Origin of the sequence: Pseudomonas viridiflava (assembly GCF_900184295.1) — a bacterium.
Classification (GTDB): Bacteria; Pseudomonadota; Gammaproteobacteria; order Pseudomonadales; family Pseudomonadaceae; genus Aquipseudomonas; species Aquipseudomonas viridiflava.
In genome coordinates this window covers 3,500,919-3,557,945 of the sequence record NZ_LT855380.1, presented here as the reverse complement: position 1 = coordinate 3,557,945, position 57,027 = coordinate 3,500,919, and the positions used below count along the sequence as shown (strand labels likewise).

Below are 57,027 nucleotides of genomic sequence, written 5' to 3'. Positions count from 1 at the left end.
TGGACAACTGTTCACGTCGGTGCCGGGCTTCGCGCACGTTAATCAGGTTGGCCCGCAGGTCGCTGTCGATGGACATCTGTTTGCCCGGCATGGCGTCCAGCGTGAAGCGCGCAGCCACCTCGGCCACCCGTTCCGAGCCCTTGGTGATGACCAGAAAGTTGACGATGGTCAGAATCAGAAAGATCACCAGACCGACCGCCAGGTTGCCGCCCACCACGAAGCTGCCGAAGGCTTCGACGATGTGTCCGGCGTCCTGTTGCAGCAGGATCAGACGGGTCGTGGCGATCGACAGCGAAAGACGAAACATCGTGGTCAGCAGCAGCACTGCCGGAAAGGTCGAGAAGGCCAGCGGACGCGGCAGGTACATGGCCAGCACGATCAGCAACGACGAAATGCAGATGTTCAGTGCGATCAGCACGTCCACCAGCCAGGTCGGCAGGGGCAGAATCATCATGAAGACGATGGCCATGACCATCACTGCGCCGACGATTTCAGTGCGGCCCATCACCGCCAGTGCCAAGCGGTTGAGCAGGTGAATAATGCCGTTCATCCTGACACTCTCCCGACATCGTCCATGCCCAGCGCCTTGCGTTCGTGGCGCGCCATTTCATCCATCAGGCCCTGCAGCAGACGCAGCCCGTTCTGCCGGGTCTTGAGGTCTTTCCACAGTGTCAGCGGCAGGTTTTGCAGCAATGGGTACAAGCCGTTGAAGAACAGCGGCTGCAGCGTAGGCGTGCGGCCGATGGTTTCCTCGGCCAGCAGCGTCAGGTCGCGGGCGAAGAAACCGTTGCCGCAGAAACGCAGCACCCGCTTGCTCATGGCCAGCGGGGTCATGTTGCTGTCGGGCGCCTTGTGCGCCAGACGCTGCAACAGCGCCAGACATGTCTTGATCAGGTTGTTCAACTGACCGCTGGCGCCCAGCCCGCGCAGCATGGCCCGCAATGCGGCGCCGGGTATCGACGGGGCGAGGGCGGCGATGTCATCGGCCAGCGCCCTTTGCAGGGTGCGCAGGCCGCGTGCGAACTGATCCTCGTTGAAGCGCTCCAGCAGCGACTCCAGCAGGCTGGCCAGCGGTTGCTGACCGACGATGGCCTTGTAATACAACAGGCGCATGGCGCTGCGTTGCTGGGGATCGCTGCTGAACAGGGCGATGGCGCTGGCGGTGTTAAGGCCCGCACGGATCTTGTCGCCGTGGCTCAGGCGCAGTTCGTCGATCAGCGCCATGGCCTGATCGTGAGTGTCCTCCTTGCCTTCGGTGGCGGACATGCGCACCACCTGTTGCAACAGCAAGTCGGCCCGCGTCGGGTCGCCGCCAGCCTGGGCAAGCACATCCTTGAGCGAACCCTGCTGCTGCAACTGACCCTGCAGACGCCTGGCCTGTTGTTCCAGGCTGGGCTGGTCGGCGTTGTCGAGCAGGCGGTAGAGCTCGGCGAGTTTTTCGACCCGCTCGACCCGCTGCGAACTCGTGCTTTCACGCACATGCCGCTCATCGAGCCCCTTGCTGTGGCGTTCCACGCTTTCGCTGAATTTCATCGCCACTTCTTCCATTGAGTCCTGCAAAGGATTTTTCGGAACCAGCGATTTGGTTTCAGGCACCGGCGGGCGCGGGATCAGGTCAGGCTCGGGGCGGATGTCGATATAGGAATTGATCTTCATGGGCAGCGCAATCGCCTCGGAACAGGTGTGTCCTGAGTGGCGATTGCGGGCAACTGGTTCCTGCGCAGCGGAACCGTAAAAAGTTGTGCAACAACTGGCACAGCATTTATGTCGGGAATGCCATATCTGGCACAAAACGGGGTTTTCGCCGAGATAAAAACGTTATTTATCAATAATTTAAAAATACTAAAAGGTTGGTACGTTCGCTGCTCTCCCTTAGTGGCCATTGGTGGCATCACAACTGCGTATCAGGAGATAAACGTGGAAGGGAAAGACATTCAGCGAGACGGAACTGTTATTGGAGTAATTGCGCTGGATCTGGGTGGGCTCGCGAGGACAAGCGAGAAGAAACTCAGGGGATTCATCGGCAAACGCGTGTTCAATCAGGCCGACGTGGATGACCTGATGCAGATGACGTATCTGGAAGCCTGGCGCAACCAGCACAAGTTCATGGGCACCTCACGACCTGAAACCTGGCTGTTCGGCATTGCAGCGAACCTGGTCAGGAACCACTTCAAGACGTTCTACAACCAGCCTCAGCGCATGGAATTGACCGATACCGAAATGGAGAGTTTCGAGCACGGTCATGACCCGAGCATGCTGAGCGACCATCAACGCACATTGGGACGAACCCTGGCGGCCATCGAGGAGCTGTCGGTGGACATGCGCGCGGTACTGGACCTGGTCGTCGATGCCGACGTCAGTTATCAGGACGCAGCAAGGCACCTGGCCGTCCCGATCGGCACCATTCGCTCGCGCCTGGCGCGTGCCCGGGGACAGCTCAAGTCCAGCGTGTATTCCAAGGAGGTTCACTGATGAACAGTTTTGTCGACCGGCACTCACTGCAACGCCTGCCACGCGGCATTCGTGAATCGACCGACGATGATCTGCCGGCAATGATGAGTATCTTCAACGAGACCGCGGCCAGCGGTGCCAATTCTCCCGTAACCCGGCCCATGACGTACGAAGAGGTGAAGTTCTACGTCAATCTCTACAAGCGCGATGGCCTGCCGGTGTATGTCTATGAACGGCGGGGTGAAGTGCTGGGCTGGCTGTCGATCAACCGGTTCAGTTGGGGGACGCAGGCGTGTTTTCAGACCGGCGAGACCGCGATCTACGTGCGCGGCGATCACTATGGCAGTGGCATCGGTGTGGTGCTGGGCAAAGCGACCGTGCTGCTGGGGCGACAGGTGGGGCTTGAGAATCTGGTGGCGTGGATCATGGCAGCCAACCTGCCGAGTCAGAAGATCGTGACGGCCATTGGTGCGCACCTGTGGGCGCGCCTGCCGAACATCGCCCGTTTCGGCGAGCAGCGTGCGGACGTGCTGCTGTTCGGGCTGCCCCTGACCGGATCGCACAATGTGCCGGTACAGGTTCACGTTTCGGAGGCTGTCTGATCCGCTGAGCGACGCAAGGATCTGCACCGCTGATGGTCGGCGTGCAGACCCCGCATGAAAAAGAACGGCGCCACCCTTTCGGGTCGCGCCGCTTTTTGTTTCAGTGAGCTGTCAGCGATCAGGCGATCGGCTGATCACTCCATTCGCCGTTGACCAGGCGACGCAGACCCAGTGGGTTGGCGTTCTGCAGCGCAGGCGGCAACAGGTTGTCAGCCAGGTTCTGGTAGCAGACCGGACGCAGGAAACGGTCGATGGCCAGCGTGCCCACCGACGTACCGCGTGCATCCGAAGTGGCCGGGTATGGGCCGCCGTGAACCATGGCTTCGCACACCTCAACGCCAGTCGGGTAGCCGTTGTACAGAATACGGCCGACTTTCTCCTCCAGCAGCGGTTGCAGCCAGCTGTATTGGCTCAGGTCGGCAGGTTCGCCGATCAGGGTGGCCGTCAGTTGACCGCGCAGGGCCTGCAACGCGTCTTTCAGCTGCGCATCGTCAGCGACTTCGATGACCAGTGTGGTCGGACCGAAGACTTCTTCCTGCAACAGTTGATCGCCATTGAGCAGCAGACTGACGTCAGCCTTGAACAGCTGTGCCTGAGCCTGTTTGCCTTCCTGCGGCTTGCCAGCCAAATGGGTGACGCCCGGGTGCGACAGCAGGTGCTCGACGCCCTTGCTGTAGCTGCGCAGACCGCCCGCGTTGAGCATGGTCTGTGGTGCCTGGCTGCCCATCTGCTCGGTCAGTTGCTCGAGGAACGACGAGAAGGCCGGGGAGCGCAGACCAATGACCACGCCAGGGTTGGTGCAGAATTGGCCGGCACCCATCACCACGGAAGCTGCAAGTTCCTTGGCCACGGTTTCGCCACGCGCAGTCAGAGCGCCCGGCAGCAGGATGACCGGATTGATGCTCGACATCTCGGCGAAGACCGGGATCGGTTGTGGACGCTCGGCAGCCATTTTGCACAGGGCGTTGCCGCCGTTCAGCGAGCCGGTAAAGCCGACAGCCTGGATGGCCGGGTGCTTGACCAGGCCTTCGCCCACGCCGTTGCCGAAGATCATGTTGAACACGCCTTTCGGCATGCCGGTGGCTTCAGCAGCACGAATGATTGCGCTGGCAACCAGATCAGCTGTGGCCATGTGACCGCTGTGGGCCTTGAACACCACCGGGCAACCGGCGGCCAGTGCGGCAGCGGTGTCGCCGCCAGCGGTGGAGAAGGCCAGCGGGAAGTTGCTGGCACCGAACACGGCAACCGGACCGACGCCGATGCGGTACTGGCGCAGGTCAACGCGCGGCAGCGGCTTGCGGTCCGGCAGGGCCTGGTCGATGCGCGCACCGACGAAGTCACCACGGCGCAGGACTTTGGCGAACAGGCGCATCTGGCCGCTGGTACGGCCGCGCTCACCCTGGATGCGCATTTGCGGCAGGGCGGTTTCCTGGCAGACGATGGCGACGAAATCGTCACCCAGCTTGTCCAGCTCGTCGGCAATCGCGTCGAGGAACTCGGCGCGGCGGGCCGGGCTCAGCTGACGGTATTCGGGGAAGGCGTTTTTGGCAGCCAGGGCCGCAGCGTCGATTTCGCTGTCGGTGGCTTGATGAAAGCTGTAGGGCAGTTCTTCGCCCGTGGTGGCATCCAGACTTTTTTGCAGGCTTTGGCCCAGAGCGCTGCGGCCGCCAGCGATGAAGTTCTGGCCGAGAATGTTAGGCATCGGTATCTCCTGTTGTTTTGAAGGTGGAGGCGGGCGCCGGTTACGGGGCCTTGCACTCCTTATGGGTTGCCGAGTTGCTTTACGGTGTTCGGGGTTGGCGGGCATTCGTCGAGCAGGCCAGCCATCCAGTCTCTGGAAAGTCGGCAGTCATCGTACAACTTGAGTCGCTGCCGACGCAACTGCCGGGCAGCGTTTGTGACGTTACGACAACTGCCCGCAGGGCTGCGGCTATATATAAGGCAGGAGCACCCTGTTCCCGTCATCATGAGCCGTGTTTATGACCCTTTCAGGGCATGCAATGCTTCAAGCACCTGACGAAGTGCCTTGCTGACCGGCTTGTCCTGACGCAGCACGATGCCCAGAGTACGGCTCAATCCCGGCGTCAGCGCGTGCACCTGCAGACCGCGCCGATGATGCACCGCGGCCACCGACATGCGTGGCACGATGCTGTAGCCCAGTCCGGCCGCGACCATTTCCTTGATCGCTTCGATGCTGCCCAGCTCCATCATCGGCTTGACGCGAATTCCGGCCTGCAAGTACCACTCATTGATCAGCAGGCGCGTGCTGCTTCCGGCTTCGAACACCACCAGCGGCAGTTCACTCAGATGCTCGGGCGTCATTGCTCCCGGTAGCGGCTGATAGCTGCTGGCGAAGATGGCCACGAATTCGTCATCGAGCAGCGGGGTGACATCAAGGCTGCGGCCCGAAGCGGGCAGCGTGACGAGCGCCAGGTCCAGGCGGTTTTCTTCCACAGCCTTGAGAATGCCGTCGGTATTGCCGGTGCTGACCCGCACATCCAGTTGTGCGAAGCGCCGACGCAAGGTCTGCAACAACGGCGGCAGCAAATGAATGCAGGCCGTGGCGCCAGTGCCGATGGCGACTTGTCCGGCGATGCCGTCGGCGTGGCTGGACAGGTCAAGCAGCGCGTCCTCGACCACCGCATCAATGCGCGAAATGTGCTGCAACAGGGTCTCGCCCGCCGAGGTGGGTTTCAAGCGTTTGCCCACCCGCTCGATCAGGCGCAGGTTCAACTGATCTTCCAACTGCCGCACTTGCAGGCTCACTGCAGGCTGCGTCAGGTGAAGCCGCTCGGCGGCGGCGGAAAAGCTGCCATGAGCGATGACCAGTGAGAAGGTGTGCAGATGATTGAGGTTGAGGCGGCGCATGACAAAGTATTTCTTATGCTGTGGATGATTAATCATAGCTTTTTTAATGATTAAGACGAACGCATCATTACGGCCACTTTCAGACATCCGCCAAGAGCATGCCATGAGCCTGATATTTACATTGCGCGACGCCCGCGAAGACGACATGCCCGTCATTCAGGCGATTTATGCCGACCACGTATTGCATGGCATCTCCAGCTTCGAACTCGAACCGCCCAGCGTTGAGGAGCTGATGCGTCGCCGCGCGCTGGTCCTTGAGAACGGCCTGCCGTACCGGGTGGCCGAGCATGCCGGGGAAGTGGTCGGTTATGGCTATGCCACGCCTTACCGGCCTCGTCCGGCGTATCGCTTTACCGCGGAAGACTCTGTTTATGTCCGCGATGGAATGGGCGGCATGGGCATCGGCCGGGCGCTGCTGGGTGATCTGATCTGGCACTGCGAACAGGGTGGCTGGCGGCAGATGGTGGCGGTGATCGGCAACAGCGAAAACGCCGCATCCATCGGCCTGCACGAAAGCTTCGGATTCCGCCGCGTCGGCGTGTTCGAGTCGGTGGGGTTCAAGCATGGGCGCTGGGTGGACACCGTGCTGATGCAGTGTGCGCTGGGCGATGGCGCTTCGACGCTCCCCGTTGATCGCACGGTCTGACTGACATGCACAGTCCCGACCTGTCCCGGTTCGCCGTTTTCAGGCTGGGACTGGCGCAGTTGATCATCTGGGGCACCACGTTTTATCTGCCGGGTGCGTTCGGTAATGCCATTGCTGCAGATCTGGGCTGGAGCGGGCAGCGGGTGTTTTCCGGTCTGTCGGTGGCGTTGCTGGTCATGGGTTTTGTATCGCCCGCAGTCTCGTGGCTGATCCTGCGTCTCGGGGCTCGTCAGGTGCTGCAACTGGGCAGCGTGCTGGCGGCTGCAGGGTGCTGCGTGCTGGCCTTGTGCGAAACCGTGCCGGTCTGGTTTCTCGGCTGGGCCGTGCTGGGCGTCGGCATGCGTCTGTCGCTTTACGACGCGCTGTTTGCGGCGCTGGCCGTGTTGATCGGTGCGCGCTCACGTCCGTTGATGGTGCAGATCACCTTGCTGGGCGGTCTGTCGTCAGCCGTGTTCTGGCCGCTGGGGCATGTGTTGCTGGAGACGCTCGGCTGGCGCAGCGCGGTAGCGGTCTACGGAGGTTTCGCGCTGCTGGGGGGTGTGCTGATGAGCGGACTGCCCGATGCAGCGGCTCCGGTTGCCACACCGGCCGATGATATGTCCGATGAGGAAGCGACGGCGAGCTGGCTGCGCCAGTCGGGTTACGCGCTGTGCATGATGTTGATCGGTTTCCTGTCAGCGGGGCTTTCCGCTCATTTGCCGGCCTTGCTGGCAGGTCTCGGTGTGCCGGTGGCCTGGGTGGCGTTGTGGGGCATCGGCCAGACCTGCGCGCGGTTGATGAGCCGCGTCTTGGGCCAGAACCTGTCTGCCTTGCGCCTGAACGTCTGGGTCGCGGCCGGGATGGCGCTATGTTTCGTCATGGCCTTGCACAGCCAGGGGCTGGCGGTGCTGGCCTGTCTGTTTGTCTTCGGCTATGGCGCCATGAACGGGCTGGGCACGTTGTTACGGGCCAGTCTGCCGTTCGAGCTCTTTGCACATCATCACTATGCACGCTTGCAGGGACGCCTGCTGGCCCCCGGTTTTCTTCTCTCTGCGGCAGCGCCCTGGGTCTATGCCCGGGTTCAGGAGGCGACCGGTGATCGCGGCCTGTTATGGCTGTCGCTCGGTATCAGTGGGGTCGCGCTGCTGACGGCGCTGATACTGCAGCGGCACTGCCGGTCAGGGCTGTCCGTGCCAGTGTGAAATACCCTTCATGGTCAATACCGTTGCCAGCTTTTGCCTGAATGGTTAGGGTACGCGACTGTTCAAGAAGGAACCTGATATGACCCAGCATGACCCCAGGGAAACGGTTGCCACGGCACCTCGGCAACGACGTGCGCCGAAGGGAGAAAAAAGACGCGAAGAATTGCTCGATGCCGCCTTGCAGGTGTTCTCGCTGGAGGGCTACACCGGTGCGTCGGTGGCCAAGGTGGCGGCCATCGTCGGCATTTCGGTTGCCGGATTGCTGCATCACTTTCCGAGCAAGATTTCCCTGCTGATGGGCGTGCTGGAACGACGCGACGAAGTCAACGGGCGCATCGCCGCGCAAGTGCGTACGGACGACAGCCTGACCGGTCTGCTGGGCGGTCTGCGTGCGATCAATCAATCCAACTCGACTGCACCCGGCGTGGTGCGGGCGTTCTCGATTCTCAATGCCGAAAGTCTGCTGGACAACCAGCCTGCCTATGAGTGGTTCCAGACCCGTTACGCGCGCATACACGCGCACCTGCTGGCGCAGTTCACGGCGTTGGTAGAACGTGGAGAGGTGAGGGCGGATGTGGATCTGGACATGCTGATCCAGCAGATCCTGTCGATGATGGACGGGTTGCAGATTCAGTGGCTGCGTTTTCCAGAACGGGTGGATCTGGTCAAGACGTTCGATGCCTACATTGCGCAGGTCGATGCAGCAGTAAGGGCTCGTCCTTGAGCCTTGTTCTGTCCCAGATTCACTCAGTCACTGCGTAAACGCTTACTCGACAGTCTGATCGAACACGCCGCCGGTCTTCACCGGTGGCTTCTCGACGTTCACCGAGTTCAGCGCCGAACGTGGCAGCGGGTTGCTGGTGGTGGTCGAGAGTTCCTGGCGGAACGAGTTGGTCAGCTTGGCATTCAGGCGAATGTCCTGCGACGAAGCACCCAGCGACAGGTTGAAGGTGTCGGCATCGACCACCCACTGGTTGGTCTTGGTGTCGAAGTAGGCCAGCGAGCGATCGTTGAGCTCGATGGTCACGCGCTTGCTTTCACCCGGCTTGAGGAACACCTTCTTGTAGCCTTTGAGTTCCTTGATCGGACGCTCGACTTTCGGGTTCTGCTGACCGACATACAGCTGCGCCACTTCCGAACCGCCCACCTTGCCGGTGTTGGTCAGGTCGAACGACACCTTGATCGGCGTGTTGCCCACCGCAACGCCAGGCGTCACGCTGATGTTGCTGTAGCCGAAGGTGGTGTACGACAGGCCATAGCCGAACGGATACAGCGGCTTGATGCCTTTCTTCTCGTAGCCGCGATAACCCAGCATCAGGTCATCCTTGTAGCTCATTTCGGCCAGCGAGTTCTGGTTGTCGAATTTCGGGAAGGTCTCGAAAATCGGGTTGTCTTCGATGTTGCGTTCGATACTGATCGGCAGCTTGCCCGACGGGTTGACCTTGCCGAACAGAATTTCAGCCAGTGCCTGACCGCCGTTCTGACCCGGGTAGAACGCGTGCAGCGCTACCGGAACCTGTTCGATCCAGTCGCTCATCTTCAGACCGGTACCGCCGAACATGGTCACCACGGTGTTCGGGTTGACCTTGGCGATGCTCTGGATCAGCTGGCTCTGGTACTCAGGCAGATCGAAGCTGTGGTCGAAACCTTCACCTTCGTATTCGCTGCTGTTACCCACTGCCACCACGACTGCGTCGTAGGCCGACAGATCCTGAGGCGCGTTCAGCGACGCCCAGCTCATCTGTACGCCCACCAGGCCGCCCATGGTCGACAGGTAGCCGGCACGGCGCGAGTATTCAAGCTTCACGTCGTAGGACTGACCCGCCTGCAGGCTGATCTTGGCGAATTCCGGGATGGTTGGCGGAATGCTGTTGCCCGGCAGTGGCTTGCCGTCACCGTTGTCGATGATCAGCTTGCCATTGACCCACAGGCGCACGGCGCCGTCAGCACGGACCTTGAAGACCTGCTCGCCGCTTTCGGTCGGGGTGATCTTGCCGGTGTAGCGGATCGAGGTCGAAGAGGTATCGCCGTTGAGCGAGCCTGCGGTCGAGCCTTTGCTGGTGTACGGGTCGGAACCGGACAGGTTGCTTTCGAACGGCAGGTCCTTGTCGTTGGCCCAATCCAGATCGACATGCTGCTCGGTACGGGTCACGGCAGCATCGCCGGACCAGTTGGCATTGCTGAAGTACTCGGCCTTCATGCCCTGGATGTCTTTGCCCGCCTGGTCAGTGCTGCTCCAGGTGGTGGTGGTCGGGTCCAGCGACAGGCCGTCGATGAATTCAACCTTGGCGTTTGGCGCCATCTGCTGCAGACCGCTCAGCTCGCTGATGTAATGGCTGGCCATGACATTGGCGCTGCCGAAACCGGTAGGCGGCGCGTACTTGGCCAGGTTGCCGACCACGGCGATGCGCTTGGCTTTCTGCTTGTCCAGCGGCAGCAGGTTGTTCTGGTTCTTGAGCAGCACGATGCCTTCACGGGCAGCGTTCAGGGCGACCTTGTTGCTGGTTGCGCTGTTCATGTTGTGCAGGGTCGACGGGGTCTTGCTGTCGAACTTGTACAGGTAGATCTGCTTGAGGATGCGACGGACCTTGTCGTCGATGGTTGCCGCGCTCAGTTCACCGCTGTCCAGGTAAGGCTTGAGAACATTGCTGTTCATCTGGAAGCCCATCATGTCCAGGTCGGTGCCCGCCTGAGCGGCGTCCAGACCATGAACCACAGCGTTGTAGTCGCTCTGTACGAAGCCCTTGTAGCCCCATTCCTTCTTCAGGATCTGGCTGATCAAGTGATCGTTTTCGCAGGCGAATTCGCCATTCACTTTCTGGAACGCGCACATCATCATCGCGACGTTGCCGTTCTTCGACGCCGATTCGAACGCAGGCAGCGACATTTCGCGCAGTACACGCTCGCTCATGATCTGGTCGAGGTTGAAGCGGTTGCTTTCCTGATCGTTGGCCGCGTAGTGCTTGGCGTTGGCCCACACACCACGGGACTGGATACCGTTGATCACGCCCGGTGCCAGGCTGGCGCCGAGGAACGGATCTTCACCGGACAGGTATTCGAACGCACGGCCGCCGTAGGGCATGCGGTACAGGTTGACGCCAGGGCCGGTGACGAACTGATAGCCGCCGACTGCCGTGTCATAGCCCAGCGCACGGCCCAGGTCGATGGCGCGACGTGGGTTCCAGGTGGCTGCAAGGTTGGGGCCGGACGGATAAACCACGCCCTGCGCGTTGCCTTCGCTGGTGTAACGCACACCGACACCGCCGTCGGCGCCGTGAATCTGCGGCACGCCGTAGTTGGAGAGGGGTTTCACATCCCAGCCGCCCGTACCACCGATATAGGCCAGCTTTTCTTCCTGGGTCATCTTGTCCAGCGTCTTCTGTGCCGCTTTTTCAGCACGGGCTTCCCGTGCCTGCAGCGTCGAAGCGTCAGCAGCATGCACCTGCGACACAGCCAGCGCCAGCAAGGCCAGTGCGGAATGCGCACCCATCATCTTTCGCTTATTCATACAGCTCTCCAACGACATTTCAATTAAAAGTTTCCCACAGGCAGCCGCACTATTCAGCGTCTGGCTGTGTTCTTTTCTTTAGGCAACAGTGACCCGTAATCGCGACTTACGCTGTTATTGCAGCGTGCGATTCGTGGACTTTTTCAATCAAGTTTCACGTTTTAGTTATTATGTTTTATATTGCGGCGAGTGACATCATTGAGCTATCATTGATGGCACTTTGAATTCGCAAAGCGTTACAATTAAGTCGAAATTCAGGCGTTAATGTCAAACAAAAGCGTATTTTTCTTGCTTTTGTGGTTTTTTTCTTACACTTCAGGAACTCTTCTTAAACCTACTGGTCGATGGGTTTAAGATTTTTCAGGTGCGCTCGGGTCTCTGTTATGTTTCCAGTAGTGGCACTGTGGTGTTCTTTCTGACCTTTATCGTTAATGGCCCTTCCTGTTGGAGGGCTTATTGTTTTATCCAGTGGAGTAATTGTTATGAAGTTGTCCAACATGGCAGCAGGTGTGATTGCGGGTCTGGCATTGAGTGGTGCTGTTTTCGCAGCCGAAGCGACTGATACCGATGCAGCGTCGGGTGCCACTGATTCGACCGTAATGACCCAGACCACCGATGCAAAAGCGGCGCAAAAGGCGCAGCAGCAGAAGACTCAAACCACAAAAGGTGGTCGTCCACAGAACGCAACGCCTCAGAAACAGTCAAACTGACCGTTTGATGCTTCTGACCACGACTCTCTCGGTGCCTTTTCAAGGCGGGTGAGGGTCGTGAACCTGTCCCTCCGAGTAGTAGATGTTCTTGCCCATGCAGCCAATTCCCGTCGATGCCACTCGAATACTGATCCCCGATGCAGGGCAGGTGTGTGCCTGGCTGACGGAAAATGCCGGCCTCAAGCCTCAGGATCTGGAACGTGCACAGCGTTTGCAGCAGGAGTCCGAAGGCACTGAGCTGCTGGGATTGCTGACACGCCTTGGACTGGTGTCCGAGTTCGAGCTTGCACGGGCCTGGGCCGCACTGTTGAACGCGCCTTTATTAATGGCCGAAGCGCTGCCGCCGATGCTGGATCCGCTGCCACCGCTGACTGAACGATTCATGCGCCAGTATCAGGTGGTGCCGGTCGGCTGGAGCGAGGACGGTGTGCAAGTGCTGAGCGCCAACCCCAGCGTGTTGTATCCGTTTGAAGCAATTGCCTATGCCTGTGAAGTGCCGGTACAGGTGGCAGTCGGTCCACGCAACGAAGTGGAAACCCTGATCGAACGTTATTACGGCCAGGGCCGCTCGGCGATGGGCACGCTGATCGAGAACCTCGACGACGAAGGCGGCTCGCTGGAGGACATCGAGCACCTAAAGGACCTGGCGTCCGAAGCGCCGGTCATTCGCCTGGTCAACCTGATTCTGCAACGCGCTGTCGAGCAGCGTGCGTCTGACATTCATATCGAACCGTTCGAAAGTCAGCTCAAGGTACGTTACCGCATCGATGGCGTGCTTCACGAAGCCGAAGCGCCGCCGTCCAGTTCGTCTGCGGCAGTGATTTCCCGCGTGAAGATCATGGCCCGGCTCGACATCGCCGAGCGCCGTCTGCCGCAGGACGGGCGGATCATGCTGCGTATTCAAGGCAAGGAACTGGACCTGCGGGTCTCGACCGTGCCGACCAGTTTTGGCGAATCCGTGGTCATGCGTCTGCTTGATCGCCAGACCATCGATTTCGATTTCCCCAGCCTGGGCTTCGACGGCGAGCGCCTCGACCACTTTCTCGATGTGCTCGAACGGCCCCACGGCATTCTGCTGGTTACCGGCCCCACCGGCTCCGGCAAGACCACCACGCTCTACACCGCGCTGTCACGGCTCAATACCTCCGAGCGCAAGATCATCACCGTTGAAGATCCGGTGGAATACCAGCTTGAAGGCATCAATCAGATTCAGGTCAAACCGTCTATCGGTCTGGACTTTGCCGGAGCGCTGCGCTCCATCGTGCGTCAGGACCCGGACGTGATCATGATTGGTGAGATGCGCGACCTGGAAACCTGCCGCATCGCCATTCAGTCGTCGCTGACCGGTCACCTGGTGCTTTCCACCCTGCACACCAACAGTGCGGCGGCGAGTATCACCCGCTTGCTGGACATGGGCGTCGAAAGCTACCTGATTGCTTCGACCGTCAACGGCATTCTGGCGCAGCGGCTGGTCCGTCGCCTTGACCCGGAAACCCGCGAAGCCTTCGAAGCGCCGCCTGAGCTGGTTGCCGAGCATGGCCTCGAACGGTTCACCGACGAACGCCCGATCCGCCTGTACCGGCCGCGATCCGATGCGCCGGGCGGCGGCTATCGCGGCCGCAGTGCGATCACCGAACTGCTGGTCATGAATGAAGAGTTGCGCAGCCTGCTCATGCGCCACGCCGACGCGTCCACGCTGGAAGAGGCGGCCCGTCGCGGTGGTTTGCGCACGCTGCATGAAGAAGGCCTGCGTCAGGCGGTGGCCGGGGTCACCTCGCTGGAAGAAGTGCTGCGCGTCACACGGGGTGAAGGCTCATGAGTCTGTTCAAGTACCGCGCGCTGGATGCGCAGGGCGCGCCGCAGAACGGCACCCTGGAAGCCAGGGATCAGGATGCTGCCGTTGCGGCTCTGCAAAAGCGCGGCCTGATGGTCTTGCAGGTCGACAGTGCAGGTCTTGGCGGACTGCGTCGTGCTCTGGGCAGCGGCATGCTCAACGGTGCAGCGCTGGTCAGCTTCACCCAGCAACTGGCGACCTTGCTCGGCGCAGGGCAACCGCTGGAACGCTCGCTTGGCATTCTGCTCAAACAGCCCGGTCAGCCCCAGACCCGTGCGTTGATCGAGCGGATTCGCGAACAGGTCAAGGCCGGCAAGCCGTTGTCCGTGGCGCTGGAAGAAGAGGGCAGCCAGTTTTCGCCGCTCTATATCAGCATGGTGCGTGCAGGCGAGGCCGGTGGCGCGTTGGAAAGCACCTTGCGTCAATTGAGCGATTATCTGGAGCGCAGTCAGTTGCTGCGCGGCGAAGTGATCAATGCACTGATCTATCCGGCGTTTCTGGTGGTCGGCGTGCTCGGTTCGCTGGCCTTGCTGCTGGCGTACGTGGTGCCGCAGTTCGTGCCTATTTTCAAGGATCTCGGGGTGCCCATCCCGTTGATTACCGAAGTGATCCTGAACCTCGGACAATTTCTCGGCAGTTACGGGCTGGCGGTGTTCGCCGGTCTGATCGTGCTGATCTGGGGGCTGGTGATCAGCATGCGTGATCCGCAGCGCCGCGAACGTCATGATCGCCGGGTGCTGGGCATCCGGGTCATCGGCCCGCTGCTGCAACGTATCGAGGCCGCACGGCTGACCCGCACGCTGGGCACGTTGTTGAGCAATGGCGTCGCCCTGTTGCAGGCGCTGGTGATTGCCCGTCAGGTCTGCACCAACCGCGCATTGCAGGCGCAGGTGGAGCAGGCCGCCGAGTCGGTAAAAGGAGGCGGCACGCTGGCGGCCGCGTTTGGTGCGCAACCGTTGCTGCCCGATCTGGCCCTGCAAATGATCGAAGTCGGCGAACAGGCCGGCGAACTGGACAGCATGCTGCTCAAAGTGGCCGATGTGTTCGACGTCGAAGCCAAGCGCGGCATCGACCGCATGCTCGCCGCACTGGTCCCGGCGCTCACGGTTGTCATGGCAGGCATGGTAGCTGTGATCATGCTGGCAATCATGCTGCCGCTGATGAGCCTGACCAGCAATATTTGAATTCATGAACGAGGAAACCATCCCGATGAACCTTAGCCGTACACGCTTTACCCCTGCACGCCGACAAAGCGGCTTCACCTTGCTGGAAATGCTCGCGGTCATCGTGCTGCTGGGCATCGTGGCGACCATCGTTGTGCGCCAGGTGGGCGGCAACGTCGACAAGGGCAAATACGGCGCAGGCAAGGCGCAGCTGGCGAGCCTGGGCATGAAGATCGAAAGCTATGCGCTGGACGTCGGTTCGCCGCCCAAAACCTTGCAGCAGTTGACCGACAAACCGGGCAATGCCGCAGGCTGGAATGGTCCTTACGCCAAGCCTTCGGACCTGAAAGACCCGTTCGGTCACGCGTTCGGCTATCGCTTCCCCGGTCAGCATGGCAGCTTCGACCTGATCTTCTACGGACAGGACGGCCAACCCGGCGGCGAAGGTTACAGCGCCGACCTGGGCAACTGGGAGTAAATGCCGGTATGAAATCGCCTGTTGCAAGCCGTGGTTTTACCCTGATGGAAATGCTGGTGGTGCTCGTGTTGATGAGCATCGCTGTCGGCCTCGTGGGTTTCGGTCTGCAACAAGGGTTGAGCACTGCCAGTGAGCGTCGTGCGGTCGGTGACATGGTCGAGGCGTTGCGGGCCACGCGGGTTCGGGCCATTGTGACCGGTCAACCGGCACGCACCGAATTCGACCTGCGTCACCTGACCTTCAAGGCACCGGGCAAGCGTGAACAGCACTGGCCCGCGCATTTGCAGGTGACGATGCAGACGGCTTCCGACCTGGGGTCGGCGGTGGAGTTTTACCCGGATGGCGGTTCCAGCGGCGGCAACCTGATGGTCGCCGACGGCGATCGTCGCTGGCGCATCGACATCGGCTGGCTCACCGGCAGCGTCCAGGTGCGTCCCCTTTAATGAAAGCGTCGCAGTCCGGGTTCACTCTGCTGGAGATGCTTGCCGCGCTGACCGTGATGGCGGTGTGCAGTGGCGTGCTGCTGGTGGCTTTCGGGCAGAGCGCACGCTCCCTGCAGCAGGTGTCGCACAGCGATCGTCTTAGCCACGCGGCGCGTACGGTGTTCGATCAGGAAGGCGGCGGTCCGCTTGAAAACGGAACGCGCAAGGGGCGGGTGGCGGGTATCGACTGGAATCTGGAAATCCGTCAGGTCTCGGGCGGTAACGACCAGGCCAGGCTGTTTCGTCTGGACCTGACATTGCTGGAGCATCAGCGGCGCGTGCAGTTCAGTACGTTGCGGCTGCGCGGCGCCGTGACCGGTGCCGGGTCTTGAAGGGCGCTCAGCGAGGTTTCACCCTGCTGGAAGTCCTGTTGGTGATCAGTCTTCTGGGTGTGTTGCTGGTGTTGGTGGCCGGTGCCTTGCTGGGGGCCAATCGCGCGGTGCTCAAGGCTGAGCGCTATACGGTGGGACTGGATGAGATGCGCGCGGCACAGGCGTTTCTGCGCTCGTCCATCAGCCAGGCACTGCCGCTGGACACCTCCGCCGAAGATGACGCCAAGAGCGGTTTTTTCGAGGGCACGGCTCAGGATCTCAGGTTCGTGGCCACGCTGCCGGGCGAGTTGGGCGGAGGCATCCAGTTGCATACCCTCGGGCTGAAAGGGCCTGAGGGCGATCGTGATCTGCAGGTGGCGTTCTCCCGGATCAAAACCTCGGCAAACGGCATCACGCTCGAGGCCTGGGGCGAGCCGCAGGTGTTATTACACAACGTGCAGTCGTTGAATTTCAGTTACCGTGGCCTGACGCCGAAAGGCAAGCCCACGGGATGGCTGAACGAATGGCCATGGCCGACGCGCCTGCCGGGTGCAGTGCGCATCGATGCGCAGGTCAAAGGCTCGATTCCCTGGGTCAGCGAAGTGGTCGCCCTGCGTCTGGACCTTTCGGGTGGGGCGGGCGGCCAGTGAAGGATTTTCACAAGCGCCAGCAGGGCGTGGCGTTACTGGTGGTGCTGTGGGTTCTGGCGGTGTTGAGCCTGCTGCTGGGCGGACTGGCCGGCTGGGTGCAACTGGAAAGCCGTCAGGCGCTCTGGTTGCGCCAGAACACTCACGCGCTGCTGGCAGCGGAGGGCGGCTTGAACATGGCGGTGCAGGGTTTGCTGGACCCTGCACAGCGCAAACGCTGGGTGGCCGATGGACGGCCAGTGGCGTTGCGCATGGACGACACGCAGTTGCTGGTCAGCATTCGCAGCGAGCGTGGCAAGCTGGATCTCAACAGCGCGCCAGCGGCTGACATCGCCCGCTTGCTGCAGGCCTGCGGCGCGAACCGCAATCTGGCCAGCAGTATTGCCCAGACCGTTGAAGCACAACGTGATGACGGTCAGGCGCCACTGCGTGTGGTTGAAGAAATACGACAGTTGCCGGGCATGACGCAGGCGCTGTACACCCGGCTGTTGCCGGAGGTGACGTTATGGAGCGGGCTGGACCGGCCCGATCCCGCTTTTGCCTCGGCGCTGCTGCGCCGGGCGCTGAGCTTGCCGACCCAGAGCGCGGTGGGAGCCGATGCCGGTGAGGTACTGGCCATCGACAGCCGCGCAGAACGACCGGGCGGCGTAGTCGCCCTGTTACAGACCATTGTGTTATTGAGCCCATCGGAGGGAGGCGCACAGCCCTATCGGGTATTGCGTTGGCAAGAATGAATGCATCCGTTTCAGCACGTCTGGCACCGGTGATCGCGCTACGCGACCGGGTCGTCCAGCAATGGCGTGGCAGTCTGGGGCAACAGGCCTGGCAATGGTGGAGCGCAGAACTGCGCGCCTGCCTGCCGCCGCGTGTCCGTCGATGGCTGGTTCGCGAAACCGTCGAACAGATGTATGTCTGGCCGCTGGTCGAACCGGTTGCCGCAACCGGCGCCAATGCACAGAAAATCCTGTTGTTGCCCTCGTCCCTGGTGCTGGTGCAGAGCCTGCAACTGCCGGTCGCAGCGGCGCGCAATCTGTCGACAGTGGTCGGCTACGAGCTGGACCGTTTTACGCCGTTCGATGCCGGGCAGTTGTATTTTGTTGCCCGTCAGGAAAGTCGCAATGCCGGCTTCATTCAGGTCCGGCTGGTGGCCGTGCTGCGCAAGCGCCTGGATGCCATTCTGGAAGAATGCGCCGCGCTCGGCCTGCGCCCCGACACTGTGGATGTCGGCACGCCGGATGAACGCCTGAGTGTTGACCTGTTGCCAGCACCGCTGCGTCCGCAGCAATCGCATTCAGGCCATCGCCTGCAACGCTGGCTGCTGTGGATCTGCGCCGGGCTTCTGCTGGGCACCATGCTGCTGTGGCTCAACGACCGTCAGCAATTGCTGGAAGAGATGCAGGCCGAGGTCAAGGCGCAGAAAGCCCAGGTCAGCGAAGTCCAGCAATTGCGTCAGCAACTGACCAACACCCGAGGTGCTGCCAACTACCTGCTACGACGCAAGGCTGCCCAACCGCCCCTGTCGGCGCTGCTCAGCGAACTGACTGCCTGCCTGCCGTCCGACACTTGGATCGACCATCTGGAAATCAGCGACAGCGCCGAGGTGGCCTTTGCCGGTCAGAGCGCCAAGGCCAGCGCGCTGATCGCCCGCGTCAAGGATTGCCGCAGCCTGGACAACGCCCAGTTTCAGGGTGTGATCCAGCCGGACAGCAAGACCGGCAAGGACCAGTACTCGTTGCGTGCGCATCTGCATCAGAGCCCGCCGCAGGATCAGTCTGATCAATCAGACTCGCAGGAGAACGCCGATGCGTCGTCCACTCAATAGCCGTGAGCGGCGGGGTGCGGCGCTGATCATTCTGGCGCTGGTCCTTTATCTGGCCTACTGGCTGCTGATCGACAGCTGGTTCGCCGGCCCTCTGCGTGACATCAGCGAACAGACCGAACAACTGCGCGAACAGCAGCAACGCTATGCCGGGTTGCTGAAACAGGGTGACAGCTTGCGCGAGCAACTGGAGCAGGCCCGCAGTGACCCGGCCAGCAGCACCAGTCTGCTGCCGGGCGATGATCCAAGCGCAGTCGCCGCTGACCTGATGCAGCGTGTCGCCGACCTGATCAGCGATCAGGCCGATACCGGGGGTGGTTGTGCGTTGACCCAGCGCATGCCGATCACACCGGAGCAGGACAGCTCCGAGCCTTACCGGCAGGTCAAGGTCAGCCTGACACTGGACTGCGCCATCGAGCCGCTGACGGCCATCCTGCATGCACTGGAATACCAGCGTCCGTTCCTGTTCGTCGATGAAATGAGCCTGCGTCGCGACACCGATGCTCCGGCCACTGGCGGTGCTGGCAAACTGGTGGTGCACCTGCTGGTACGCGGCTACCTGCAGCCGGCTTCTGCCGGGGAGGCCGAACAATGATTCGTTCATTGCGTCCTCTGGAATTGACCCTGGTCGGCATCACCGCCTTGCTGGCCGCGCTGGCAGCCCTGATTATCAGTGGCGCCGCGCATTCGCCGGGCTGGCTGCCCGAGCAGGCACCGCGAAACCCGGTTGACCGTGCGGCTCAGACCCACAGCGCGCCCACTGCGACGCTGGACAGTCTGGCCAATACCTGGGAAGCCCCGCTGTTCAGCACCGACCGCAGCCCTGACAAGGCCGTGGGCAAGAGCGATGTGCAGGTCGCCAGCCTTTCCGGCCTGACGCTGACCGGTGTCGTTCTCGACGGTACGTTGCGCGTGGCGCTGCTCAAGCAGGCCAGCGGTCCGGCACTCAAAGTGAAGCAGGGTGACAAGCTGGGCAACGGCTGGACCCTGGAACAGCTCGATCCGATGCAGGCCACCTTCAGTCTCGACGGCCGCACGCAGACCTTGCGCCTGCCTGCGCCGCGTCTGCCGCCGCCGTCGACGACACCCCCGATTTCCCTTACCAACGATTCCACCCTGTGATGGGTACCTTTTCTGGAGTTTCCGCCATCGCTACCTTGCGCACCCCCTTGCTTTGTCTCGCCACCGCTGTCGCCCTTGGCGGCTGCGCGTCCCGGCAGGACACCCTCGACCCCGACAATGGCATGCTGCAGGAAGCGCTCCAGGGAACCGGTTCACAACGTCCGCCAATAGATCCGCGTAGCGAACAGCTGCCGGTGCAGGCACAGCCTCAGTCGCCAACGGCCTCGCCGCAACGCCAGATCATTCAGGGCAACCAGCGATTCATTCGCCAGCCTGCCGCGGCTCCCGCAGCGAAAGCCGGGGAGACGGGCGACATCGTCTTCAACTTCACCAACCAGCCGATTCAGGCGGTGATCAACAGCATCATGGGTGACCTGCTGCACGAGAACTACAGCATTGCTCAGGGCGTGAAGGGTGAGGTGAGCTTCTCGACGTCCAAGCCGGTCAACAAGCAGCAGGCATTGTCGATTCTCGAAACCCTGCTGTCCTGGACCGACAACGCGATGATCAAGCAGGGCAACCGCTACGTGATCCTGCCGTCCAACCAGGCCGTTGCAGGCAAGCTGGTGCCGGAGATGCGCGTCGCTCAGCCGTCGGCCGGCATGTCGGCGCGGCTGTTCCCGTTGCGCTACATCTCTGCCAACGAAATGCAGAAACTGCTCAAGCCGTTTGCCCGGGAAAATGCCTTCCTGCTGGTTGATCCGGCGCGCAATGTGTTGAGCATGGCGGGCACACCGGAAGAGCTGGCCAACTATCAGGACACCATCGACACCTTCGACGTGGACTGGCTCAAGGGCATGTCGGTGGGCGTGTTCGGCCTGCAGCGCGCCTCGGTCGGCGAGCTGATGCCCGAGCTGCAGAAAATGTTCGGCCCGGACAGCGGCATGCCGCTGGCAGGCATGGTGCGTTTTCTGCCCATCGAGCGGACCAACTCGGTGGTTGCGATCTCCTCGCAGCCTGAGTACCTGCGCGAAGTCGGCGAGTGGATTCACACGATAGACGAAGGCGGCGGCAATGAGCCGCAGATGTACGTCTATGACGTGCGCAACATGAAAGCCACTGATCTGGCCAAGTACCTGCGGCAGATCTACGGCACCGGCGCGATCAAGGACGATTCGGCCGCCAAGGTCGCTCCCGGCCTGCGCACGACCAGTCTGTCGTCGCTCAACGGCACCGGCAGCAATGGCATGAGCAGTTCCAATGGCATGGGCAGCGGCGGCATCAGCAGCGGCGGTGGCATGGGCAACGGCATGAACGGCAGTGGGGGTGGTTTCGGCAACAGCCAGGGCATGAACAGCCAGAACGGTACTGTCAGCGAATCCGGTGAAGAGCAGGGCGGCGCAGAATCCGATTCGGCCGGTGAAGAGGGGGGCGGTTCGGCTGGCAATAGCAAATCCCTGGACGCCAGCACGCGCATCACCGCGCAGAAGAGCAGCAACCAGTTGCTGGTTCGCACGCGTCCTGCGCAGTGGAAGGAAATCGAGTCAGCGATCAAGCGCCTCGACAACCCGCCGCTTCAGGTGCAGATCGAGACACGGATTCTTGAGGTCAAACTGACCGGCGACCTGGACATGGGCGTGCAGTGGTATCTCGGTCGCCTGGCGGGCAATGCCGGGACTTCCGGCAACGTCACCAACACCGCAGGCAGTCAGGGCGCTCTGGGCGCTGGCGGTGCGGTGCTGGCAGGCACCGATTCGCTGTTCTATTCGTTCGTCAGCAATAACCTGCAGATCGCCCTGCGTGCGTTGGAAACCAACGGCCGCACCCAGGTGCTGTCAGCGCCGTCGCTGGTGGTGATGAACAATCAGCAAGCGCAAATTCAGGTCGGCGACAATATCCCGATCAGCCAGACCACGGTCAACACCAACGCGTCAGCCACGACGCTGAGCAGCGTGGAATACGTACAGACCGGTGTGATTCTCGACGTAGTACCGCGTATCAATCCGGGTGGCCTGGTGTACATGGACATCCAGCAGCAGGTCAGCGACGCCGACACCGGTTCCACCGACCTTAACGGCAACCCGCGCATTTCGACACGCTCGGTTGCCACTCAGGTGGCCGCCCAAAGTGGACAGACCGTGCTGCTCGGTGGCCTGATCAAACAGGACAATGCCGAGTCGGTCAGCTCCGTGCCTTATCTGGGCCGGATTCCGGGCCTGAAATGGCTGTTCGGCAGAACCAGCAGGGCCAAGGACCGCACCGAGTTGATCGTACTTATTACCCCGCGCGTGATCACCAGCAGCAGCCAGGCACGTCAGGTTACCGATGACTACCGACAGCAGATGCAATTGCTCAAGCCCGAAGCCTCGCGAGGCAGCCTGCAGAATTGAGGCTGTGTTAGTTTCTGTTTCATCGTCCACCGAAGACGCTGCCTGCGGGCAGCGTGCAACCAGAGGTCATTGACTGATGCTGAAATTTTTCGCCGCTTTGCTGTTTGTCTGTTCTGGGCTGGTTCAGGCGCAAGACACGTTACACACCGACCTGCCGCTGGATTACTTGGCCCAGGCCACCACGGATAAGCCTGACAAGCCGCTGGTGATTTTCATCCACGGCTACGGCAGTAATGCGGCCGACCTGTTCAGCCTCAAGGATCGCCTGCCTGCCGATTACAATTACCTGTCGGTTCAAGCCCCGGTCGAGCTGCAATCCGACAGCTACAAATGGTTTACCCGCAAGCCCGGCTCTGCCGAGTACGACGGCGTGACCGAAGAGCTTAAAAGCAGTACCGAGCGACTCACGGCATTCATTCGCCAGGCGACAGCCACGTACAAGACTCAACCGGACAAGGTCTTTCTGATCGGTTTCAGTCAGGGCGCGATGATGAGTTACGAAGTTGCTCTGCGTCAGCCAGCGCTGGTGGGCGGCTTTGCGGCGTTGAGCGGGCGCTTGTTGCCGGTGGTGAAATCGGAAGTCAAACCCAGTGACGCACTCAAGCGTCTGAAGGTCTTCATCGGTCACGGCGAGGAAGATCCTCAAGTGTCCTACGCGAGTGGTCCTGATGCGGATTCTGCCTTGAAAGCGCTCGGCCTGAAGCCGGAGTTCCATGGCTATAAAGGGGTAGGGCACAGCCTGAGTGGCGCCGAAGTTGCCAACCTCGCCGAGTGGCTCGAAAGGTCGGCCCGCTGACAGGCTGTCTCATTGACGTAGTGCTGCCGCGCATCAAACACCGGACTGTGGGAGGCGCCACCACGTCTTCGACGTAGCGCTGTCGCGCGGCAAACTAGGTGGGAGCGGACTTGTCCGCGAAAAGGCCTGTACATCCGACGAATATTCATCGCCTGAAATACAGTATTCGCGGACAAACGGAACGCCGCCCGGTCCGCTCCCACAAAATCGCGTTTCTTCAGTAAGTTACAGGTAGTTTGATAAGAGGCGGCTTGCCGGCGATCTGCCGGGCACCGACAGCAACCTCCCTGACGCGCTGCAAGGGATGCAACCAGTACCCAATGATCAGTTGACCTTCACATCCTTGAACTTGAGCACGTTTTCCTTGCTTTCTCGATCGCGGAACGTGAGCTTGAGCGCGGGAGACAGTTTGAGTCGGCCCTTGGCTGCCTCGAAGGTCAGCGTTACGCGGGTCGGAACGTTACGAATCAGCTGGAATGAATCCCAGCGATCGAATTTTGTATCACCGACACGCATCTGGATCATGTTCAGCGCGCCGCCCGTTTCGTCGAACAGGCTGACCGGGTTCAGGAAGCGAAAGTCACGGTCCGGACTCTTGTTCAGCAACTCCAGTGTACAGGTCGGCGCCTGACCGTTCTGATCACACTCCAGCAGTTCCAGCGTCAGGTTGTCGACGGTCTCGGCACGCTTGCCGAACACATTGGCGTTGTCGTTTTCAACGAACAGTTTCTGACTGCGGGCAAACTCTACCGAGGGCTTGGCGTACTCGCCGCCCAGCTTGAAGAACACCCCGCAAAGGATCAGCGCCAGCAACAGCCATACGCCCAGCTTCAGGAAACCGGGCAGTTTTCTGGCCATGATAGCGATGCCCAGTCCGCCGCACAGCGTCATGCTGGCGACGACGGTGATCAGGGTCTGCCAGTTGATCGAGTCGACGTTCAGGCCCAGAACACTCGGGTCTGGAAAAAGGTAGGTAAAGATGCTCCACAGGACACCGATCATGCTGCCGATACCTAAGGATATCCTGGCAAAAATCGCTGAAATCTTGCGCGCGGCGGGTGAGGGAGCGGGTACGGGTGGTGCTGCGTCCATTGCTGTTTTGCCTTGTTCGAGTGTCGAGAAATGCGTGCCGATGACAGATCAACTGCATGGCAGATAAAAGGCCTGTTCATGAGGCGCTTGTACAGTCCGTGTTCAATCGCGCTGCTGGAAGTGCGAACTTTTTGATGCGGGAAAGAAACAGAAGGGCGATCGAACCATGCCGTCGCGGCGCGATTATCCGGTAATTCTCGTGCAAAGTGCAGCGTTGCGTCGTGCAATCAACGAGATAGATCTGCTTCAGGCAGAAGGGCGTGGCTGGAAGAGACGCGGACAGACTGTTCTGTCCGCGAAAAAAAACTGTGGCTGAACTCAGCCCTGGCTGACCCGCGCCGCTCGTGCGCCGGATGAATCCTTCAGGAATGCCAGCAATGCAATCAGTGGCAGCGCTGTGCCAGCGATCATCACCCAAGTCCATCCGCCATGATCGAACAGCGGGCTGGCAACGGCCGAGCCGATGGCGCCGCCGATGAAGATGCTGGTCATGTACAAGGCGTTGAGTCGGCTGCGACTGGCGGCGTCCAGTGCGTAGACGGTGCGCTGGCCCAGCACCATGCTGGTTTGCACGCAGTAATCCAGCACCACGCCGGTCACTGCCAGTCCGATAACGCTGTATACCGGGTGGATCAGCCCCGGCAGGAAGCTGAGCGCGCCGAGCAACAAAGCGCCCAGCGAAACGATCCGGGTGTGGCCTGCGTCAGCCAGTCGGCCGCTGATGGGCGCGGCAATGGCACCGATGGCCCCGATCAGCGCAAAAATGGCGATCTGGGTTTGTGACAGGCCATGATTGCGCGACAGCTCAAGCGGCACCGCCGTCCAGAACAGGCTGAACGTCGCGAACATGCAGGCCTGATAGAACGCGCGCTGGCGCAGCACCGGCTGGGTGCGCAACAGGGTCCACAGCGAAAACAGCAGCTGGCCGTACGTGGCTCGGTGGTCAGGGACGCGTTTGGGCATGGTGGTCGCGAGAACGACGCTGATGCCGATCATCACCACAGCCGCCGAGCCGAACACCGCCCGCCAGCCGAAGTGGTCGGCGACCAGACTCGAGATGGGCCTTGCCAGCAGAATGCCCAACAGCAAACCACCCATGATCCCGCCGACCACACGGCCCCGCGATTCCTCTGGAGCCAGATGCGCCGCTAGTGGGATCAGCATCTGCACCGACACTGAACTGAAGCCCACCAGCAGCGAGACCAGCAGAAACAGATTCGGCTGCTCGGCAAAGGCCGCGCTCAGCAGACTCAGCGTCGCGACTGCTGTGGTCAGCAGCATCAGCTTGCGGTTTTCCAGCAAGTCACCCAGCGGCACCAGAAAGAACAGACCCAGCGCGTAACCAATCTGCGTCAGCGACACGATCAGACTCGCCGCCGTGCTGGACAGGCCAATGTCCGGCGCGATCAGTTCAATGATCGGCTGGGCGTAGTAGATATTGGCGACGATAGCGCCGCAGCAGAACGCAAACAGCATCACCAGACCACGGGTCATGGTCACGCTGCCGTGGGAGGTTTGGGTCGAGTGGGGCATCACGGATCTCGCTCGTGCAATCGGGCTTCACGCACGCTTTACCGTGCGCGGGCCGTTCAGGATGGAATGCTGAGCAGGCTAATGGTTTTGACCGCAATTAAGTAGGTACGCCGAGGTGATACAAGATATTTCTGTGAGTGATGATTGGAGGCTGCTCTCGCGCCGCCTGCCATCCAAAGCTTTATTTAAGATCATGTCCCGTAGGCCTGATCCCATAACAAACCAGATAAAGCGCAGGCAGAAAGAACAGCGTCAGCAAGGTCGCAACTGCAATGCCGCCGATCATGGCGATGGCCATCGGTCCCCAGAACACTTCGCGGGCAATGGGGATCATGCCCAGGCTGGCGGCGGCTGCGGTGAGCAGGATCGGTCGGCAACGGTGTTCGGTGGCCTTGATGACGGATGCCCAGGGGCTTTCGCCAGCGGCCATGAAATCGTCGATCTGGGTCACCAGAATCACCGAGTTGCGGATGATGATGCCGATCAGCGCGAGCACGCCTAGAATCGCCACAAAGCCCAGCGGATAACCGGAAATCAGCAGCGCAGCGACAACGCCGATCAGCCCCAGCGGCACCACACTGACCACCAGCATCAGCTTTTTCACGCTGTGCAACTGGACCATCAGAAAGCTCACGACCATCAGCAGCATCAGCGGCACGACCTTGAGAATCGGTCCCTGTGAACGGGCGCTGGCCTCGACTGCACCGCCGGTGGCCACCGAATAGCGTACGGGCAGACTTGCGCTGAACACATCGACGTCTGGTTTGAGCTGTTTGACCAATGCCGCCGGTTGCAGCTTGCCGAGCACGCTGGCTTTCAGGGTGATGGTGGGCAGGCGGTCGCGGCGCCATACCAGCGGTTGCTCCTGTTCGTAGCTGAGGGTGGCGAATGACAGCAGCGGTACGGTCGAGCCGTTCGGGGTCGGGATCTGCAGGCTGGCGAGGGTCTGGATCGAGCTGCGCTCATCACTTTCAGCGCGTCCTACCAGATCGATCAGGTAAGTGTTGTCGCGCAGCTGGGTGATGGTCGTGCCGCTGACCAGGCTGTTTAGAATCTGCGCGACGTCCTCGGAGGACAGGCCGAACTGGCGCACCTTATCTTGCGCAATGTCGATTTTCAGGACCTTGCCCGGTTCGTTCCAGTCGTAGATCACCTGGCCGATGTTGGGGTTGGTGTCGAGCAGCGCGGCCAGCGCCATGGCCTGGCTGCGGACCTGTTCGATGTCCGGTCCGCTGACCCGGTATTGAATCGGCCAGCCCACGGGCGGCCCCATGTTCAGCGGCTGTACGTAACCGCCGACGCCCACATAGTCATCACGAAAGCGCTGGCGCAGACGCTCGATCAGCCGGTCGCGGGCTTCGCCACCGTGGCTGACGATGACCATCTGGCCGTAGAACGGGTTGCTCAGTTGCTGGTCCAGCGGCAAATAAAAACGCACGGCGCCCTTGCCGACGTAGGAGCTCCAGCGCAGCACGTCCGGGTCGTCTTTGAGGGTGGACTCGAAGCGGTCCATGGTCTGGCGAGTGCCTTCGATCGAGCCATTCTGCGGCATGTAGAAGTCGACCAGAATTTCCGGGCGGTCCGAGTCCGGGAAGAACTGGTTCTGCAGCAGCTTGCCGGCGAACAGCGAGCCGATGAAGATCAGCGTGGTGATGCCGATCACCCACCAGCGGTGTTCCAGCGCCCTGACCAGCGCCCGGCTGAACCCCCGCATCCAGCGTCCCGGAGCCGCATGCACGGCAGAGACCTTGAGCAGGTGTACGCCGATCAGTGGCGCGAACAGCACCGCCACCAGCCACGACAGCAGCAGCGCCACCGCGATCACGGCGAACATGGTGAACACGTATTCGCCCGCCGAGCTATGGTTTAGACCGATCGGTACAAAACCCGCAACCGTGACCAGCGTACCGGTCAGCATGGGAAAGGCGGTCGAGGTATAGGCGAAGGTGGCGGCCTGTTCCCGGCTGTCGCCGTGCTCCAGGCGGGTCACCATCATCTCCACCGTGATCATCGCGTCATCCACCAGCAGTCCCAGGGCAATGATCAGGGCACCGAGGGAAATGCGCTGCATAGTGATACCGCTGTATTCCATGAAGACGAAGACCAGCGCCAGCACCAGCGGGATCGAGCAGGCGACTACCAGCCCGGCGCGGACGCCCAGGCTGATGAAACTGACCACCAGTACGATCAGGATCGCTTCGAACAGAGCGCGGGTGAAGCCGCCGATGGCTTTTTCGACCACGTCGGCCTGGCTCGACACCAAGTGCACATCAATGCCCAGCGGCAATTCGGTGGTCAGTTCCTCGATGCGCTGCTGCAACTGCGTGCCGAACGCCTGAATGTTTCCGCCCTGTTTCATGGCCACCGCCAGACCGATGGCAGGCTGACCGTTGAAGCGGAACAGGGAAGAGGGCGGGTCGGCGTAGCGCCGCTCGACCGTGGCCAGATCGCTGAGGCGGAAGAAGCGGTCGCCGAAGCGCAGATTGACCGCCAGAAGATCTTCCTCGCTGGTGAACTGGCCGCTGGCCCGGACGGCAATGCGCTCAGGACCCGCTTCCATAACGCCTGCCGGCGTGACCGAGTTCTGGGCCTGCAGGCTTTGCAGCACCTGACGCTGGTCGATCCCCAGAGCAGCCAGCTTGCGAATGGAAAAATTCAGGTAGATGACTTCGCGCTGCGCTCCCAGCAGTTCGATCTTGCCCAGATTGGGCACGCTGCGGATATCTGCCCGTACCTGCTCGACGTAATCGCGCAACTGGCGAAACGACAGGCCATCGGTCGTGAAGGCATAGATGCTGCCGAACACATCACCGAACTCGTCATTGAACGCCGGACCCTGAATACCGGCGGGCAGTTCGCCTCGAACGTCGCTGATCTTCTTGCGCACCTGATACCAGGCCTCGGGAATGTCGGCGCTGCGGGTTTCGCTCTTGAGAAACACAAACAGGGTGGACTCACCGGCCAGCGTGTAGCTTTTCACGTAATCTAGCGCGTCGATTTCCTCGAGCTTCTTCTCCAGGCGATCCGTCACCTGCTGCAGCGTGTCGTTCAGGGTCGCGCCAGGCCAGCGAGCCTGAATCACCATGGTCTTGATTGCGAAAGACGGGTCTTCCTCGCGGCCCAGATTCAGGAACGACCAACTGCCCATCAGCAGCGAAACGAACATCATGTACCAGACCAGCGTGCGATGTTTGAGGCCCCAGGCCGACAGATTGAAGCGCTCCCTCACAAACCGACCTCTCGTTGCACGCGAATTTTCTGTCCGGGCTGCATCGTGTTGACGCCCGCCGTGACGACCTTGTCGCCGACGTGCAACTCGCCGTCGACCTGAACCGTTGAGCCATTGCGCGCCAATACCTGAATCTCCCGCGGACTCAGGGTCGATGTCAGCGGATCGATCACCCACACCTGCGCCTTGCCGCCGCGTTGCACGACAGCACTGCCAGGCAGTTGATGGGACGCTGGCGCCGCGCCGCTGATCTCGACACTGATGGTCGAGCCGAGCCGAAACAGATCCGGCGTGTCGTTCAGGGCCAGCCGCACCCGCTGAGTGCGTGTGGTGGGATCGATTTGCGGGGACATTTGACGAATCCTGGCCCTGACCGAAATCTGCTCGTTCAAGGATGACAACACCCGGATCTGTACAGAGTCGGCCAGTGAGGCGACCAGACCGACCGGCAGATCGACCACCGCTTCGCGGCTTTCCGGACGCGCCAGGCTGACCACCGGCTCTCCGGCGGCCATCACCTGACCCACCTCGGCACGCCATTCGGTCACCAGACCGTCGAATTCAGCCAGCAGGCGTGTGTAGGACAGGTGATCGCGGGCTTGCTGCAAGGCAATCCCGGCCCGTTGCTGCAGCGCCTCCTGATTGCGCAGGTCGCTGCTCAATTGATCAAGCCGCGCCCGTGAGCCGACGCCGCGCTCGAACAGCTGCTGGTAGCGCAACTGTTCGTCACGAACTTGCTGCCATGAAGACTGGGCCTTGCTGAGCTCTGCCTGTCGAGCATGCAACTGATTCTGCTGCTCGCTGGGCTCCAGCGTGGCCAGCAGATCGCCCTTGCGCACGGCCTTGCCGACTTCTGCCTGACGAGTAGCGATACGTCCGGCGACGCGAAACCCCAGCGGCACTTCGTACTGCGGTTGAATGCTGCCCGCGAAGCGGCCATGCAAGGCGTTGTGCGGCTCGACAATCTCAGTGAACAGCACCGGCCGCTCGACTGTTTCGCGAACCGGCTTGTCGCGGCAGCCGGGCAGGGCGATCAGCACTGCGCAGGCCAGCCAGCTGCAGGTCAGGATTCGAGGCTGGCGGCAGTTGACGCTCATCGCCGTCGTTCCGAGGCGGTGATCTCTGAGGTAACGATTGCAAGGCCATCCTGTTCGCGAATCTGTCTGGCCACTTCGATCTTCTGCCCGGTATAGAGAAACTGCAGACCCTGAGAGACAACCTGGTCGCCTTCGGACAGCCCTTCTGCGACGAGTACCTGACCCTGCTCATAACGCAATACCCTGACTCGTTGCAGTGAGACGTGGGACTTGTCATCCACCCGCCAGACTGCGGGTTGCCCCTGTGTGCGTGTCAGCGCCGACCAAGGCAGGACGAAGGCGCGTTGCGCGCGATTGTCGAGGCGGGCGCTCACCACTGACCCGAGGCCCGGCGCGTCGGAAGTCTCTGGCAGGGCGACCCGCACGCGCAACGTGCCGCTGGCGGCGGAAACGATAGGGGTGATTTCGCGAATCCTGCCGATCAGTTCAAGACCGGGCTGGCCTACCGGGCTTATGGTGACCCGGTCGCCGATCCGGTCGGTACCGAGCAGCGACTCATAGGCGGCGAACACCGCTTCGCGTTCGCCATCGTGCGCCAGGCTGAACACCGGCGCGGCGGCCTGCACCACCTGACCTTCCTCGGCCTGCCTGGCAGTGATCACGCCGTTGGCGACGGCAACCAGTTCGGTGTAGCCGACCTGCTCGCGGGCGGTGGCCAGCTGCGCCTTGAACGAAGCCAGATCACCACGGGCGCTTTCCAGACTGGAACGCGCCTGCTGGTATTCGCTGAGATTGGTGTAGCCCTTGGGTAGCAAACGCTGCTGGCGTTGATAATTCTGCTCGGCAAGACGCAGGCGGGATTCTCTCACTGCCACGTCGGCACTGGCCGATTCGAGGCCCGTGCGCTGCTCGCGCGGGTCCAGTCTGGCCAGCACCTGATTGACGTGGACTCTGTCACCTACGTCCACGAACCGTTTCACCAGCTTGCCCGACACTCGAAAGGACTGGTCAGTGATCTTGCGTGCCTGGATATCGCCACTGAGCACCACATGGGTGGCGATCTCCTGCGACTGAACCGTCTGGACCGTAACGCGGACCGGCACTTTTTCCGGGGCTTTGCCGGCAGAGCAGGCACCCAGTGAAAGTGTCAGTGCGAAGGTGCAGCTCAGGGTCAGCCAGCGCTGAAAAGGGGGAATGTGTGCCGGTCGGCGTTTTTCACACGCATGGCCGAGCCGACGCACATCCTTTGCACAGAAAAACATCATCAATGAGTCGCCACTGCCCGGAAAAAGAAACGTTCATCCATGAACCACTGCGCCACGGGGCGTGGCGCGGGCGATCTCAGGCCATCGCAGTCGCGCTGGGCCATGCCTCGTTGCAGGCTTCTGTACCCAGAAAGGCAAGCACGTTGCGCTGCGAGTGGTGCCAGGCGGCTTTACTTTCCAGGTCGAGAAAGTGCCCGGTATCGGGAACTACGTCGAACGTGCTGCGAGGGATGTAGTCGGCGAAAGTGCGCGCATCGTCAACGGTGGTGTATTCATCTTTCTCGCCATTGACGAACAATACCGGGATCTTGATCGAGGAAAAACGCTCGACGTAGTTACTGGCGCTTAGTTGGCGAATCTGGCTGATGTGAAAGTCGATCTGGCCATACTCGTGCTCGGCGAGACTGATCAGATGCTTGTAGTTGTACAACTTGAACAGGCGCGGCAAGTACTTGCCGACCGTGTCGTTGAGCAGGGAGCCAATCTTGCGTTTTTCACGAGCGGCGAGGTACACCTGAGCCTTGTCGATGTAATCGAGCATGGGCTCATTCAGCACCGGCGAGAACGAACTGATAATGGCTTTTTCGACCGAGGCCGGGCACTCCGACAGCGCCAAGAGGGCCGAAACACCGCCCCAGGACACGGAAAGCAGGTAGTTGACCTGAAAGCGGTCAATGAGCTGAAGCAGGATGCCGACTTCGTCTTCCTTGGTCACGATCATGTCGTCGGCATTGTGTGCCCGCGACTGGCCGGAAAACGGAAGATCAAACAGGACAATGTTGTAGTGCGGTTGAAGGTACTTGACGGTCTGCCCGAAAGAGCCCGTGGTCGACAATGCGCCGTTGACCAGCATGATGGTCTTTACATGGCTGCCTTTCCAGTAAGTTTCGGTGTAAACCTTGTAATCGCCCACGCTTAAAATAGTTGATTGTGCGCCCATAACAGCCTCCCAGCCGATGTCGATCCTACGAAATTTTATTCCAGCATTCTCTGCCTCGGCGACCATGCCAAAGCCCCGCCCGGTTCAGGGCGAAATCCGATGAGTTCTTGTTTTGGGTGCATCTTTAGTCCGTCTTGCGGTGACCATAGATAACGCAGTGTTGGTATACCGACAAGATGCTGACGCCACAAAAATGCCGATTGGTTCACGTTCTTCTATCGGGCAGCTATGGGAATACTTGATAGCGAAACAGGGTTATTCGGGGAAAAGAGACAGATCAAGGCGGAAAAGCGGAACTATTGAAGGGAACTTGTACGGGCTGAAACGGTCCAGTGCGGCCTGGTTCTGAAACATAATGTTACACTTTAGCGCTTGGCAAGTCGCGTCAGATTATTATCGAAACGCCTGAAAGGCCTGTGCCAGAGGCGTTAACCTCGTCAAAAAGCAGGCACGAATGGATGTTCGTGCCGTTTTTCTAGACCAGGGGACGTGCCGTGCGACAGGTCAGTTTCAGGCTAGCGCCGCCATATGGGCTGGTGCCGATCTGCAGCGTAAAACCGTGCAGGTTGACGATGGCCGCTACCACTGACAGGCCCAGACCGAAACCGCTGTGCTGATTGCCCGCTTCACTGCGGTAAAAGCGTTGAAACACGGCGGCCCGTTCGGTCACCGGAATTCCAGGGCCTGAATCCTGTATATCGACGCAAGGGCTCTTGCCTTCCTTGTCCGCGTAGGCGCTGACCATGACTGTTCCGCCCGCTGGCGTGAACTTGATGGCATTGCTCAGCAGATTGGCCAGGGCTTCGAACAGCAAGGCGCGATCTCCGACGAGCGTCGGCAACGTGTCTTCCATCTTCAGGAGCAGGGTGATCTCGTCTTCTTCGGCCAACGGCAGGTAAAAGTCGTGGAGTTCCTGCAACAGCGGACGCAGTTCAAGTTCGACAAAGGCAGAGCGCCTCTGCCGGTCTTCCAGTTCCGAGATGCGCAGCAGGCCTCGGAAACGCGCCATCAGCGTATCCGCTTCACCGATCACCTGCGCAATCTGCAACGCGCAGGGCGAGTCGTACTTGGCCTGTTGCTGGATGCGATACAACTGGGCACGCAGACGGGTCAGTGGCGTGCGCAGGTCATGGGCGATGTTGTCGCAGACACCCTTGACCTCGTTCATGAGCTTTTCGATGCGGTCGAGCATCGCGTTGACGATGACCGCCAGCATGTCCAGTTCGTCGCGTCTGCTGGAAACGGGCAGGCGTCCGGCCATGTCTCCGGCGATGATCGACTCTGCGCTGAGCTGGATGGCGCGGATACGCCGAAGAGGCCGTTGCCGCAGCAAGTGCCAACCGGCGACTCCGGGAATGATTGTCAACGAGATGCCCCAGAGCAGGGCGTGCAGAATCAGCGTGCTGACCGCGAACAATGTACCGTTCTCGCGCACCAGTACCAGCCAGCGCCCGTCGACGGTGTGCGACACAATCGCGTCGCAGCTGTCCTTGGGCAGTCCCGGGTCTTCGGAGTCGATGCAACTGCTCAGTTCATGGATCTGACCGTCTATGGGCAGCACTTTGGGGATGTGCGTGATCGGCCCGGCGATGTGCCGGAACTGGTCATCAAACAGGCCGTAGGCGTCTACGGAACGAGTGTCGAAGGTCATGCTGGTGGCCAGCGCGTCGATCAGCGCCTGCCCCTCGAAGCGCGTGAACAACTGCTGGCGATGGGTCAGCGAACGACGTGCCAGACTGTCCAGGTAACCGTTGACCTCCCAGTACAGAACCCCCAGCAGGATGGCGCTCCAGGCCACGAACAGTGTGCTGTAGAGCGCCAGCAGTCTGCTGGAAGAGGAGCGCCAACCGTTAGACGGGTTCGGCAATGACATAACCTGAACCTCGCACGGTTTGTATCAGCGGTGCGATGCCAGGCTGGTCGATCTTTTTGCGAAGGCGACCGATGTGTACATCGATCAGGTTGGTGCCGGGGTCGAAGTGGTAACCCCAGACTTCCTGGAAAATCATCATGCGGGTGATGATCTGTCCGCTGTTGCGCATCAGAAACTCGAGCAGCTTGAATTCGGTCGGCAACAGCACAAGCGGCTCGCCACCCCGACAGGCTTCACGGGTAATCAGGTTGAGCTCAAGGTCGGCCACCTGCAGAACGGTTTTCGCGGCGCTGACCGGATTGCTGCGACGCAGCAGCACTTCGACGCGTGCCGCCATTTCATCGGATGCAAACGGCTTGGGCAGGTAATCATCGCCTCCGGCCCGCAGGCCACGAACGCGCTCGTCCACGTCGGACAGCGCGCTGATCATGAGGATCGGCGTGGCGATGCCCTGGGCGCGTAGCTGGGTGACGATGGTCAGGCCATCGATCTCCGGCAGCATGCGGTCCAAGGTTATCAAGTCGTAATCGCCACTCACTGCACGCGCCAGACCGTCACGGCCGTTGTCCACCCAGTCCACTTCAAGTCCGTGGCTGCTGAGCTCTGCGACGATTTCCTTTGCGGTGATGGCATCATCTTCGATTGCCAGAATTCGGGTCATGGTCCCTGCCTGAATAAGTACGTTCAAAGACCTAGTTTGCCCCTAAATGGCGGCGAAGTTCCTGAAAGAAAGTTTAATGACGGGGATCATATGTCTTTCGGCATTCCGGCATCGCCGTCCTTGAGCTTCTGTGCGTCGGCCAGGCGTTTTTCTTCCGACCGACGTTTCTTGTCCCGTTCAAGTTTGGCGCTGGTATCTTTCTCGCTGCGGATCTGCGCGTGGCTGATCAGGGCGAAAATAAAACTGCCGCCAATGATGTTGCCCGCCAGCGTGGGACCCGCAAAGGTGAACCAGAAATCCTTCCAGCCCATCTCGCCTGCGAACACCAGGTATGACACTTCGGCCGAGCCCACGACGATGTGCGTGAAGTCGCCGAGTGCCATCAGGTAGGTGATCAGCACGATGATCGCGATCTTGGCATTTTCCATCGAGGCGATCATCCAGACCATGGTCGCAATCATCCAGCCGGACACGATTCCCTTGGAGAACATCTGGCTGACATCGTTTTCCATGACCTTGCGGCCGATTTCCAGAAACGCGTGGTCGGTCTTGGCATCGAAGATCGGCAGGTTGAGCATGACGTAGGCCACCAGCAGAGTGCCCATCAGGTTGCCACCCAGCACCACGCCCCACAGGCGCAACAGCCGCCAGATATTGGCCAGGTTCGGTTTGCTCATGATCGGCAATACCGCAGTGATGGTGTTTTCGGTGAACAGTTGCTGGCGAGCCAGGATGACCGCCAGGAAGCCCGCCGAATAACCCAGGCTGGTAATCACGTGGCTGCCGGATATGCCTTCAAGGCGTGACATGAGCAACCCCATCGCCATCAGCGACAGGCCCATGGTCAGGCCGGCCGCAAGGGCTGACCACCACAGGGCGGCGACGCTGCGTTCCAGCTCATGGTCGCCCTGCATGCGGATGGTTTCATGCAGTACCGCCGCGCGGGGCGGCTGGTTCTCATCGATCTCGCGCTCTTCTTCGGCTGACAGGCCGGGGGTCTTGCCGTCTACTTCGTGGTCCATACCGTTTCCTGATGCGTTGCTGATGCGCTGGAGATGAGGACGCAGGCTGCGCCGGTCCGATGCTTGAGACAGGCGTCGCACGCCGTCGTTCGCCGCCTGCGTGCGGTATCGGCAAATGTATGAGCCAGTTCTCACAGAGCCCGTGCGCTTATGCACTTAAATGGACGGAATGTCTTTTTTGGTAACTTGTATCAAGCGCTAATAAGAATCTGTACTATTCGCGAAAAAATCCCGCCGGGTCCCATGAGGCCTGGTTTATTGCCAAGGGCTGCACCTCGATGCGTCGTACCTTTCTGTCTCTTTGTGTCATTCAAGCAATCTCCCAATCAGCCTGGGCCGATCAGGTGACTGCCAATAATTCCTCGATCGAACTGCAGAACATCGACATCCAGAGCGCCACGGATATCGAGACTGCCCAGGGCCCTGTCCAGGGCTATCGCGCGACCCGTTCTGCCAGTGCCACCCGTACCGATACGTCTTTGCACGAAACGCCGCAGTCGATCAGTGTCGTGACCCGCGAGGCCGTCGAAGACATCGGTGCCACGCGCCTGCAAGATGCTTTGGATTACGCAGGCGGCGTGGGGCGTGCCAACAACTTCGGCGGTCAGGGTCTCACCACGTTCACCGTACGCGGCTTCACCACGGGTGAGTTCTATCGCAACGGCTTCCCGATCAATCGCGGCTACCCGAACATGCCGGACGCCAACACCATCGAGCGTCTGGAAGTGCTGCGCGGTCCTGCCGCCACGCTTTACGGGCGTGGAGATCCGGGCGGCACGTTCAACGTGGTGTCCAAACAGCCGTTGGCCGAGCGTTCGGTCACGCTGGGCAGCCAGCTCAATGATCAAGGGATGAAGCGCGGCACGCTGGACGCATCCGGTCCTCTGGATGACGACGGGCGATTTGCCTATCGCCTGAACGTGGTGGGCGAGGGCGGCGATACCTTTCGCGATCACGTCGAAACCGAACGCTACGGTGTGACACCTGTTTTGAGCTGGCAGGTCGATGACGCTACGCGCATTACCTTCGAAGGCGACTTCATGCGCAACAACGCGCCGCTGGACCGTGGCCTGACGCGTTATCCCGCGCAGACCCGCACCGCTTCCCGGGACACGTTCTTCGGTGAAAAAGACGTGGGCAAACTGCACAACGACAACAACATGGCGCAGATCCGTTTCGACCACGACCTGAACGCCGACTGGAAACTGGGCGGCGGCATCCAGATGCTCGACGGCTCGCTCAAGGGTGACGCCATTGAAGCCAACGGCCTGGCAGCCGACGGGCGCACGCTGGGCCGCAACTTCAATTACCGCAAACTGGAATGGACTGATCGCGACGTGCAACTGAACGTCACCGGACATTTCGCCACCGGCGCGTTTGACCACACATTGCTGGCAGGCGTCGAGTACGAAGACTACGACTACAAGTCGATCATCCGACGCTCCAGTGGTGCGGTGAACGCCTACACCATCGACATTTTCGATCCGGTTTACGGACAGGCCCGTCCGGCGCTGACGCGAACTACCACCAACGACAAGGAAAACCTCAAGACCTACGCCGCCTTTGTGCAGGATCAGGTAGCGCTGACCGAGCGCATGAAACTGCTGGCCGGTGTGCGTTTCGAGCGTTTCGAGCATGACTACGATACCTTCGGCGTCGGCGTGCCGTTCACCAACAGCGACAACGCAGTGACCCCGCGTCTCGGCCTGACCTACGACCTGACCGACACCGTGGCGGTCTACGCCAACACGGCTCGTTCGTTCAAGCCCAACACCGGCGCGAGCCGTCTGGGTGGCGGCTTCAAGGCTGAGGAGGGCAAGTCCTATGAAGTGGGCGTCAAGTGGGAAGCGCTGGACCGTCAGTTGAGCGTCGACGCTGCGCTGTATCAGATCGAGAAACAGAACGTGCTGACCACCGACCCGGTCGACTCCACCTTCAGCGTGGCGGCGGGCGAAGTGCGCAGTCGCGGTCTGGATTTGAACGTGGTTGGCAATCTGACCCCGGAGTGGCGTGTGATGGGCAGCTATGCCTATGTCGATGCCGAGGTCACCAAGGACAACATCCTGCGCTCCGGTACCCGTCTGCTGAACATCCCCGAGCAGACATTCAGCCTATTGAACGTCTACGAATTCCAGGACGGCGCGATGCGTGGCCTGGGCCTGGGGGCGGGCGGTCGCTATGTCGATCAGCGTGCCGGGCAGACTGCGAACACCGCGTTCTCGATGGACAGCTACACCGTGTTCGATCTGCTGGCCTTCTATAAGGTCAACGAGCACGTGAAGCTCAATCTGGATGTGAAGAACGTCTTCGACAAGGAGTATGAAGAAGGCGCGTTCGGCAACGTGTATGCCTATCCGGGCGCCCCGCGCACGGTGCAGGTCGGAATCGCCTACACCCTGTAGCGTCAATGGCCGCGATCAGGCGAACACCCTGATCGGCGTCCCCGCGTGCCAGGCCTGAATGTTCTCGATCATCAGGCCATAGAAGGTCTGGTAATTGTTCTCGGTGACGTAGCCGATATGCGGGGTCGCCAGCACATTGCCCAGCGTGCGGAACGGGTGGCTTTCCGGGAGCGGCTCGGTATCGAACACGTCCAGAGCGGCTCCGGCGATTCTGCGTTGTTGCAGGGTTTCGATCAGCGCCGCTTCGTCGATGATCGGTCCGCGCGAGGTATTGACGATGAACGCGCCGGGCTTCATCCAGCCCAGCGCTTCAGCATCCACGAGCCCTCGGCTGCGATCGCTGAGCACCAGATGCACCGACAGCACATCGGCCTGCTCGAACAGCGCCTGCTTGCTCACATAAGTGACGCCACATTCAACGGCGGCCTCCGGTGTCAGATTCTGGCTCCAGGCGATGACCTCCATGCCGAACGCCTGACCATAGCGGGCAATCCACTTGCCGATACTGCCCAACCCCAGAATGCCGAGTGTCTTGCCGTACAGATCGCTGCCCAACCCGACTTGCCAGTGACCGGCGCGCAATGCATTGGCTTCGGTCACCAGATTGCGAGTGATGCCCATGATCAGCGCCCAGGTCAGCTCCGGCGCTGCCTGCTTGTAGCTGTCGGTGCCGCACACCGTAATATTCAGCCGTTTGGCCGCTGCGACGTCGATAGCCGCATTGCGCATGCCGCCGGTGGTCAACAGTTTCAGCCGCGGGAGCTGGGTTAGCAGGGCGTCGTCGAACAGGGTTCGTTCGCGCATCACGCAGATCACGTCGAAGTGCTGGAGGCGCTGGACCATGGTGGCGGTGTCGGCAGGGAAGTCATGCAGGAAGCTGACCTCGCCGATGGAGTGCAGCGGCGACCAGTCCACCACATCGCTGGCCACGTTCTGCCAGTCATCAAGCACAGCAATGGTCAATCGGGTCATGAGCAGTGGTCTCCCTGGGCAGGTTTGGGGAAGCGGCTAATCGAACAGGCTGGCTGCGATATTGATCGAGAACCCCAGAATAGCCGTGTTGAACACAAAACAGATCAGCGACTGGGCCAGCACGATCCGGCGCATCTGGCGCGTCGCCACGCCGACATCGGAGGTCTGGACCGCAACGCTCAAGGTGAACGAGAAATACAGAAAGTCCCAGTAATCCGGGTTTTTCTCGCCACCGGCGAAAGACAGTGCCGGCTCCTTGCCTTTCCAGGTATAGAACAGGCGGGCGTAATGCAGGCTGAACACGACGCCGATCATCAGCCATGAACCAATGACGGTGATGCCGGTGAATGCGTGATGGAGCAGTTGGGCATGCGGCGAAAGGCCTTTGGTGCCTGCGATTTCAACGATGATCGCGGCCAGGCTGGCCAGCGCAGCGATGGACACGGTCATCAGGATCGCGCCGGCATTCTCGTCTTCCATCATGGCGATGCGCTGCACATCGCTTGCGTCGCTGTGCAGAGTACGGATGAATATAAGGATCAGGTAGAGCCAGACGCCCAGATCCCATCCAATGAGCAGATTCTGAGTCACTGTGGTGTCGGGAAGCACCCAGGCGGAGGCGACGCCGGACGTCAGTCCTACGAGCGCAGCGATGGTCAGGCGGGGACGGGTATGAACGAGATGGCGCATGCGGGCTAGTCGTTACTGATTGTTTCCAGACAGTATCACGCGGCTGTGCGAATCGAGAAAAAACGGCGCGCAAGGGGGTTGCGCGCCGTGTGCCAACGCTGTGGCGAGTGTTGTCAAAGCAGGTGAAAAGGGTTCAACGCACCAGGCAGGGCTGCTTGTTGTTGAACGTCCAGTCCTTGATCAGGAACTGCATGGCCACGGCGTCGTTGCGCGCGCCGAGGCCCATGCCTTTGTACAATTCGTGTGCCTTGGCCAGTTGATCCATGTCCAGCTCGACACCCAGTCCCGGTTTTTTCGGCACCTCGACCTTGCCTCCGACGATTTGCAGCGGGGCCTTGGTCAGGCGCTGGCCGTCCTGCCAGATCCAGTGAGTGTCGATGGCGGTGATATTGCCCGGCGCAGCGGCGGCCACATGGGTAAACATCGCCAGCGAGATGTCGAAGTGGTTGTTGGAATGCGAGCCCCAGGTCAGACCCCACTCGTTGCACATCTGCGCAACCCGCACCGAACCCTGCATGGTCCAGAAATGCGGATCGGCCAGCGGGATGTCCACCGACTGCAACTGAATCGCGTGACCCATCTCGCGCCAGTCAGTGGCGATCATGTTGGTGGCCGTCTTCAGGCCTGTGGCGCGGCGGAACTCGGCCATTACTTCGCGGCCGGAGAATCCGTTTTCCGCTCCGCATGGGTCTTCGGCGTAGGCCAGCACATGATGCTGGTCGCGGCACAGACGGATGGCTTCCTTGAGCGACCAGGCGCCGTTCGGGTCCAGAGTAATGCGAGCGTCTGGGAAGCGTTCTGCCAGCGCTGTGACCGCTTCGATTTCCTCGTCGCCACGCAGTACGCCGCCCTTGAGTTTGAAGTCCTGAAAACCATAACGCTGGTGCGCGGCTTCAGCCAGGCGTACTACCGCTTCAGGGGTCAAAGCGACTTCGTGGCGCAGGCGGAACCAGTCGTTGTCGGCGTCCGGTTCGCTGCGATAGGCCAGGTCGGTCTTGTGCTGATCGCCCACATAGAACAGATAACCCAGCATCTCCACCTGATCGCGCTGCTGGCCTTCACCCAGCAAGGCGGCAACGGGCACGTCCAGGTGCTGGCCGAGCAGGTCGAGCAGGGCGGCTTCCAGCGCGGTGACGGCGTGGATGGTGATACGCAGGTCGAAGGTCTGCTGACCACGGCCGCCCGAGTCGCGTTCGGCAAAAGCCTTGCGCACGTCGTTGAGGATCTTCTGGTACGTACCGATGCTGCTGCCGACCACCAGCGAGCGTGCGTCTTCCAGGGTCTGGCGGATCAGGTCGCCGCCCGGCACTTCGCCGACGCCGGTGTTTCCCGCGTTGTCCTTGAGAATCACAATGTTGCGAGTGAAGTAGGGGCCGTGCGCGCCGCTGAGGTTGAGCAGCATGTCGTCATGGCCCGCTACCGGCACGACCTGCATCTCGGTGATGACAGGGGCCTTGGCAGTGATGTTGGAGTGCTGAGCGTTCATGGTGAAATCCTTTGCGAAATTGTTGTTGGAATGAGCGTCAGTGAGTCGCAGGCGTCTGCACAGCGGCGACCGGCGTCGCGCCTGGCTTTGGCGTATTGCGGGCGGCGAAGACAATGACCGCGGCAATCAGCGACGTGGCGGTCAGGCCATAAAGGCCGCCCTGAATCGAACCGGTGTGCTCTTCCAGCAGGCCGAAGGTGGTCGGTGCCACGAAACCGCCGAGGTTGCCCACCGAGTTGATCAACGCGATCACCGCAGCGGCGATTCGGGCGTCCAGATAAGCCTGGGGGATTGGCCAGAACAGTGACGAGGCCGACTTGAAGCCCAGTGCCGCAAAGCAGATGGCAACGAACGCAAAGATCGGGCTGCCTGTGGTTGACATGAACATGCCCGCAGCAGCAATCAGCAGCGCTGCAGCGACCCACGCCTGCTGGCGCTTCCATTTGGCCGACAGGGTGGCGAAGGCGTACATGCCGATGATCGACAGCAGCCATGGGATCGAGTTGAACATGCCGACTTCGAAATCGGTCAGGCTGCCCATTTTTCTGATGATGCTCGGCAGCCAGAAGGTCGCCGCATAGATGGTCAACTGAATGAAGAAGTAGATCAGGCAGAACAGGATGATCTGACCGTCCTTGAGCAGCTTGCCGATGGACGCCTTGACTGGCGTTGCGGCTTCGCGGGCGGCCTGTTCGGCGTCGATGGCGTTGACCAGTGCGTCCTGTTCCTCACGGGTCAGCCACTTGGCATCGTGCGGTTTGGAGTCCAGCCAGAACCAGACGAAGAAGCACAGGCCCACCGAGAACATGCCTTCAATGAAGTACATCCACTGCCAGCCTTTCAGGCCGAACCCGGTGATCTGCAGCAGCAGGCCGGACAACGGGCCGGAAATCAGCGAAGCGATGGCCGAGCCGCTGAGGAAGATGGCGATTGCCTTGCCACGCTCAACGCCTGGCAGCCAGCGGGTGAAGTAGTAGATCACGCCCGGAAAGAAACCCGCTTCGGCCACGCCCAGCAGAAAGCGCAGGATATAGAAGTGGGTTTCGTTCTGGATGAACGCCATGCAGGCCGCGACCAGGCCCCAGGTGAGCATGATCCGCGTCAGCCAGATGCGTGCGCCGACTTTCTGCAGCAGGATGTTGGAAGGGACCTCGAACAATGCATAACCGATGAAGAACAGACCGGCACCCAGGCCGTAGGCCGCAGCACCGATGCCCAGATCGTGCTCCATGTGCGAGCGCACGAAGCCGATATTCACCCGGTCGATGTAGTTGACGATAAACATGATGACGAAAAGCGGCAGGACATGACGTTTGACTTTCGATACGGCTGAAGTCAGGACCGAATCTGCGCCGGCGGCCATCCCGGAATTGGATGTGCTCACAATTGAATCTCCCACTCGTTGTTTTTATGCGGGTATGTGCGAGGTGTGTCCCTCGCATTGTCGGTCATCATACAAGTTGGATGCGCTTGCGCAAGCCCCCACGACGGTCGGATCACGATTAATTTTTGCGGCCAGCGACGAGAGGTTTCAGTTGTTTATCGTGGAGCTGATTCAGCTTTCAGTGATTAGAGGCCAAGCATTTCAAGGGTTTTGCGCTCAGGGTGAGTATCGTTGGCCGTTACCGAACATCATTTTTCCTGGAGTATCACGTCATAAAAAGACGGACAGAAGGGCAGGAGAGGTTTTGACAAGCTCGGCCAACTTGTAATACAAGTCAGACAAGTTCTGGTGACCCTGAAACTCAGGCCCCATGCGCCTTCGTCAGCCTTGCCGCTGCGTTACGGGTTCACCAGACGCCGCACAATCAGACAAGCGCCAGACAACGTCAGGACAACCTTGATGCAAGAGCCCGCCAGCACCGCCCCCAAACGCCGCCAGCACAGTCTGGCCACTGATCTGGTCACCGAACTGAGTCAGCGCATCCTGCTGGGCAAGATTGCGCCGGGTGAGAAGCTGCCATCGGAAAACCAGATCGTCCGTGAACACGGAGTCAGTCGTACGGTAGTGCGCGAGGCGATTTCCAAGTTGCAGGCCTCGGGGCTGGTGGTGACCCATCATGGCATCGGCACCTTTGTGCTGGAGCGCGGCGACCAGACGGGGTTGCGCCTGAAGGTCGAAACCGTGTCGCGGGTGCGCGACATCATCGAGCTGCGCATCGGCCTTGAAACCCAGGCTGTGGCGCTGGCGGCGGTGCGTCGCACGGAAGAACAACTGGCGGCCATGCGTCAGGCGCTGGACGACTATCAGGACCTGCTGGCCAACGATGACAGTTGCGTCGAGGCGGACAAGCGTTTTCACATGCTGATCGCCGAAGCGACCGGCAATCCGTATTTCATGGAAATCATGCAGCACCTGGGCAGCGCGATCATTCCGCGCAGCCGCATTGCCTCAAGCGAGCGAGCGGGCAATAACCTGGCGCATCAGGGCTATCTGGCCAACCTGGAACACGAAGCGCTGCTCAGCGCCATTCGTCGCAAGGACCCGGACGCGGCGCGTGCAGCCATGTGGACCCACCTGAGCAACAGCCGTGAGAGGCTGGTGCCGCAGGATTAGCCCTCGTCCGCATCCTTGAGTACGCCCAGCATCAGTTGCATTTGCCAGTCAAAATAGGGATTGAAGGTCAGCCGCGAGTGGATCTTGCCCGGCTCGCGGTAACCCCAGTCCGAGTACCAGACCGGCTCGCCCGCCATGCATTTCGCCGTGTCCTCGTCGGTCTGGCCGTTCCAGCAGATTCGCTGCGTGCCATTGACGCCGTAAAGGGGGTTATTCGGGGAGAACAGCAGGCCCATGTGCGAAAAGCGGCTGATGCGGTAGTCCGGCAGGTAGTCGGTGCGCACCTCGACCCGTGAGGTACGCGCAGCCTTGGCGGGCAGGTCGCCGTACCAGATCAGGCGGCTGTCCGGGTGGCTGAAGCGTTCGTTGAAGGTGTCCAGTATGTAGGCAGTGTCCAGCACCGAGTCGTGCTGGGCGATGGCAATGAACACCGGCTTGTCATATTTACGTTTGAGCAGGCGATTCTGAGCCAGAGCACTGCTGCGATAGAACTGGGCGAACCCGTTGGTGGGCACATTCATGTAACGCAGCGGCGTCTGCATCGGCCGCAGACTTTCCTTGGAGGGCGCGAGCAGCCATGGTCTTGCCCAGCCGATCCAGGGTGTCAGCCAGGCATAACCGCTGTCGGAGCGAAAGGCGGGGGAGAACAGCAGCAGTCCGGCAATTTCGTCGTGGTCGTAGGCGTAGTCCAGCACCAGATTGGCACCGGTGGAAAAACCGCCCAGATACACCTTGGGCACTTCCTTGCCGAGCAGGTTTGCCTGCTCGCGGACCACCTGCTGCCATTGCTCGAGCGTCACGTCGAGCATGTCTTCGGGTTTGGTGCCGTGACCGGGCAGCAGCACGGTGCGGACCACAAACCCCTGATCGGCCAGCCGCTGACCGACGTCGTGGAATGACCAGGGTGAATCGCCAAGGCCATGCACCATCAACACGCCGCCTTTGATCTCACCGCTCGGCGTCCACTGTTGCGGCGCATTCCAGTTCAGTTCGGCTTCGTGGTCGGACGTCTGGAAAGTACGCTGGGAGCGGATCAGTTCCCGGGTCTGCTGACGGTAATCCTCGAAGCGTCGGGTAGGGTCTTCACTCTCGGCCATCGAGGTGCAGGCTGAAAGCGTGAGCAGGGACAGCAGGCTGGCGAGTCGGGATCTGATCAAGTTCTGGAAGCCCTGGGTCTGGCGGGGTTGATTGGGTCATGCAGAGGGTGGCGCACGGTCTGCGCCCATCTTTATACACAAAGTCCCGGAGATATGATCGTGCCCATCGCTCTGTGCTCCTCGTTATAGACAAGTCATCTGGCTATCCAGTGAGGCAGCGGCGCTGATGCGCTTTTTAGCTCGATCGCATGAACACCGCAGAACGCGACGCTGGTGAAGGCTGAGTCCTGGCGCTGATTCGGGGGGCAATCGGCATGGATGCCGATTGAGCTGCACTGGGCCATGGATGGCCCATTTGCAGCGACCCCCGAATCAGTGTCAGGACGAAGGAACCCCGGCGAAGCCGGGGCCGGAACCGGAGCAAAGGACTTTGGCTACTTTGGTCCCTCAAAGTAGCGCGCCGTAAGGGCGCAAAGGTGACCTGAGCCGGGCGCTCGGCTCACTGAATCCGCAATCTGTGCCATTTGTGACGCGGAGCGTCACGGGAGGCATGCCCACGCGGAGCGATGGGCACGATCAGGGTTGAGGCAGGCTGCGTGGGCTCTGCGCCACGCGCATCGCGCTCAACAGTGGTTTCAGGCACACTCGCTGGCTCTATAACTTCAACAAAATGTATCCGCATGCCTACTCACTCCAAGCCCCTCGTGGTACCGGGAGTTCTTCATGTTTGCGCTTGATCGTGACCTGGCTCAGGACATCGTCGACCGCGCCATGGCGATTCTGCCCTATAACGTCAATGTCATGGACTATCTGGGCATCATCATTGGCAGCGGTGACCCCGAGCGTCTGTGCACTCGACACGAAGGTGCTCAACGGGTGCTCGCCAACAGCCAGGTCTTCGAAATCGATTCCCGGGCTGCGCTGCATCTGGGCGGCGTGAAACCGGGCGTCAATCTACCGCTGATGCTCGATCACAAACTGGTCGGTGTGCTCGGTATCACCGGCGAGCCAGACGAGGTCCGCGTCTACGGCGAACTGGTGAAGATGACCGCTGAAATGCTCATGGAACAGCGCCGCCAACAGGCCGATCGCCAATGGCGCCTGCAGCGCAGCGAAGACCTGCTGGCGCGGCTGTTGCTGCCCGACTGCCCTGAAAGTCTGGTCGACGAAGCCCGCCAACTGGGCCTGCAGCCGCAATTGCCGCGTCAGGCGGTGCTGATTCAGCTGGGCGTGCAGGCCTCCGCAGCCAGCCAGATTGCCGGATGGCTGGGCTCGCGCTATGCCGACAGCTGGTTCGTGCTGCGTGAACCGACCTTGCTCTACTGGTGCCGCGCGGCGGTCAAGGATCGCGACGACAATGCGCTGCTCAAGCAGTTTGAAGAGCACCACTGGCCCGTGATACGCATGGCCACGGTGGAACCTTCGTCGGACTTGCCCGAGTTGCGTCATGCCTGCGCGGCCGCACGGGACCTGCTGGATTACGTCGCACAGGCCCACCCGAAACAGCAGCTGGTGCGTCTGGCCGATCACCGTCTGCCCGTGCTGTTCTGGCGTCACCGCCATGACTGGCTGGCGTCCGAAGTAGCCGAGCCGATTGCCCGTTTGCACCATCAGGGTCAGTTGCTCGAAACCCTGTGCAGTTGGTTCGACCACAGCGGCGAAAGCCAGGCCTGCGCCGATGCGCTGGGTATCCATCGCAACAGTCTGCGCTACCGGCTGGAGAAGATTGCTGAGCTGACCGGCTGCGACCCTTACAAGACCGTTGACCTGTTGCGTCTTTATCTGGGGGCACAGATGACCCCGCGACAGACCTGAAGGCAGATTTTGTTCAAATGCCTGATCAGCACGCAGAATCGTTGTGCGCCGGGCAGGCGGCAAGGCGGGCAGGGGATGAGAACATCCGGTGACGGACATGGAGAACAACAATGAAAATAGTCATCGCCCCCGATTCCTTCAAAGACAGCCTCAGTGCTCAGGCCGTTGCCGACGCAATTGCCAGCGGCCTGGCCGAAGTCTGGCCCGATGCCGAGCTGGTCAAGTGCCCCATGGCCGACGGTGGTGAAGGCACTGTCGAAGCTGTGCTGGACGCCTGCGAGGGTCAATGGATGAGCGCACAGGTCAGCGGCCCGCTGGGTGACAGCGTCTCGGCTCAATGGGGCTGGCTGGCGCAGAGCCGCACCGCGATCATCGAAATGGCCATGGCCAGCGGTCTGCAATTGCTTACCCTCAAGCAGCGCGACGCCTGCCTGACCAGCACCGAAGGGACTGGTCAATTGATCTCGGCAGCGCTGGATGCTGGTGCGCAACGGGTCATTCTGGCCATCGGTGGCAGCGCGACCAACGATGGCGGCAGCGGCATGCTCTCGGCACTGGGCGCGCGGTTTCTGGACCGAAATGATCAGCCGTTACCGCGTGGTGGACGCGCCCTGACCGAGCTGGCGCGGATCGACCTGAGTGGTCTGGACCCGAGGCTGGCAAATATACGTGTCGAAATTGCAGCCGACGTCGATAACCCGCTCTGTGGCCCGACTGGCGCATCGCATATCTTCGGTCCGCAAAAGGGCGCCTCGCCCGATCAGGTGCTGGCACTTGACGCCGCTCTGGCGCATTTCGCCGACCACTCCGCCCTTACGTTGGGGCGCGACCTGCGTGACAGCCCCGGCAGCGGCGCTGCGGGTGGCATGGGTTTCGCGGCCAAGGCTTATCTGAATGCTTCGTTTCGCGCCGGGATCGAGGTGGTCGCAGACCTGACGGGCCTTGAGCAGGCGCTGGTCGGTGCCGATCTGGTGATCACGGGTGAGGGGCGCTTCGATGCCCAGACCTTGCGCGGCAAGACGCCCCTGGGTGTTGCACGCGTCGCCCAACGCCAGCGTGTACCGGTCATCGTGCTGGCCGGGACACTGGGCGAAGGTTATGAGCAGCTTTATCAGCACGGCATCAGCGCCGCATTCGCGTTGACCAGCGGGCCGATGGACCTTGAACAGGCCTGTCGCGAAGCGCCTCGCCTGCTGCAGGAACGGGCACGGGATGTGGCACGCGTGTGGCAGCTGGCGGCCTCAGGATGAAGCTCGGTTGGTTGTGGGAGGCAGCCACTACATCGAAGACGTGGTGGAGCCTCCCACGGTTCAGTGTCTTCAAGACCGCGCTGTTTCAGTGGTATGGAGGCATTTCAGTGAATTGTCAGACCTCAACGCTCCAGCTCCAGCCTTTCATGCCAGTCCGCAATCGACTCCTCAGGATAACGATCGAACTGAAGATCGCCTTCGTGCACGTTGACCTCCACCCATGAAGCCTTTGAGTCCAGCATCATGTGAGTGCGCTCAGGCGGCATCGGCAATGGTGTATCGATGGCTGACGCAAACGGATGAATCAAGTCCGGCCAATCCGGGCTGAACAGCCACAGGCCGCTGCCGCAGACCTTGCAGAAATGCCGCTCGGCACTGCTGGTTTCCACGTGATGGTCCTTGCGGATTTTGGCGTGATAGATCGAGATATTTTCCTTGCCTTTGACCTTCATGCTCGCAGCGTTGCCGCTCAGGTTGATGGCGTAGCCACCCGCGCCCTGAGTCTTGCGACAGATCGAGCAGTAGCAGCGTTGATAAGGGTAGGGGTGGGCGCTGTCCAGACTGAACTCAACGGCGCCGCAATGGCAGGAACCTTCAAGATGCATGGCAAACCTCCGCGTTTGTATAAGCCGATGTCCCGTATATGACAGTAGACATACATACCGCCGGGTTGAGCGGGTTCATTCGTCGGGCGGTTTCTGGAAAATGAAATGATGGCCGATGGCCTAAAGAAGTGTCCGACAATGTCGATACGCTTGGCGGTTGTCTGACAACCGCTGCTGCCCACACTGCCTTTCCAAATATAAAAGAGCCCTGGCCATGAATTTACGCAAACTCACGATCGCCCGCCGTGCAGGTCTGGGTTTTACCCTGATTTCCCTGTTGGTGGCGCTGCTGGGCTGGTTCGCACTGGTGCAGATGTCTGCCATCCGTGAAAGCGAGGTGGCCGTCGAAACCAACTGGGTGCCGAGCATGCGGGTGGTCAACGATGTGCGCGAAATCATGCTGCGCATTCGCACCATTTCCCTGCGCATGGCGCTGGACACCGACCCTGCAAGCATCTCTACCTACCGCGGGCAGATGGACGTGCGCCTGGGCGACCTGACCAAGAAACTCGACATTCTCAACGGTTTTGTCGACACCCCGGAAGAGAAGGTCCTCGCTGATCAGTTTCTGGTCACCATGGGCCAGTACCGTACCGCGCTGGATCGATCTTTTGTGCTTGCCTCTCAAGGCGACAGCAAGGGACTGAACAAGCTGTTGCTGGCTGACATGAAGCAGATCGTCGACGGCTCGGGCAAACAGCTCAATGATCTGGCCGACTTCTACGTCACCAAGGTCGATGCGGAGGGCAAGGCGGCCGAGGCCCAATACAAGGCATCGCGCAGCATCGTTCTGGTTTTTGTCGTGCTCGCCGCGCTGGGCACCATCGGTCTGGCACTGTGGTTGACCCGCAGCATCGTAGGTCCGCTGCAACGCGCCGTCAGTGCCGCCGAGCATGTGGCCCAGGGCGACCTGACCCACAGCATTGCGGTGGATGGCAACGACGAAGTCACCCGCTTGCTGCGGGCGCTGGAGCAGATGCAGGGCAACCTGCGCGAAGCGATGCGCCACATCGGTAGTTCCGCAGGCCAGTTGGCATCGGCCGCCACTGAACTGAACTCGGTCACCGAGGACAGCTATCGCGGACTGAACCAGCAGAACGCCGAAATCGATCAGGCCGCTACCGCCATCAACGAAATGACCTCGGCGGTTGAAGAGGTCGCCCGCAACGCAGTGTCCACCTCTGATGCGTCCAGTCATTCCAGCTCATCGGCACAGGCCGGGCAGAACCGGGTGATCGAGACGGTGCAGTCGATCCAGACCCTCACCGAAAACGTTCAGGCCACTTCGGTTCTGGTGCAGAACCTGGCGGATCAGTCTCAGGACATCGGCAAGGTGCTGGACGTGATCCGTTCGATTGCCGAGCAGACCAACCTGCTGGCGCTCAACGCCGCCATCGAAGCGGCACGTGCCGGGGAGTCGGGTCGCGGCTTTGCCGTGGTGGCTGACGAAGTGCGTGCGCTGGCGCATCGCACCCAGCAGTCGACGCTGGAAATCGACTCGATGGTCAACGCCATGCGCAGCGGTTCGGCCCAGGCGCTGGAGTCCATGAACACCAGCCGTGATCGCGCCAGCTCCACGCTGTCGCTGGCCAAGGGTGCAGGTGAATCGTTGAGCGAAATCACCTCGTCCATCAACCAGATATCGGAACGCAACCTGGTGATCGCCAGTGCTGCGGAAGAGCAGGCTCAGGTCTCGCGTGAAGTGGACCGCAACATCGTCAACATCCGTGACCTGTCCATGCAGTCGACCCAGGGCGCCAATCAGATCAGTGCTTCAAGCCATGAACTGTCGCGTCTGGCCGCTGATCTGAACCAGGTGGTGGCTCGCTTCAAGGTCTGAAAAGCCGACATCGACAGGGCCTGAGCGCGCTTGCCGCCGACCGGCCGGGCGCGCATTATTGCACCCGGTCGCGAAGACCACCGTGCAGGTATGTCTATCGATGGAGGCTGCTCAGCGTCATGAACAATAAAAAACAAACCTTCAGCAGTTGGCTGCGTTCGCCAGCCCATCATCAATGGCTGTCCCAGGAAGGCAATCGCCTGCTGGCCTTTGCCAAGGCTGCGAAGCTGCAGAACGGTTTCGGCAGCCTTGATGACTACGGCCGTCTGATGGTGGGTGCCACCGCCGAAACCATGAACACTGCACGCATGACTCACTGTTTCGCCATGGCCCACGCGCAAGGTATTCCCGGCTGCGCCGCGCTGGTGGATCACGGTGTCGCTGCCCTTGGCGGTCCGTTGCGCGATGCCGAGCACGGCGGCTGGTTCAGCGCGGCGCTCGAAGACGGTGGAACCACCGACAAGCAAGCCTATCTGCATGCCTTCGTTGCGCTGGCGGCCAGTTCGGCGGTGGTTGCCGGACGGCCCGGTGCCCAGGCGCTGCTGTCGGATGCAATTCAGATGATCAACAGCCATTTCTGGAGCGAGGACGAGGGCGCGATGCGCGAGTCCTTCGCCCGTGACTGGAGCGGCGAAGAAGCTTATCGCGGCGCCAACAGCAATATGCACAGCACCGAGGCGTTTCTGGCACTGGCCGACGTGACCGGTGACGCACTATGGCTGGATCGTGCGTTGAGTATCGTCGAGCGTGTGATTCATCAGCACGCAGGCGGCAACGACTTTCAGGTCATCGAGCATTTCGCTCAGGACTGGACGCCACTGCCGGATTACAACCGTGAGAATCCCGCCGATGGCTTCCGCCCGTTCGGCACCACACCGGGTCACGCCTTCGAATGGGCGCGTCTGGTGCTGCACCTTGAATCCGCGCGTCGTGACGCCGGACGGTCCAGTCCCGAGTGGCTGCTCGAAGACGCCCGCCAGTTGTTCGCCAATGCCTGTCGCTACGGCTGGGACGTCGACGGTGCTCCGGGTATCGTCTACACGCTGGACTGGGAGAACAGGCCGGTGGTTCGCCATCGTCTGCACTGGACGCACTGCGAAGCGGCTGCTGCGGCGGCATCATTGCTGCAGCGTACCGGCGAGCAGCAGTACGAAGACTGGTATCGGGTGTTCTGGGAATTCAATGAAACGCTGTTCATCGATTACGAGCACGGCAGCTGGCGTCATGAGTTGAACGAACAGAATGTGCCGAGCGAAGACATCTGGCCCGGCAAGCCTGATCTGTATCACGCGTATCAGGCCACGCTGTTGCCGGTACTGCCGCTGTCGCCGAGTCTGGCCAGTGCGCTGGCGGGGCTGGACTGAGGCTGCGTTCAAACCTCAGTGTGACGCTGCGCTTTTATCGGTCAGGCGGATGATCTGTCTGGCCAGAAAGCTGCCGGTCAGAATCACACCGAACAGGCGCAAGGTCTGCATGGCCAGCACGAAGCCGACGTCGGCGTGGGTGTCGATGGCGATGATCGCCATGGTGTCCAGGCCGCCGGGGCTGGTGGCCAGATAAACCGAGAGGTAATCCTTGTCCATCATCATCGCGATCAACCAGGCGGACAGGGCGCAGAGCACGATCAGCACCAGCGAGGCGAGAATCATCATCGGCAGACGCCGCCAGACATACTGCACGGTCGGACGGTCGAAGCGCAGGCCGACGTAGCAGCCGATGGCACCGTAGCCCAATGGCAGTAGCCACTGCGGGATGGTGATTTGCAGCATGCCGCTCAGTTGCAGCGCGCCGCCCAGTATCAACGGCATCAGCAAGGCACCTGCGGGCAGTTTCGAACCCAGCAGCACGCCGACCACGATCACTGCCAGACTCAAGCCCAGGTCCATCAGGCTGGAGCCTTGCTGCATTACTTCGGTGCTGTGCGCCTGAGCGCCGCTGCTCGATGCGCCCATGAAGTGGCTGACCAGCGCGCCGATCACCACCACGCAGACCACCCGCACATATTGCATCGTCGCGACGACTCGCGAGTCGGCGCCGTAATCCTCGGACATCGCGACCATCGCCGACGCGGCACCCGGCGATGTGCCCCAGGCCGCGGTGCTGCTCGGTATGCCAGCGAACCGCACCAGCAAAAGTCCGACAGCGGCGCTCAGCACGACGGTCAACAGTGTTGCCAGCAACATCACAGGCCAGGACTCCAGAGCCGTCATCAGCACGCTGACCGACATGGCGTGCGCAATCAACACACCCACCGTGCCTTGCCCGAATTGAAAGAGTCGCTTGTTCATACGAATGGTGGCGCCCGATACGCCGAAACCGATGGCGACCAGCATCGGCCCGAGGAACATCGCAGCAGGCATGTTGATCAATTTAAGCAGTTGGCCGGCGCTGCCAGCGAGAAGGATCAGACCCAGCCACTGAACCGGCGGGGAAAGGGTGGGAAGAGACAGACTCAAGGTGCGTTGCAAGAAGATTCTCCCTGTTGTTGCGAGCGTTGCGAGTCGATCAACTGGCACACGGCCCTGATCGAGTACGACAAGTATCGACATCACAACCCATCAAGTCTATTTTCTAATAATCATGAATTGATAACTTTGGTTGATAGATATGGACCTGCGTGATCTGACGTATTTTGAAACCATCGCCGAACTGGGCCATTTGGGCCGGGCCGCTGAAAAGCTCAACCGCAGCCAGCCCGCGCTGACCAAAAGCATTCAGCGACTGGAAGAATCGTTCGGCACCAAACTGTTTCAGCGTGACGGTCGGCGCATCAAGCTGACACCCGTCGGCGAGCTGCTTCAGGCACGGGGCAAGGAGCTGCAACAGAGCATCGCCCAGACCCAGCGTGAGGTGCGGGACTTTGCCAGCGGCATGGTCGGCAACATTCGCGTCGGCTGCGCGGCGACCATGGCTGAATACCTGATGCCGAAACTGACCTCGGCCCTGTTGCAACGCACGCCCGACGTGACCTTCAAGCTGGTGATCGGCCAGGACGACCTGCTGCGCGAGTCGCTGCGCTCGGGGCAACTGGACATGATCATCTGCGCGCTGGCGCCAGACAGCGAAGGGGTTACCAGCTTTGCGGTGCTTGAGGACGAAGCCGTGGTCATCGCCAGCAAGCAGCACCCGATCTTCAAGAACAAGCCCTTGCAGATGAGCGACCTGTGCGCCTTTCGCTGGGTGTTGCCGCCAGTCAGCGTGTCGTCACGCAAATGGCTGGATGCGACCTTTGCCGCAAATGGCTTGCCGTTGCCCACGGTGCAGATCGAAGCGAATTCGATCTCGCTGTTGCCCAACCTGATCGCCCAGAGCAACCTGCTGAGCTTCGTCGCCCGCGAATCGCTGGAGTTCGGCAAGACCATGCAACACCTGCGCGAGGTGCCGCTGGAACAGACCACCATGAAGCGCACCATCGGCGTCACCCTGCGCAGCGGCGGCTACCTGTCGCCCGCCGCGCAGGGCATGCTGCAGATGCTGCGCGACAATGGTGGAGACTTTCTGGTGTGGGCCTGAAGATTTCACCTTCAGGCGCTGGCTTTTGGACGCCGCTGGGTTAGCCTTCGGTAATGCGGGCACCCGGAGCGTGTCCGATTCGTTGACGACCGACAGGAGCATCCAGATCATGCACACACCTTCACAGACACACGCTGACGTAACACGAGACATTCATCACTTTGGCGGCGACCAGTCGCCCCTGAACGACGCAGACGCCGATGAAGACCGCGATCCCGAGGCCTACCTCGACCTGGACATCCTCGGTCTGGACGACTTCGTCGACGCAGACAAGCTTGACCCTGTCGTAACCGGTGATATCGGATCTTCGACGCTGGGATAGCGGCACTGATGCGCTTTTGTAGCGCGGTAGCATGAACCCCGGCGAAGCCGGGGCCGGAACCGGACCAAGGGGTAATGAGATGGTCAGCCCGATCCGAGAAACCCGGAGTGTCTACACTTTCCGGGTTTCTCTCTAACGTCGAGGAGATCGCTCATGAACAACGGCCTCAAACTTTTAGGCATCGACATTGGTAAAAACAGTTTTCACCTCATAGGCCATGATGCAGGCGGCCACCAGGTACTGCGCAAGTGCTTCAACCGCAATCGCCTGCTGCAGTTTGCGGCTCAGATTGAACCTTGCACCATTGCAATGGAGTCGTGCGGTGGCTCTCACTGGCTTGCCAGAAAACTCGCCTCGCTGGGGCATCGGGTGAAGTTGATTGCTCCGCAACATGTGAAGCCCTATGTGACGGGCAACAAGAATGACTTCATTGATGCCGAAGCCATTTGCGAAGCGGCCTCCAGACCACGTACCCATTACGTTGCCGCCAAGACTGTGGAGCAGCAGGTACTTTCCGTACAACATCGTCTTCGCGAGTCACTGGTTTGCCACCGTACTGAAGCCATCAACAGGGTGCATGGTTTTTTGCTTGAGTTTGGAATTGCCTTGCCCGCCACCAAGGCAGCGATCGCCAAAGTGCCTGAGCTGATTGACAATTCACGTAGCGACCTGCCGCTTCAGCTCAAAAGGATCATGGAGCATTTACTGGAGGATATTCGGCGTCTTGATGCAGAGATCAGGGCGTGTGATGTGCAAATCAAGCAGCAACTGGCGCAAGACGATGCCGGTACACGCCTGATGACTATTCCTGGCATTGGACCTATCACCGCCAGCGCACTTGTGGCGGATCTGGGAGACGCTTCCAACTTCAAGACTTCACGAGACCTTTCCGCTTTTCTAGGACTGGTTCCCAGACAGTTCTCTACAGGCGGGAGACCCGTATTGCTGGGTATCAGCAAGCGAGGTGACAGGCGCATGCGAACCCTGCTGGTGCAAGGGTCTCGAGCGCTCATGATTCGAATAGATCGACGCGAGGATGCCCTTGGGCAGTGGGTAAGAAACTTGTTGGCACGCAAGCATCCGAACAAGGTGGCATGTGCCTTAGCGAACAAGCTGGCAAGAATCGTATGGGCGGTGCTCAGACGAGGCGGCACTTACAACGCGTCAATGATCTGAGTAAAACGTAGACATACCGGCTTTTGCGACGCAGTGATGATGACGATAAACAGCTCATGGCCTGACTGAGAACCTGATAAGCAAAGCAGCCTTCGAGGCTTTAGGGGTTTTGAGGACAGTTGGGCGGCGAATACTCATCAAGGGCCGGGCAGCGAGATTGCCCAGAATGAGCCCGGATACATTAGCGCAAGCATGCTTTACCGCTCATCGAACTACGATTGCAGGAGGTGGGCTGACCATACATTTGCTTACTTTGGCCTCTCAAAGTAAGTCGCCGAGGGGCGAAAAGGTGACTGGAGCCATGCGCTCGGCTCACTGAATCCATAGTCTGTGCCATTTGTGACGCGGAGCGTCACGGGAGGCATGCCCACGCGGAGCGATGGGCACGATCAGTATCAGCAACGCCCTGGGCGGCGTTCCCACTGCGTGGTAACGCCGCCCAGGGCGCTCCGCGTCCGCTCTCGAACGTGGCGCAGAACTTCGTGAGATGCATGCCAACGCGAAGCGATGGGCACGATCAGGCCTCGCGTTCTGTTCACCGCTTGCTCAAATACAACGCCAGCGCTTCAGCCCCAAGCTCCACTGTAGAGCTGGTCCCGGCCCAGCTGCAGGCGAGCATGAGGTTGCGGGGCAGGGCGAAGTCTTCCACTGAAAAGCCGTTGTCGTCGAACCCGTGCTCATCATGCGGCACCAGATCCCGCAGCGAATCCACCGGCTCGAAATACGCCCACACCGGTTTGTCGAGCGCCACCGCCATTCCCACTTCGAACGCCGTACCTGAATCCGGCTCCAGACCTCGAAACACATTCAGGTTGGCGAGCACGGCAGTACAGCGCTGAATCATCGCCACATTCATCGTATAGATCTGCTGCGCGGTTTCATGAGGTGACAAGCCGGGAGGCACTTCGTTGTCGAACGGAAACAATCCTTCCAGACCATGTGCGGTACACAGCGCCTTCAGGTAACGCCCGTGCTCGATGGCGTCTGGACGAAAAACGTCGAAACCTGCGAGGTAAACCAGAGGTGCCTGCATTGTCGTCGCTCCGCTAGTGGACAAATCGCGTGATTCTACGGCGGGTCGCACGCAGGATGAAGAGCGCCATTGATCGGCCTGCGGGTAGAGAGTGGCTTTTTGGGCTGTTATCTGTACGGATAGCCAGTATCCTTGCCCGGTCTGTTCATCGAACCTGTGACCGTTGGCCTTGAATATCTCACCTCTCGATAATCCGTTTTATTACCTGGAAAACTTTCGCCAGGTGCTGGACTGGATCGCGCAGCGTTACGACGACCTGCTCGACGAGTCGGAGCGCCAGTTCATCGAGGCGTTTGCCGGGCTGCCGGTGGCGACGCAGGGTTTGCTGGTGAGAATGGTCATGCGCAAGGGCGCCCTGTTCCGGGCGAGCAAGCTGAGCTACGACGAAATAGGTGACCCTGTCGAAAACGTGGGCCCGCTGCTGGAACTGGGCTGGGTGGACGACCGGCCTGCGCTGGGTCTGGATGAGCTGTTCCAGTTGCTGCGCAAGGACGAGTTGAGCCAGTGCTTCAAGGCGCACGGTGTGAAGAGTTCCGAACGCAAGGAGCTGTGGTTCGAACGACTGCAACCGATCTACACGGAGCCGCAACCTCTTGATCAGTGGCATGGTTCATTGCAGGACATGGTTTTTTCGCTAAAGGTCATGCCACTGTGCGACCGTCTGCGGCT

At 60.6% G+C, this 57,027-nt stretch carries 51 protein-coding genes and 1 pseudogene (2 of these 52 running past the window's edge); 30 read left to right on the top strand and 22 right to left on the bottom strand.

The window, feature by feature from the left end; all coding sequences use genetic code 11:
• Both sctV and sctW read right to left on the bottom strand, forming a co-directional pair.
• Positions 1–550, bottom strand: the start of a protein-coding gene (gene sctV, locus CFBP1590_RS15955) for a type III secretion system export apparatus subunit SctV (protein ID WP_004885174.1). It extends 1,541 nt beyond the left edge of the window; only the first 550 of its 2,091 coding nucleotides appear in the window; it begins with the start codon at positions 548–550; its stop codon lies off the left edge, out of view.
• A complete protein-coding gene (sctW, locus tag CFBP1590_RS15950; protein WP_029242883.1) occupies positions 547–1,656 on the bottom strand; it encodes a type III secretion system gatekeeper subunit SctW in 1,110 nt (369 codons plus the stop codon). Before sctW ends, sctV begins: the two co-directional genes overlap by 4 nt.
• Positions 1,657–1,917: 261 nt before the next feature.
• Between sctW and CFBP1590_RS15945 the strand changes: the two genes are divergently transcribed.
• Complete coding sequence (locus tag CFBP1590_RS15945) at positions 1,918–2,472, top strand: RNA polymerase sigma factor (protein WP_029242882.1); 555 nt, start codon at positions 1,918–1,920, stop codon at positions 2,470–2,472.
• Positions 2,472–3,053 (top strand): GNAT family N-acetyltransferase, encoded by a 582-nt coding sequence (locus tag CFBP1590_RS15940; protein ID WP_004885177.1) that lies wholly within the window; start codon positions 2,472–2,474, stop codon positions 3,051–3,053. Before CFBP1590_RS15945 ends, CFBP1590_RS15940 begins: the two co-directional genes overlap by 1 nt.
• A 118-nt stretch (positions 3,054–3,171) precedes the next feature.
• Here the strand turns inward: CFBP1590_RS15940 and CFBP1590_RS15935 are convergent, their stop codons facing one another.
• Both CFBP1590_RS15935 and CFBP1590_RS15930 read right to left on the bottom strand, forming a co-directional pair.
• Positions 3,172–4,755, bottom strand: coding sequence for an aldehyde dehydrogenase (NADP(+)) (locus CFBP1590_RS15935; protein WP_058430545.1), 1,584 nt, complete (start codon positions 4,753–4,755; stop codon positions 3,172–3,174).
• A 275-nt stretch (positions 4,756–5,030) separates the two neighbouring features.
• Positions 5,031–5,921 (bottom strand): LysR family transcriptional regulator, encoded by an 891-nt coding sequence (locus CFBP1590_RS15930; protein ID WP_088235493.1) that lies wholly within the window; start codon positions 5,919–5,921, stop codon positions 5,031–5,033.
• Positions 5,922–6,024: 103 nt separating this feature from the next.
• Here CFBP1590_RS15930 and CFBP1590_RS15925 point away from each other — a divergent pair, with 103 nt between their 5' ends.
• The 3 genes from CFBP1590_RS15925 to CFBP1590_RS15915 all read left to right on the top strand — a co-directional run bounded on the left by CFBP1590_RS15925 (position 6,025) and on the right by CFBP1590_RS15915 (position 8,472).
• Positions 6,025–6,567, top strand: a complete 543-nt coding sequence (locus CFBP1590_RS15925) for a GNAT family N-acetyltransferase (RefSeq protein ID WP_029242879.1) — start codon at positions 6,025–6,027, stop codon at positions 6,565–6,567.
• A 5-nt stretch (positions 6,568–6,572) separates the two neighbouring features.
• Complete coding sequence (locus CFBP1590_RS15920) at positions 6,573–7,748, top strand: MFS transporter (RefSeq protein ID WP_088235492.1); 1,176 nt, start codon at positions 6,573–6,575, stop codon at positions 7,746–7,748.
• A gap of 79 nt (positions 7,749–7,827) precedes the next feature.
• Positions 7,828–8,472 carry a TetR/AcrR family transcriptional regulator gene (locus CFBP1590_RS15915; RefSeq protein ID WP_088235491.1) on the top strand — a complete coding sequence of 215 codons (645 nt, stop codon included), beginning with the start codon at positions 7,828–7,830 and terminating at the stop codon, positions 8,470–8,472.
• Positions 8,473–8,514: 42 nt separating this feature from the next.
• Here CFBP1590_RS15915 and CFBP1590_RS15910 read toward each other — a convergent pair whose 3' ends face one another.
• Positions 8,515–11,256 carry a beta-glucosidase gene (locus CFBP1590_RS15910; protein ID WP_025994870.1) on the bottom strand — a complete coding sequence of 914 codons (2,742 nt, stop codon included), beginning with the start codon at positions 11,254–11,256 and terminating at the stop codon, positions 8,515–8,517.
• Positions 11,257–11,738: 482 nt separating this feature from the next.
• Here CFBP1590_RS15910 and CFBP1590_RS15905 point away from each other — a divergent pair, with 482 nt between their 5' ends.
• The 13 genes from CFBP1590_RS15905 to CFBP1590_RS15845 all read left to right on the top strand — a co-directional run bounded on the left by CFBP1590_RS15905 (position 11,739) and on the right by CFBP1590_RS15845 (position 22,948).
• On the top strand, positions 11,739–11,966 hold the full coding sequence (locus CFBP1590_RS15905; RefSeq protein WP_162864903.1) for a hypothetical protein: 228 nt from the start codon (positions 11,739–11,741) through the stop codon (positions 11,964–11,966).
• A gap of 94 nt (positions 11,967–12,060) precedes the next feature.
• Positions 12,061–13,785: a type II secretion system ATPase GspE gene (gene gspE, locus CFBP1590_RS15900; RefSeq protein ID WP_088236429.1), complete on the top strand. Its 1,725-nt coding sequence runs from the start codon at positions 12,061–12,063 to the stop codon at positions 13,783–13,785.
• A complete protein-coding gene (gene gspF / locus CFBP1590_RS15895; protein ID WP_069142888.1) occupies positions 13,782–14,984 on the top strand; it encodes a type II secretion system inner membrane protein GspF in 1,203 nt (400 codons plus the stop codon). The genes gspE and gspF overlap by 4 nt, the downstream gene beginning before the upstream one ends.
• A 25-nt stretch (positions 14,985–15,009) precedes the next feature.
• Complete coding sequence (gene gspG / locus CFBP1590_RS15890) at positions 15,010–15,441, top strand: type II secretion system major pseudopilin GspG (protein WP_004885187.1); 432 nt, start codon at positions 15,010–15,012, stop codon at positions 15,439–15,441.
• Positions 15,442–15,449: 8 nt separating this feature from the next.
• Positions 15,450–15,884 (top strand): prepilin-type N-terminal cleavage/methylation domain-containing protein, encoded by a 435-nt coding sequence (locus CFBP1590_RS15885; protein ID WP_004885188.1) that lies wholly within the window; start codon positions 15,450–15,452, stop codon positions 15,882–15,884.
• Positions 15,884–16,255, top strand: coding sequence for a prepilin-type N-terminal cleavage/methylation domain-containing protein (locus CFBP1590_RS15880; protein WP_088235489.1), 372 nt, complete (start codon positions 15,884–15,886; stop codon positions 16,253–16,255). Before CFBP1590_RS15885 ends, CFBP1590_RS15880 begins: the two co-directional genes overlap by 1 nt.
• Positions 16,252–16,884: a type II secretion system protein GspJ gene (locus CFBP1590_RS15875; protein ID WP_043305832.1), complete on the top strand. Its 633-nt coding sequence runs from the start codon at positions 16,252–16,254 to the stop codon at positions 16,882–16,884. The genes CFBP1590_RS15880 and CFBP1590_RS15875 overlap by 4 nt, the downstream gene beginning before the upstream one ends.
• On the top strand, positions 16,881–17,615 hold the full coding sequence (locus CFBP1590_RS15870) for a type II secretion system protein GspK (RefSeq protein ID WP_088235488.1): 735 nt from the start codon (positions 16,881–16,883) through the stop codon (positions 17,613–17,615). Before CFBP1590_RS15875 ends, CFBP1590_RS15870 begins: the two co-directional genes overlap by 4 nt.
• Entirely contained in the window at positions 17,612–18,703 is a 1,092-nt protein-coding gene (locus CFBP1590_RS15865; protein WP_088235487.1) for a type II secretion system protein GspL, read from the top strand. The genes CFBP1590_RS15870 and CFBP1590_RS15865 overlap by 4 nt, the downstream gene beginning before the upstream one ends.
• Positions 18,684–19,295: a type II secretion system protein GspM gene (gene gspM, locus CFBP1590_RS15860; RefSeq protein WP_004885193.1), complete on the top strand. Its 612-nt coding sequence runs from the start codon at positions 18,684–18,686 to the stop codon at positions 19,293–19,295. The genes CFBP1590_RS15865 and gspM overlap by 20 nt, the downstream gene beginning before the upstream one ends.
• On the top strand, positions 19,292–19,822 hold the full coding sequence (locus tag CFBP1590_RS15855) for a type II secretion system protein, XpsN-like (protein ID WP_088235486.1): 531 nt from the start codon (positions 19,292–19,294) through the stop codon (positions 19,820–19,822). Before gspM ends, CFBP1590_RS15855 begins: the two co-directional genes overlap by 4 nt.
• Positions 19,822–22,152, top strand: a complete 2,331-nt coding sequence (gene gspD, locus CFBP1590_RS15850; RefSeq protein WP_088235485.1) for a type II secretion system secretin GspD — start codon at positions 19,822–19,824, stop codon at positions 22,150–22,152. The genes CFBP1590_RS15855 and gspD overlap by 1 nt, the downstream gene beginning before the upstream one ends.
• Before the next feature lie 76 nt (positions 22,153–22,228).
• Positions 22,229–22,948: an alpha/beta hydrolase gene (locus CFBP1590_RS15845; protein WP_088235484.1), complete on the top strand. Its 720-nt coding sequence runs from the start codon at positions 22,229–22,231 to the stop codon at positions 22,946–22,948.
• A 324-nt stretch (positions 22,949–23,272) separates the two neighbouring features.
• Here the strand turns inward: CFBP1590_RS15845 and CFBP1590_RS15840 are convergent, their stop codons facing one another.
• The gene (locus tag CFBP1590_RS15840; protein ID WP_371306714.1) at positions 23,273–23,938 is read right to left on the bottom strand and encodes a hypothetical protein; all 666 of its coding nucleotides are present in this window, start codon (positions 23,936–23,938) and stop codon (positions 23,273–23,275) included.
• Positions 23,939–23,948: 10 nt separating this feature from the next.
• Here CFBP1590_RS15840 and CFBP1590_RS28125 point away from each other — a divergent pair, with 10 nt between their 5' ends.
• Positions 23,949–24,107 (top strand): hypothetical protein, encoded by a 159-nt coding sequence (locus CFBP1590_RS28125; protein WP_163018627.1) that lies wholly within the window; start codon positions 23,949–23,951, stop codon positions 24,105–24,107.
• Positions 24,108–24,358: 251 nt separating this feature from the next.
• Here the strand turns inward: CFBP1590_RS28125 and CFBP1590_RS15835 are convergent, their stop codons facing one another.
• The 8 genes from CFBP1590_RS15835 to CFBP1590_RS15800 form a co-directional block, all read right to left on the bottom strand.
• Entirely contained in the window at positions 24,359–25,573 is a 1,215-nt protein-coding gene (locus CFBP1590_RS15835) for an MFS transporter (protein ID WP_058430551.1), read from the bottom strand.
• 181 nt (positions 25,574–25,754) lie between these two features.
• On the bottom strand, positions 25,755–28,802 hold the full coding sequence (locus tag CFBP1590_RS15830; protein WP_088235483.1) for an efflux RND transporter permease subunit: 3,048 nt from the start codon (positions 28,800–28,802) through the stop codon (positions 25,755–25,757).
• The gene (locus CFBP1590_RS15825; RefSeq protein ID WP_088235482.1) at positions 28,799–29,899 is read right to left on the bottom strand and encodes an efflux RND transporter periplasmic adaptor subunit; all 1,101 of its coding nucleotides are present in this window, start codon (positions 29,897–29,899) and stop codon (positions 28,799–28,801) included. The genes CFBP1590_RS15830 and CFBP1590_RS15825 overlap by 4 nt, the downstream gene beginning before the upstream one ends.
• On the bottom strand, positions 29,896–31,104 hold the full coding sequence (locus CFBP1590_RS15820; RefSeq protein WP_088235481.1) for an efflux RND transporter periplasmic adaptor subunit: 1,209 nt from the start codon (positions 31,102–31,104) through the stop codon (positions 29,896–29,898). Before CFBP1590_RS15820 ends, CFBP1590_RS15825 begins: the two co-directional genes overlap by 4 nt.
• A 76-nt stretch (positions 31,105–31,180) precedes the next feature.
• Positions 31,181–32,110 carry an alpha/beta fold hydrolase gene (locus CFBP1590_RS15815; RefSeq protein WP_029242862.1) on the bottom strand — a complete coding sequence of 310 codons (930 nt, stop codon included), beginning with the start codon at positions 32,108–32,110 and terminating at the stop codon, positions 31,181–31,183.
• A gap of 409 nt (positions 32,111–32,519) precedes the next feature.
• Positions 32,520–33,917, bottom strand: a complete 1,398-nt coding sequence (locus CFBP1590_RS15810; protein WP_088235480.1) for a sensor histidine kinase — start codon at positions 33,915–33,917, stop codon at positions 32,520–32,522.
• Positions 33,895–34,578, bottom strand: coding sequence for a response regulator transcription factor (locus CFBP1590_RS15805; protein WP_029242861.1), 684 nt, complete (start codon positions 34,576–34,578; stop codon positions 33,895–33,897). Before CFBP1590_RS15805 ends, CFBP1590_RS15810 begins: the two co-directional genes overlap by 23 nt.
• An 86-nt stretch (positions 34,579–34,664) precedes the next feature.
• Positions 34,665–35,600, bottom strand: coding sequence for a formate/nitrite transporter family protein (locus CFBP1590_RS15800; protein ID WP_088235479.1), 936 nt, complete (start codon positions 35,598–35,600; stop codon positions 34,665–34,667).
• 278 nt (positions 35,601–35,878) lie between these two features.
• Here CFBP1590_RS15800 and CFBP1590_RS15795 point away from each other — a divergent pair, with 278 nt between their 5' ends.
• A complete protein-coding gene (locus CFBP1590_RS15795) occupies positions 35,879–38,002 on the top strand; it encodes a TonB-dependent siderophore receptor (protein ID WP_088235478.1) in 2,124 nt (707 codons plus the stop codon).
• Positions 38,003–38,017: 15 nt separating this feature from the next.
• Here the strand turns inward: CFBP1590_RS15795 and CFBP1590_RS15790 are convergent, their stop codons facing one another.
• From CFBP1590_RS15790 to CFBP1590_RS15775, 4 genes are all read right to left on the bottom strand, one after another.
• Complete coding sequence (locus CFBP1590_RS15790; protein ID WP_088235477.1) at positions 38,018–38,974, bottom strand: D-2-hydroxyacid dehydrogenase family protein; 957 nt, start codon at positions 38,972–38,974, stop codon at positions 38,018–38,020.
• 36 nt (positions 38,975–39,010) lie between these two features.
• Positions 39,011–39,664, bottom strand: a complete 654-nt coding sequence (locus CFBP1590_RS15785) for a DUF1345 domain-containing protein (protein WP_088235476.1) — start codon at positions 39,662–39,664, stop codon at positions 39,011–39,013.
• Between the two features lie 133 nt (positions 39,665–39,797).
• Positions 39,798–41,150 carry a glucarate dehydratase gene (gene gudD, locus CFBP1590_RS15780; RefSeq protein ID WP_043305846.1) on the bottom strand — a complete coding sequence of 451 codons (1,353 nt, stop codon included), beginning with the start codon at positions 41,148–41,150 and terminating at the stop codon, positions 39,798–39,800.
• Between the two features lie 37 nt (positions 41,151–41,187).
• Entirely contained in the window at positions 41,188–42,513 is a 1,326-nt protein-coding gene (locus tag CFBP1590_RS15775; RefSeq protein WP_004885210.1) for an MFS transporter, read from the bottom strand.
• A 480-nt stretch (positions 42,514–42,993) separates the two neighbouring features.
• On the opposite strand from CFBP1590_RS15775, the gene CFBP1590_RS15770 reads away from it, so the two are divergent.
• Positions 42,994–43,707 (top strand): FadR/GntR family transcriptional regulator, encoded by a 714-nt coding sequence (locus CFBP1590_RS15770; RefSeq protein ID WP_029242855.1) that lies wholly within the window; start codon positions 42,994–42,996, stop codon positions 43,705–43,707.
• Here CFBP1590_RS15770 and CFBP1590_RS15765 read toward each other — a convergent pair.
• Positions 43,704–44,864, bottom strand: coding sequence for an alpha/beta hydrolase (locus tag CFBP1590_RS15765; RefSeq protein ID WP_088235475.1), 1,161 nt, complete (start codon positions 44,862–44,864; stop codon positions 43,704–43,706). The two genes, CFBP1590_RS15770 and CFBP1590_RS15765, sit on opposite strands and share 4 nt — an antisense overlap.
• Before the next feature lie 663 nt (positions 44,865–45,527).
• Between CFBP1590_RS15765 and CFBP1590_RS15760 the strand changes: the two genes are divergently transcribed.
• Both CFBP1590_RS15760 and CFBP1590_RS15755 read left to right on the top strand, forming a co-directional pair.
• Entirely contained in the window at positions 45,528–46,619 is a 1,092-nt protein-coding gene (locus tag CFBP1590_RS15760) for a sugar diacid recognition domain-containing protein (RefSeq protein WP_088235474.1), read from the top strand.
• Positions 46,620–46,729: 110 nt separating this feature from the next.
• A complete protein-coding gene (locus tag CFBP1590_RS15755; protein ID WP_088235473.1) occupies positions 46,730–47,869 on the top strand; it encodes a glycerate kinase in 1,140 nt (379 codons plus the stop codon).
• A 122-nt stretch (positions 47,870–47,991) separates the two neighbouring features.
• Here the strand turns inward: CFBP1590_RS15755 and CFBP1590_RS15750 are convergent, their stop codons facing one another.
• Positions 47,992–48,474 carry a GFA family protein gene (locus CFBP1590_RS15750; protein ID WP_088235472.1) on the bottom strand — a complete coding sequence of 161 codons (483 nt, stop codon included), beginning with the start codon at positions 48,472–48,474 and terminating at the stop codon, positions 47,992–47,994.
• Positions 48,475–48,688: 214 nt separating this feature from the next.
• On the opposite strand from CFBP1590_RS15750, the pseudogene CFBP1590_RS28730 reads away from it, so the two are divergent.
• From CFBP1590_RS28730 to CFBP1590_RS15740, 3 genes and pseudogenes are all read left to right on the top strand, one after another.
• Positions 48,689–49,459: pseudogene (locus CFBP1590_RS28730) on the top strand (HAMP domain-containing protein); the annotation flags it as partial.
• Positions 49,451–50,314 (top strand): methyl-accepting chemotaxis protein, encoded by an 864-nt coding sequence (locus tag CFBP1590_RS28725; protein ID WP_407072089.1) that lies wholly within the window; start codon positions 49,451–49,453, stop codon positions 50,312–50,314. The pseudogene CFBP1590_RS28730 and the gene CFBP1590_RS28725, both read left to right, overlap by 9 nt.
• A 119-nt stretch (positions 50,315–50,433) precedes the next feature.
• Positions 50,434–51,678, top strand: a complete 1,245-nt coding sequence (locus CFBP1590_RS15740; RefSeq protein WP_088235471.1) for a D-mannose isomerase — start codon at positions 50,434–50,436, stop codon at positions 51,676–51,678.
• 15 nt (positions 51,679–51,693) lie between these two features.
• Here CFBP1590_RS15740 and CFBP1590_RS15735 read toward each other — a convergent pair whose 3' ends face one another.
• On the bottom strand, positions 51,694–52,782 hold the full coding sequence (locus CFBP1590_RS15735) for an AbrB family protein (RefSeq protein WP_122431409.1): 1,089 nt from the start codon (positions 52,780–52,782) through the stop codon (positions 51,694–51,696).
• Between the two features lie 139 nt (positions 52,783–52,921).
• Between CFBP1590_RS15735 and CFBP1590_RS15730 the strand changes: the two genes are divergently transcribed.
• The 3 genes from CFBP1590_RS15730 (at position 52,922) to CFBP1590_RS15720 (ending at position 55,325) form a co-directional block, all read left to right on the top strand.
• Positions 52,922–53,827: a LysR family transcriptional regulator gene (locus tag CFBP1590_RS15730; protein WP_025995004.1), complete on the top strand. Its 906-nt coding sequence runs from the start codon at positions 52,922–52,924 to the stop codon at positions 53,825–53,827.
• Positions 53,828–53,936: 109 nt separating this feature from the next.
• Positions 53,937–54,149 carry a hypothetical protein gene (locus tag CFBP1590_RS15725; RefSeq protein ID WP_122582208.1) on the top strand — a complete coding sequence of 71 codons (213 nt, stop codon included), beginning with the start codon at positions 53,937–53,939 and terminating at the stop codon, positions 54,147–54,149.
• A 153-nt stretch (positions 54,150–54,302) separates the two neighbouring features.
• Entirely contained in the window at positions 54,303–55,325 is a 1,023-nt protein-coding gene (locus CFBP1590_RS15720; protein WP_088235470.1) for an IS110 family RNA-guided transposase, read from the top strand.
• Between the two features lie 535 nt (positions 55,326–55,860).
• Here the strand turns inward: CFBP1590_RS15720 and CFBP1590_RS15715 are convergent.
• Positions 55,861–56,358, bottom strand: a complete 498-nt coding sequence (locus tag CFBP1590_RS15715; protein ID WP_088235469.1) for a nucleoside 2-deoxyribosyltransferase — start codon at positions 56,356–56,358, stop codon at positions 55,861–55,863.
• Between the two features lie 169 nt (positions 56,359–56,527).
• On the opposite strand from CFBP1590_RS15715, the gene CFBP1590_RS15710 reads away from it, so the two are divergent.
• Positions 56,528–57,027, top strand: the 5' end (the start) of a protein-coding gene (locus CFBP1590_RS15710; RefSeq protein WP_167383098.1) for a VRR-NUC domain-containing protein. The gene runs 1,201 nt beyond the window's last position; the window shows 500 of its 1,701 coding nt (coding positions 1–500); the start codon lies at positions 56,528–56,530; its stop codon lies off the right edge, out of view.

Excerpts from the sequence above, each read along its gene's own strand:
- CFBP1590_RS15910 (WP_025994870.1), bottom strand. The coding sequence starts at position 11,256 with ATGAATAAGCGAAAGATGATGGGTGCGCATTCCGCACTGGCCTTGCTG.
- CFBP1590_RS15805 (WP_029242861.1), bottom strand. The coding sequence starts at position 34,578 with ATGACCCGAATTCTGGCAATCGAAGATGATGCCATCACCGCAAAGGAA.
- CFBP1590_RS15790 (WP_088235477.1), bottom strand. The coding sequence starts at position 38,974 with ATGACCCGATTGACCATTGCTGTGCTTGATGACTGGCAGAACGTGGCC.
- sctW (WP_029242883.1), bottom strand. The coding sequence starts at position 1,656 with ATGAAGATCAATTCCTATATCGACATCCGCCCCGAGCCTGACCTGATC.
- gspM (WP_004885193.1), top strand. The coding sequence starts at position 18,684 with ATGCGTCGTCCACTCAATAGCCGTGAGCGGCGGGGTGCGGCGCTGATC.
- CFBP1590_RS15930 (WP_088235493.1), bottom strand. The coding sequence starts at position 5,921 with ATGCGCCGCCTCAACCTCAATCATCTGCACACCTTCTCACTGGTCATC.
- CFBP1590_RS15940 (WP_004885177.1), top strand. The coding sequence starts at position 2,472 with ATGAACAGTTTTGTCGACCGGCACTCACTGCAACGCCTGCCACGCGGC.
- CFBP1590_RS15755 (WP_088235473.1), top strand. The coding sequence starts at position 46,730 with ATGAAAATAGTCATCGCCCCCGATTCCTTCAAAGACAGCCTCAGTGCT.
- CFBP1590_RS15835 (WP_058430551.1), bottom strand. The coding sequence starts at position 25,573 with ATGCCCCACTCGACCCAAACCTCCCACGGCAGCGTGACCATGACCCGT.
- CFBP1590_RS15750 (WP_088235472.1), bottom strand. The coding sequence starts at position 48,474 with ATGCATCTTGAAGGTTCCTGCCATTGCGGCGCCGTTGAGTTCAGTCTG.
- CFBP1590_RS15815 (WP_029242862.1), bottom strand. The coding sequence starts at position 32,110 with ATGGTCGCCGAGGCAGAGAATGCTGGAATAAAATTTCGTAGGATCGAC.
- CFBP1590_RS15855 (WP_088235486.1), top strand. The coding sequence starts at position 19,292 with ATGATTCGTTCATTGCGTCCTCTGGAATTGACCCTGGTCGGCATCACC.
- CFBP1590_RS15920 (WP_088235492.1), top strand. The coding sequence starts at position 6,573 with ATGCACAGTCCCGACCTGTCCCGGTTCGCCGTTTTCAGGCTGGGACTG.
- CFBP1590_RS15725 (WP_122582208.1), top strand. The coding sequence starts at position 53,937 with ATGCACACACCTTCACAGACACACGCTGACGTAACACGAGACATTCAT.
- gudD (WP_043305846.1), bottom strand. The coding sequence starts at position 41,150 with ATGAACGCTCAGCACTCCAACATCACTGCCAAGGCCCCTGTCATCACC.
- CFBP1590_RS15770 (WP_029242855.1), top strand. The coding sequence starts at position 42,994 with ATGCAAGAGCCCGCCAGCACCGCCCCCAAACGCCGCCAGCACAGTCTG.
- CFBP1590_RS15905 (WP_162864903.1), top strand. The coding sequence starts at position 11,739 with ATGAAGTTGTCCAACATGGCAGCAGGTGTGATTGCGGGTCTGGCATTG.
- CFBP1590_RS15795 (WP_088235478.1), top strand. The coding sequence starts at position 35,879 with ATGCGTCGTACCTTTCTGTCTCTTTGTGTCATTCAAGCAATCTCCCAA.
- CFBP1590_RS15715 (WP_088235469.1), bottom strand. The coding sequence starts at position 56,358 with ATGCAGGCACCTCTGGTTTACCTCGCAGGTTTCGACGTTTTTCGTCCA.
- CFBP1590_RS15915 (WP_088235491.1), top strand. The coding sequence starts at position 7,828 with ATGACCCAGCATGACCCCAGGGAAACGGTTGCCACGGCACCTCGGCAA.
- CFBP1590_RS15760 (WP_088235474.1), top strand. The coding sequence starts at position 45,528 with ATGTTTGCGCTTGATCGTGACCTGGCTCAGGACATCGTCGACCGCGCC.
- CFBP1590_RS15845 (WP_088235484.1), top strand. The coding sequence starts at position 22,229 with ATGCTGAAATTTTTCGCCGCTTTGCTGTTTGTCTGTTCTGGGCTGGTT.
- CFBP1590_RS15810 (WP_088235480.1), bottom strand. The coding sequence starts at position 33,917 with ATGTCATTGCCGAACCCGTCTAACGGTTGGCGCTCCTCTTCCAGCAGA.
- CFBP1590_RS15820 (WP_088235481.1), bottom strand. The coding sequence starts at position 31,104 with ATGATGTTTTTCTGTGCAAAGGATGTGCGTCGGCTCGGCCATGCGTGT.
- gspE (WP_088236429.1), top strand. The coding sequence starts at position 12,061 with ATGCAGCCAATTCCCGTCGATGCCACTCGAATACTGATCCCCGATGCA.
- CFBP1590_RS28125 (WP_163018627.1), top strand. The coding sequence starts at position 23,949 with ATGCTGCCGATACCTAAGGATATCCTGGCAAAAATCGCTGAAATCTTG.
- CFBP1590_RS15825 (WP_088235482.1), bottom strand. The coding sequence starts at position 29,899 with ATGAGCGTCAACTGCCGCCAGCCTCGAATCCTGACCTGCAGCTGGCTG.
- gspF (WP_069142888.1), top strand. The coding sequence starts at position 13,782 with ATGAGTCTGTTCAAGTACCGCGCGCTGGATGCGCAGGGCGCGCCGCAG.
- CFBP1590_RS15935 (WP_058430545.1), bottom strand. The coding sequence starts at position 4,755 with ATGCCTAACATTCTCGGCCAGAACTTCATCGCTGGCGGCCGCAGCGCT.
- CFBP1590_RS15720 (WP_088235470.1), top strand. The coding sequence starts at position 54,303 with ATGAACAACGGCCTCAAACTTTTAGGCATCGACATTGGTAAAAACAGT.
- CFBP1590_RS15885 (WP_004885188.1), top strand. The coding sequence starts at position 15,450 with ATGAAATCGCCTGTTGCAAGCCGTGGTTTTACCCTGATGGAAATGCTG.
- gspD (WP_088235485.1), top strand. The coding sequence starts at position 19,822 with ATGGGTACCTTTTCTGGAGTTTCCGCCATCGCTACCTTGCGCACCCCC.
- gspG (WP_004885187.1), top strand. The coding sequence starts at position 15,010 with ATGAACCTTAGCCGTACACGCTTTACCCCTGCACGCCGACAAAGCGGC.
- CFBP1590_RS15865 (WP_088235487.1), top strand. The coding sequence starts at position 17,612 with ATGAATGCATCCGTTTCAGCACGTCTGGCACCGGTGATCGCGCTACGC.
- CFBP1590_RS15785 (WP_088235476.1), bottom strand. The coding sequence starts at position 39,664 with ATGCGCCATCTCGTTCATACCCGTCCCCGCCTGACCATCGCTGCGCTC.
- CFBP1590_RS15740 (WP_088235471.1), top strand. The coding sequence starts at position 50,434 with ATGAACAATAAAAAACAAACCTTCAGCAGTTGGCTGCGTTCGCCAGCC.
- CFBP1590_RS15775 (WP_004885210.1), bottom strand. The coding sequence starts at position 42,513 with ATGGCCGCCGGCGCAGATTCGGTCCTGACTTCAGCCGTATCGAAAGTC.
- CFBP1590_RS15925 (WP_029242879.1), top strand. The coding sequence starts at position 6,025 with ATGAGCCTGATATTTACATTGCGCGACGCCCGCGAAGACGACATGCCC.
- CFBP1590_RS15880 (WP_088235489.1), top strand. The coding sequence starts at position 15,884 with ATGAAAGCGTCGCAGTCCGGGTTCACTCTGCTGGAGATGCTTGCCGCG.
- CFBP1590_RS28725 (WP_407072089.1), top strand. The coding sequence starts at position 49,451 with ATGCAGGGCAACCTGCGCGAAGCGATGCGCCACATCGGTAGTTCCGCA.
- CFBP1590_RS15800 (WP_088235479.1), bottom strand. The coding sequence starts at position 35,600 with ATGGACCACGAAGTAGACGGCAAGACCCCCGGCCTGTCAGCCGAAGAA.
- CFBP1590_RS15730 (WP_025995004.1), top strand. The coding sequence starts at position 52,922 with ATGGACCTGCGTGATCTGACGTATTTTGAAACCATCGCCGAACTGGGC.